Source organism: Streptomyces sp. NPDC056161 (assembly GCF_042268025.1).
In the GTDB taxonomy this organism is placed as follows: Bacteria; Actinomycetota; Actinomycetes; order Streptomycetales; family Streptomycetaceae; genus Streptomyces.
This window is the reverse complement of record NZ_JBHJUV010000058.1, coordinates 1-55,651: the sequence shown is the minus strand read 5'-3', so window position 1 is coordinate 55,651 and position 55,651 is coordinate 1. Positions and strand designations below refer to the sequence as shown.

Sequence of the window (55,651 nt, the reverse complement as noted above, 5' to 3'; positions counted from 1 at the left end):
GAGCGCGCCGACGGAGGCGGCGGCACCCCGGACATGCGTACCTCCGTGCCCGCCCTGCGGGTCGACGTCGTCGCGCCCGTCGGGGCCGGTGACGCCTTCGCCGCCGGATTCCTCTCCGCGACGCTGCGCGGACTGCCCGTACGGGAGCGGATCCGCTGCGGGCACCTGATGGCCGCCGCCGCCCTCACCGTCCCCGGCGACCTCGCCGTACCCCCCGCCCGGGACCATGCCGACCGGCTGCTCGCGCTGGACGACGCGGCGTGGGGGAGACTTCGACTCGGCCCCGGCTGGACGCGGGCCCCGGGCCGGGCCGACGAGGAGGTACCCACACCATGAGCCAGACCGTCGACCGGGCGCTGACCATCCTGCCGCTGCTCGCCGAGGGCCCCGCCGACCTCGGCCAGGTCGCCGACCGGCTCGGCGTGCACAAGTCCACCGCCCTGCGCCTGCTGCGCACCCTGCACGAACACGGCCTCGTCTACCGCCAGAGCGACCAGCGCTACCGGCTCGGCGCCCGCCTCTTCGCCCTCGCCCAGGAGGCGATGGAGAACCTCGACATCCGCGAGATCGCCCACCCCCACCTCGTCCGCCTCAACGAGAACTGCGGACACACCGTCCACCTCGCCGTGTACGAGGAGCACGAGGTGCTGTACATCGACAAGGTGGAGAGCCGCTACCCGGTGCGCATGTACTCGCGGATCGGCAAGCCCGTCGCCATCACCGTCGCCGCCGTGGCCAAGCTGCTCCTCGCCGACCTGTCCGCCGCCGAGCGCCGCGTGCTCGCGGAACAACTTGACTACCCCCTGTACACCGCCCGGTCCACCCCGGACGCCGCCGCCTTCCTGCGGGAGCTGGACAAGGTCCGGGAGCAGGGCTGGGCCACCGACCTCGGTGGCCACGAGGAGTCCATCAACTGCGTCGCCGCGCCCATCCGGGGCGCCGACGGCCGGGTGGTCGCCGCGATGTCCGTCTCCGCGCCGAACGTCGTCGTCACCGCCGACGAACTCCTCACCCTGCTCCCGCAGGTGCGCCGCACCGCCGACGCAATCAGCGGCGAGTACTCCGGCCGCACCCCGGCCGAACCGCAGTGACCCCGACGACCCCGGTAGCCCCCGCGCCCCACTCGTCCCTTCCCCGTGACCCCCGTGACCCCCGTGACCCCCGTGACCCCCGTGATCCAGCGAAGGACACCCGCATGACCGAGAAGACCGTGAGCGAGAAAGCCGTGACCGAGAAGACCGTGACCGAGAAGATCGCGCTCACCCCCGCGACCCACACCACGCCGCCCGCGCAGTTCTCGCACGGGGTACGGAAGGGCAACATCCTCCAGGTCGCGGGTCAGGTCGGTTTCCTCCCCGCCGAGCCGGGCAAGCCGCCCACACCGGCCGGTCCCGCCCTGCGCGAGCAGACCCTCCAGACCCTCGCCAACGTCAAGGCGATCCTGGAGGAGGGCGGCGCGAGCTGGGACGACGTGCTGATGATCCGCGTCTACCTCACCGACGTCGCCCACTTCGCCGAGCTGAACGAGATCTACAACGCCTACTTCGAGGAGCAGCGGCTCACCCAGCCGCCCGCCGCACGCACCACCGTGTACGTCGGGCTGCCCGCGGGACTGCTGATCGAGATCGACGCGCTCGCGGTACTCGGCTGACCGCATCCGGGAGTTGAGCGCACGCGTGTGCGAGAGCGTCACCAGGTTGAAACCGGAGTGGCGGGCGGGCTGACTGGTTCCGGCACAGGAATGTCGTCCATACTGCCCGCGTGGAGCAGCGCATAGGATCGAGCAGCCAGCCCCTTGAGGGCGCCGGATTCGACCCGGCCTTCATCCCCGGGCTCACCGCGCCCGTGCCGGCGGAGCGGCAGGGCACCGAGCCCGCGGACGCCGCCGAGACCGACGACCCGGCCTCGGCGGACGCGGAGGCGCCCGCCGCGAAGGTCTCCGAGCCGGTCTCCGGGAAGGCCACCGAGCAGACGAAGGAGTCCGAGAAGGAGTCCGCGTCCGCGAAGGGCCCGAAGTCCGAGACGGAAACGGAGTCCGTGGAGGACCCGGAGTCCGAGAAGGACCCGGAGTCCGAGAAGGACGCGGAGTCCGTGGCGGACGATGAGGACGAGCAGGACGAGCAGGACGGCGAGGACTCGTCGGACGGCCCGGTCTTCGAGGCCGCCGACCGCCGCGCCCGGATAGTGGCCGACCAGGAGGGCGTCCGGCTCCGCCTCGACGAGGAGTCCTGCGAGTTCCGCTGGGACGAGATCGGCGCGGTCGAGACGGAGTCGCCCCGCTTCGGGAAGCGGTTCACCATCACGGTGCACACCCCTGACAACCGTTGGTACCCGATCGAGATCGAGGCCACGGCCAGGGCGCGCTTCAAGGAGTGGGAGGACCAACTGGACGCGGTGCTCGACGCCTACTTCGAGGAGTAGCGCCGAGGCCCGCGGGACGCGGTACGGGCAGTACCGCATGGGCAGTACGGCATGGGCAGTACCGCATGGGCAGTACGGAAGAGGGGCGGCGACCGAAGTCACCGCCCCTCTTCTTTTTCTTCTGTGCTTCTTACCCTTCCCCGCCGCTACGGCAGGGCGTTCCCGTCCCCGTCATCACGGCATGGCGTCCACGTGCGGGCCCACCGTGTTCGACCAGGCGTTGCCCGAGGCCGCGTCCCAGTTCGTCGACCAGGTCATCGCGCCCCGCAGGTCGGGGTACGTCTTCGACGGCTTGAAGGAGCCGCAGCCGGTGCCCTTCGTCAGGCAGTCCAGCGCGTTGTTGACCACCGTCGGGGAGACGTAGCCGCCGCCCGCCGCGCTCGGCGAGGCCGGCAGACCCAGGCCGACCTGCGACGGCGCGAGGCCGCCTTCGAGCTGGATGCAGGCCAGCGCGGTCAGGAAGTCCACCGTGCCCTGGCCGTACACCTTGCCGTCGCAGCCGAGCATCGTGCCGCTGTTGTAGTACTGCATGTTGACGACGGTGAGGATGTCCTTCACGTTCAGCGCGGTCTGGAAGTACGAGCCCGACGTGGACTGCATGTCGATCGTCTGCGGGGCCATCGTCAGCACCAGCGAGGAGCCCGCCTTCGTGGACAGCGAGCGCAGCGCCTGCGTCATGTACGTCGCGTTCAGCCCGTTCTCCAGGTCGATGTCGACGCCGTCGAATCCGTACGTCTGCATCAGCGAGTAGACCGAGTTGGCGAAGTTCGTCGCGGACGCCGAGTCGTTCACCGAGACGGTGCCCTTCTCGCCGCCGATCGAGATGATGACCTTCTTCCCGGCGGCCTGCTTGGCCTTGATGTCGGCCTTGAACTGGTCGACGGTGTAGCCGCCGAGACCGGCCGAGTCCAGGTTGAAGGTGACGGCGCCGGGGGTCGAGGTGGCGTCCGCGAAGGCCACCGCGATGATGTCGTAGGCCGACGGCACGTTGGAGATCTTCTGGACGGTCGCGCCGTTGTTGAAGTTCTGCCAGTAGCCGGTCACCGCGTGCTTGGGCACCGTCCCGCCGCCCCCGCCGCCGGTCGTTCCGGTGGTGGCGGTCACCGCGGCCGACTTGCCGGACTCGCCCGCCGCGTTCGTCGCCGTCACCTGGAAGGAGTACGAGGTGGCCGCCGCGAGGCCGGACACCGTCGCCGACGTGCCGGTCACCGCCGTCACCTTGGTGCCGTCACGGTAGACGTTGTAGCCCGTCGCACCGGACACCGTGCTCCAGGACAGGGAGACCGACGAGGACGTCGTACCGGAGACGGCCAGGCCGCCCGGGGTGCCCGGGACCGTCGGGGCCGGGTCGCCGCCGCCTCCGCCGTCCGGGCCGTAGACGGACACGTCGTCCGCGAGGTACGCGGCCTGGCCGTACCAGCCGTGCGTGTAGACGTTGACGGACTTGGTGGAGGCGCCCGTCGTGAACGTCGTCGACAACTGCTTCCACGACGAGGTGTCGGGCGTCCAGGTGGACACGTCGGTGGTGCCGGTGCCCGTCACGCCCAGGTAGGTGTAGCCGCCCTGCACCCACGCGCTCAGCGTGTACGTGGAGTTGGGCTGCACCGCGACCGCCTGGGTGCACTGGGCGTTGTCCTGCCCGGCGGGCGTGGCCTTCAGCGCGCCCGCGCCCGTGTGGGTGGGCGACGAGACCGTCGTACCGCTGTTCGCGGAGCAGGTCCAGTTGGTCAGGCCGGACTCGAAGCCGGCGTTCTTGACGTTGTTGACGTCCGCCGCGGATGCGGGGGCGGCGGCGAGTCCCGCCACGGACAGGGCGAGCGCGGCGGTCACGGACCAGGTCCGGATCCGCCGTCGGCTGCGTCTGGGCGTGCCTGGTGCACGATCCACTGGGGCCTCCGGGTGGGGGAGTGGGCGGGGAGATGGGCGGGGAGAGAACTGGGGACGGTGGCCACCGCTGGCCTGACAATTTGGTCCAGACCAATCCTGCTGTCAAGAGGTCCAGACCAAAGTCCGTGCGTGAGAGATGTTCAACCTGTCCGGATTTGGAGTGAGTTGTGTGAAGGCGGATCGCGTCCGGCCGCACAAACGGTGTTCTCCGGCCACAGCGGCGTGGTTACAGTGCTCCCGTAGTCACGCAGTGAAGTCGTCCCGGAGCACTGGAGTAACACCGAGGGGCCCAGGGATGCGAGGATCGGGGAGCTGCGCGTGCCAACTGCCATTGCCGTGACCAGTGCCGACCTGGCGCTGCCCGCGCAGGACGAACGGACCGTGCCCGCCGTCGTCCTGCGGGACCTCGACAAGCGGCCGCTCGACCATGCGCTGGCGGACCTCCAGACCCTCGTCGAGCAGCACGGACATGTGATCGTCGTAGGCTCGCAGGCCGTACCCGCGGCGGTGACGCAGCGGCTGCACACCCTCAGGTCCCTCATGGAGAGCGACCGCCTCGCCCTGTTCCGGCCCGGCCTGCCGCCCCTCGGCATCGCCGTCCTGGCCCGCCAGTTGAGGCAGCTCGCCTCCTGCGACCTCAGCCCCGGCGTGCTCGCCTCCGCGGGCCGCCTGCTCACCCACTACATCCACGCCGGTGCGGTCCTCGGCTCGGTCGCCAGGCTGGACCGGGTCCCCGTGGGCCTGAGGGCGCACGCCAAGTCCTGGGTACCGGGCAGCCAGTTCGCGGTGGTCGCCCACCCCGAACCGCGGCTCGTGCGCGTCGGACCCGAAGCGACCCTGCCCGGACCCGAGTTCAGCACCTGGATGCTGGTCGCCAAGGGACAGCTCCAGTCCGACTGGCTCGGCACCCTCTCCAAGGCGTGGGGCGCACACGGGCTGCGCGAGGCCCCGCTGCCCGCCGAGTCCGCGAGCTGGTGGGGCACGGGTCGGATCATCGAGTTCTGCAGCTATCTCGCCGACCTGTCGGTCCTCTACCAACTGGTCACGTCGGTACGGCAGAGCACCTGCCACTGGTGCGGCATCGACGTCATCGGCGACCGCTGCGTCTTCTGCTCCGCGATCCCGCCCGGCCACGAACCACCCGCCCCACGGGCCCTCGAACAACGCGCACCCGCGTGACCGCCCGGCCTGCCGCCCCACCCGCACACCGCCACACCGCTCACCCATTGACTGCGCACGACCGATTCCCCCAATGAGGTTGCACGGCTCATGAACTCCCGTCAGCGCCGCGGCGTGATACTCCTGATCCTGTCGGTCGTCTGCGCCCTCGGCGCGTTCGCCGGCGTGCTCTCCGTCATCGACGACGTGAAGTCCAAGGTCGGCCCCGAGGTCACCGCGTACCAGGTCAAGTCCGACGTGGCGCCGTACACGCCGCTGGACACCGGCCAGTTCGAGAAGATCCGGATGCCCGAGCGGTGGCTGTCCGCCAACGCCGTCACCAGCCTGCGGCAGATCCAGGGCAAGATCGCCGTGACCACCCTGCGCAAGGGCTCGCTGTTGCAGAGCGACATGATCGTCGACCAGCCCGCGCTCCAGCCGGGGCAGCAAGAGGTCGCCATCATGATCGACGCGGCCACCGGCGTGGCCGGCAAGATCACCCCGGGCTCCCGGGTCAACGTCTACGCCACCTTCGAGGGCAAGCAGCAGGGCGACCCCGACCAGGCCAAGATCATCGTGACCGGCGCCCGGGTCATCGACGTCGGCAGGCTCACCTCCCTGGAACCGGACGACAAGAGCCGGCAGCCGACCGACGCCGTCCCGATCACCTTCGCGCTGTCCACCCTTGACGCCCAGCGCATCACGTACGCCGAGTCGTTCGCCCAGCGGGTCCGGCTCGCCCTGGTGGCACCCGGCGGCGAGAGCACCGTCCCGGACAAGGACCGCACGTACGAACTCGCGACGGACAAGTGAGAGGCGGCCCGCATGCCCACCAGGATCCTGCCGGCCGTCGGTGACCCGGACGCCGCACGCTCCCTCGTCACCCTGCTCAGTCAGCTCCCCGACGCCGAACCGCTGCCGCCGGTCGTCGACTCCACCCAGCTCGTCGACGCGCTCGCCCGGCTCGCCGCCGAGTCCGTCGACGCACTGCCCGAGGCCGTCGTCGTCCACGAGCGCATCGGCCCCGTGCCCGCGCTCGAACTGGTCCGCGAGGTCGCCCTGCGCTTCCCCGCCGTCGGCGTCATCCTCGTCACCGGCGACGCCGGTCCGGGGCTGTTCTCCGCCGCCATGGACGCCGGGGCCCGCGGCCTGGTCGCCCTGCCGCTCGGCTACGACGAACTCGCGAGCCGGGTGCAGGCGGTGGCCCAGTGGTCGCGCGGCGTACGCCGCCACCTCGGCCACGGCGCCGAGACGATCGGCGGCACGGGCGGCACCGTCGTCACCGTCAGCGGCGCCAAGGGCGGCGTCGGCACCACCCTCACCGCCATCCAGCTCGCCCTCGCCGCCCAGGCGTCCGGCCGGCCCACCGCCCTGGTCGACCTGGACCTCCAGACCGGTGACATCGCCTCCTACCTGGACATCCAGTTCCGCCGCTCCGTCGTCGACCTCGCCGCCATCGCCGACATCACCCCGCGCGTCCTCGCCGAGGCCGTCTTCCGCCACGACACCGGCCTCGCCCTGCTGCTCGCCCCCGGCGAGGGGGAACGCGGCGAGGAGGTCACCGACCGGGCCGCCCGCCAGATCGTCGGGGTCCTGCGCTCCCACTACGAGGTCGTCGTCGTGGACTGCGGCGCCCAGCTCAGCGGCGCCGGCGCGACCGCCGTGGAGACGGCCGACACCGCGCTGTTGCTGACCACCCCGGACGTGGTCGCCGTACGGGGCGCCAAGCGTACGGTGCGCATGTGGGACCGGTTGCAGATCCGCAAGGCGGAGGAGACCACCGTCGTCGTCAACCGGCTCACCCGGAGCACGGAGATCCAGCCGCAGCTCATCCAACGCATCACCGGCACCGCGCTGGCCCGTACGGCGGTCCCGGCGGCCTTCAAGGAACTCCAGGGTGTCGTGGACGCCGGGCGTCTTCATGAACTCGACAGCCGGAGCACGGTGAAACAGGCCCTGTGGGCGCTCGCGGGCGAACTGGGCCTGGCCCGCGCCCCCGACGGACCGGCCCACCGCGGCGGCCGACCGCGCGGCGACCGCGGCGCGGTGAGCTTCCGGCGCCGGAAGGAGTGACGGCATGGCCCGCCTGAGCCGACTTGAGCGGATGACCCTGCCGTGCGGTCTGTACGGTCCGTGCGGTCTGTACGGTCCGTGCCGTCTGTACGGTCCGAACCGGTTGAACCGGCCGAACTGGTTGAACCGGCCGAACTGGTTGAACCGGCCGAACCGGTTGAACCGGCCGTGCCGTTCGAGCCCGCCGCGCCCCCCGGCCCGGCCGGGACACGACCGGGACCGGGGCCAGGACCGTGGCCAGGTCACTGTCGAACTCCTCGGCATGACCCCGCTGATCCTGCTCACCCTGGTGCTGATGTGGCAGTGCGTTCTGGTGGGGTACACCTACACGCTCGCGGGGAACGCTGCGGACGAGGCGGTACGCGCCGGTACGGCCGCGGCCCCGGCCGAGCGGCAGGCCGCCTGCGAGCAGGCGGGCCTTCGGCACCTGTCGGGGGCGTGGAGGGGGAATGCCACGGTGACGTGCGGGGGAAGCGGCTATGTGACCGCCGACGTGTCCCTGAAGGTGCCCGTCCTGTTCCCGGGGACGGTCGCCTTCCCGGTCACCGTGCACGGCCACGCGGGCGCGGTCGAGGAGGCGAAGCACTGAGATGCGCCACGACTGCGACCACGACTGCGACCGCGACTGCGACCGCGACCGCGGCATGAGCGGCGGCGACGGAGACGTCGGCACAGGACTCAGGAGTGGACTCCGGGCCGGCGGCCACCGCGTCCGTCGCCGCAGCCACCGATCACCCCGCCGCCGCGACCGCGGTCAAGTAGCCATCGAATACCTGGGGTTCATCCCCGTTCTGTTGATCGTCGCCCTCGCCGGCATCCAGACCGGTCTCGTCGCGTACACCGCGCAGCAGGCGGGGACGGCCGCGCGCGCGGGCGCGCGGGCCGCCTCGCTGCGGCAGGACGTCGGCCGGGCCTGCACGGCCGCGGTCAGCGACTGGCTCGCCGGCGGCACGCGGTGCGCGACCGCGGAGCTGGGCGACTCGGTCGAGGTCACCGCCACCGTCCACATCCCCACGGTCGTCTTCGGCTGGAACTTCGGGGACGCCCGCAAGTCCGCCACCATGCCGCTCGACCACTGACCGAGGAGCAGCGAAGCCATGAGCCTGCGGGCACGCATCAACTCCCCCGAGGAGCAGGGCAGCCGGGGCGAGGACGGTCACCTGGTCGCCTCCTACCGGGCCAAGCTCCTGGAGGAGATCGACCTCGCGGAGATGAGTTCGCTGGTCGCCGCCGAGCGCCGGGCCCGCCTGGAGCGGGTGCTCGGGCACATCATCAGCCGTGAGGGCCCGGTCCTGTCGACGACCGAACGCGCCCAGCTGATCCGGCGCGTCGTCGACGAGGCACTGGGGCTCGGCATCCTGGAACCACTGCTGGAGGACTCGTCCATCACCGAGATCATGGTGAACGGCCCCGACACGGTCTTCGTCGAACGCGGCGGCCGGGTGGAGCAGTTGCCGCTGCGCTTCGTCTCCGCGGACCAGCTGATGCAGACCATCGAGCGGATCGTCTCCACCGTCAACCGCCGGGTGGACGAGTCCAACCCCATGGTCGACGCCCGTCTCCCGTCCGGTGAGCGCGTCAACGTCATCATCCCGCCGCTGTCCCTGACCGGCCCCATCCTCACCATCCGCCGCTTCCCGCGCTCCTTCACCCTCCAGGAGCTGATCGGCTTCGGCTCCCTGGACGAGCCCATGGTGTTCCTGCTCGCGGGCCTGGTGCAGGCCAAGTTCAACATCATCGTCTCCGGGGCCACCGGTACCGGCAAGACGACCCTGCTCAACGCCCTGTCCGGACTCATCCCGGCGCACGAGCGGATCATCACCATCGAGGACTCGGCCGAACTCCAGCTCCAGCAGACCCACGTGGTACGCCTGGAGTCCCGCCCGCCGAACGTCGAGGGCAAGGGCCAGGTCACCATCCGCGACCTGGTGCGCAACTCGCTGCGTATGCGCCCCGACCGGATCGTGGTCGGCGAGGTCCGCGGCGGTGAGTCCCTGGACATGCTCCAGGCGATGTCCACGGGCCACGACGGCTCCCTGGCGACCGTGCACGCCAACAGCGCCGAGGACGCCCTCACCCGCCTGCAGACCCTCGCCTCCATGTCCGACGTCGAGGTCCCCTTCGTAGCGCTGCACGACCAGATCAACAGCGCCGTCGACGTCCTCGTCCAGCTCACCCGGTTCGGTGACGGCGCCCGCCGGATCACCGAGATCGCCCTGCTCGACAGCCACGGCGGCGAGCCGTACCGGCTGGCCACGGTCGCCCGCTTCGAGGCCCGGCCGATGACCCCCGACGGCCGTGTCCACGGCACCTTCCAGTACTTCCCCCTTCCGCGCCGCACCGCCGACCGCCTCTACATGGCGAACCAGCCACTGCCCCAGGCTTTCGGTGTGGCCCGGAGCGCGGACCAGCTCGCCACCCGAGAGGCCAGGTAGACGGCACCCATGGACCTGTCCACGCTCGTCACGCTCACCACCGGCGTCACCCTGCTGACCTGCGTCCTGGCCGTCGTCGGCGTGCACACCTACGCCTCGGGCCGGGCCCAGCGCGCCGCCCTCGTCGAACGCCTCCGCAGCGCCGGCCAGCTCCCGGACACCGGCCGCCGGCGCCGCTTCCGCAACCTCGACCGCAGACTGCGTCGCACCCGGTTCGGCCGGAAGCTGGAACTCCGGCTCCTGGCGACCGGCCTGGACGTCACACCCGGTGAGTTCTTCGCGTACATGCTCGCCGTGGTCGCCGCCCTCTGGCTGATCGGCCAGGCCGTCCTCGCCCCCTTCTTCGGCCCGATCGCCGGGCTGGCCGGAGTGTGGGCGGCGCTCCTGTTCCTCAACTGGCAGCGCCAGAAACGCATCGAACGCTTCATCAACCAGCTTCCCGAACTCGCCCGCATCCTGGCCAACGCCACCCAGGCCGGCCTCGCCCTGCGCACCGCGATCGGCCTGGCCGCGGAGGAGCTGGAGGCGCCCGCGGGCCAGGAACTGGGCAAGGTGTCCGACCAGTTGGCGATCGGCCACTCCATGGACGACGCGCTGGGCGAACTCGCCGACCGCCTCCCCTCCCGTGAACTGGTCGTCCTCGTCACGACCCTCGTCCTGTCGAACCGGGCGGGCGGCCAGGTGGTCAGCGCGCTGCGCAATCTGACCGAGACGCTGGAGGAGCGCAAGGAGACCCGGCGCGAGATCCGCACCCAGCTCTCCCAGGTGACGATGACCTCGTACGCCGTTCCCGCGCTCGGGGTGGGCGCGTTGTTCCTGATGAACGGGGTCAGGGGCGGCACGCTCGACCGCCTGACCGGTTCTGCGCTCGGCCAGGTCTGCGTGCTCGTCGCGTTCGCGATGTACGCCGTCGGCTTCGTCCTCATCCGCCGGATGAGCCGGATCGACGTCTGACGGCCGAGCACGGAAGGACAGAAGCACGGAAGGACAGAAGCACGGAAGGACGGAAGGACGGAAGGACAGAAGGAAGGAGGGAAATCGGTATGGGACTGCTGTTCGCGGCGGTGATCGGCCTCGGTGTCTTCGGCGTCTTCGCCGGGATCCGGATGTACCGGGCGGACGTCAGGCTGCCCCGCGACCTGGCCGTGGCCCTGGAGGTGGGCGCCACCCGCACCGGCGCGGTGGGCTCGCTGATCGACCGCATGGGCATGCGCTACGCCCCGCTGGTGCTGCGCCTGATGGGACCCGGACGGGTCGCCAGGTACCGCCGCAGGATCGACCTCGCGGGCAACCCCGGCGGCCTGACCATCGACCGGTACGCGGCCCGCCGGGCGGTGTACGGGGCGCTCGGCGGCGTCGGCTTCCTGGTGATGGTGATGCGCGACCAGTACGTCGTCGCGCTGCTGCTGCTCGCCTTCGGCGCGTTCTGGACGGAGGTCGGCCTCTGGTCGGCGATCCGCATCCGCAAGGACGTCATCGAGCGGACCCTGCCGGACTTCCTGGACGTCCTCGCGGTGGTGGTGAGCGCGGGACTCGGCTTCCGGCAGGCGCTGGACCGGGTCTCGGTCAGGTACGAGGGCCCGTGGGCCGACGAACTGCGCATCACGCTGCGCCAGATGGACCTCGGCATGAGCCGCCGCCAGGCGTTCGCGGAACTGCGCCGCCGCAACGACTCGGAGCAGGTGGCGATGTTCGTCACGGCGTTGCAGCAGGGCGAGGAGTTGGGCGCGCCGATCGTCGACACCCTGGTGGCCCTGGCCAAGGACATGCGCCGTACGGACGCGCAGAACGCCCGCCGCAGGGCCGCCCGAGCGGTCCCCAAGGCCACGCTGATGATCACCACGTTCATGGTCCCGGCCACCATGCTGCTGCTGGGCGCCGGACTCCTGCTCGGCTCCGGGGTGGACTTCGGCACCATCGCGGGGAAGTAGACGGGGACGGGCGGGGCCGGGGGATGAGGGCGGTGACGACGACGAGTGGCGGCATGGACCGACGCCGCCGCGTACGCCTGCCGGGATGGGCGAAGGGCACGGCGCCCCGGCCCGAGCCGACGGAGAGCGGACCGGGGGCGACGGGGGCGGCGCGGGAGCCGACCCCGCAGGAGGGTGGGCCGGCCGGGCAGGAGGGCCCGCTGACCCGGCAGGGCGGCGCGCCCGAGATCACGGCCGTGCCGCCCTCGGCCGACCCCGGGACCGAGGGCATCGCCGTGCCGGGCGCGCCCGCGCCGGAGACGCTGCAACTGCGCGCCCTCCACGCGATGTGCCGGCAGGTCTTCGGGTTCCGGCTGGCCATGATCGCCCTGGCCGCTCCGTCCGCCCTGCTCAACGCGTCACCCGGCCTGGGCGCCCGCCTGGTCGGCGCCGCGGTGGTCGTCACGTTCATGGTGTCGTACGTGCTGTTCCGCGACTGGCAGCGCTTCGGCCCGCTCCTCCTGCGCCACCCCACCCTGCTGGCCGCGGACACCCTGATCGGCTCGCTCCTGCTCGTCTCGGCGGGCCCGGACACGACCCTCGCCTACGTCAGCGTCTGCACCCCGCTCCTGGCCGGCCTCCTCTACGACTGGCGCGGCGCCGCCTGCTTCGCCTCGCTCCAGTCCCTGATCCTGCTGCTCGTGCACGCGACCCTGCCCCAGGGCCACCAGACCGACCTCGCCGAGTCGCTGCTCCTGCCCGGCCTGTGCGTCATCACCGGAGCCATGGGCTCGGCCCTGCGCAACGTACTGCTCCGGTTCGGCGCCGCGACCCAGGCCCTGACGACGGTCCAGGCCCGGCTCGCCGCCACCGAGGCGGTGACCGCCGAACGCGCCCGGCTGGCCCGGGAGATGCACGACTCGGTGGCGAAGACCCTGTACGGGGTGGCCCTCGCGGCCGACGGTCTGGCCGCCTCGGCCGCCGCGGGCGCCCGCACCGACCCCGCCCAGATCGAGCAGCAGGCGGAACTGGTGTCCCGCTCGGCCCGCAGGGCGGCGGCCGAGGCCCGCGAACTGCTCACGGACCTGCGCCGCGACCGCATTCCCGGGTACGGCGACGATCCGGCGTACGGCAACGCACCCACGTACCGCGACACCTTCCCGGCCACCGACACCTTCCCGCCCGGCGACTCCTCCGCACCCGCCGACGCCTCCGCACCCGACCATGCAGCCCCCGCACCCGCCGACGCCCCCGCGCCCCGAAATCCCCCCACCCCTACCGCCGGCCCCGCCGCAATCGCCACCCCAACCCTCACCCCAACCCTCACCCCAACCCCCACCCCCATGTCCATGCCCATCCCCGGCGCCGGGTTGCTGACCGACCTGGCGGCGCTCGTCGCGGACTTCCGTACCCGTACCGGCCTCTCGGCCGGGTTCCGCAGGGCCGGTGACCAGGAACTCCCGCCGGTTCCGGCGGCGGTGGCCCGCCACCTCCTCTCCATCGTCTCGGAGGCTTTGGAGAACGCCCACCGCCACGGGGCACCGGCCCGCGTCGAGGTACGGGCGGACGCGCACGCCGACCTGCTACGGCTGAGCGTCCACGACGACGGCCGGGGCCTGCTCCCCGGCACCACTCTCGAACGGCTGTGCCACCTGGGCCATTTCGGCCTGGTCGGCATGGCCGAGCGCGCCGCGTCGGTGGGCGCCCGCCTGCGTATCGGACCGGGCCCGTACTCCCAGGGCACGGAGGTCGTCCTGGAACTGCCGCTGACCAGGCCGACGACACCGCCCCGCACCCCGGACGCGGCCCCAGATGACCAGAGACAGATGACCAGAGACAGATGACCAGAGACAGATGAGAGGAGGCCCCCCGATGCCGGCGAACCCCTTCGAGAACCTCCCGCCGACCACTCCCGCCGCACCGCTCCGGATCGTGGTCGCCGACGACAACCCGGTGGTCCGAGCGGGCCTGACCGCCCTCCTCGCCGGCCGGGGGGACACCACCGTCGTGGCGGAGGCCGCCGACGGCCGCGAAGCCTACGAGGCGACCCTGGAGCACCGCCCCGACGTCGTCCTCCTGGACGTCCGCATGCCCGGCGTCGACGGGCTGGCGGCGCTTCCGCACCTGGCGCCGCTGGCCCCGGTCATGATGCTCACCTACAGCCACGAGGCGGAGACCGTCCAGGAGGCGGTACGCCTCGGCGCGGGCGGCTATCTGGTGCACGGCGAGTTCACCGTGGACCAACTGCTCGCGGCGGTACGGGACATCACCAGGGGCCGCCCGCACTTCACCCCGGCAGCGGTCGGCGCGCTCATCTCCCAGCTACGCTCTCCAAACTCTGCAACTGCACACGACACCCCTCAACTCCCCGCCAATTCACCGGCTGTTTCTCCGCAGAACCTTTCGCAATCGCAATCTTATATGGGACAGTCGGTACGGTCGCGGTTCCAGCTCAGCACGAGGGAGGCGGAGATCATGGACCTCATCGCGTCCGGTCTGAACAACCAGCAGATCGCCGCCCTGTGCTTCATCAGCGAGAAGACGGTCAAGAACCACATCAACCGCATCTTCGCCAAGCTGCACAGCACCAGCCGCGCCCAGGCCGCCGCCAAGTGGCTGGGGGTGGCCTGACATGTGGCCTGACATGCCGGACCACGGCGGGGGTTGGGCCCGGCAATGGGTCCTGGGACCCTGTGCGGAGCGGAGCGCGGCGTCGTACGTTGCCCGGATCGAAGGCGGATCCGGAGGGGGGCACGATGAGCGACCTGATGCTGAGGGCGTCCGTGGCGGCGAAGGTCCGCGTCACCGGCTGGAAGAACACGACGGTCGAAGCCGTCCGGCGGCGGGCCGGCGACCGTGGGCAGACCGCGGTCGAGTATCTGGGCATCATCGCGGTCGTGGTGGCCATCGTCCTGGCGATGACCGGCACGGACATCGGCAAGACGATCCTCGACAAGATCAAGGCCAAGATCGCCCAGCTCACCTGACCCGACGGCGCAGGCGGGGCGACGCGGGGCAGGCCTTCCCCATCTACCTCACGGTGGTGGCGGGTCTGCTCTTTCTCGCGTTCGCCTACCTGGCGGTCGGCCAGGCGGGCGTCAACCGGAACGGCGCCCAGACGGCGGCCGACGCCGCGGCGCTCGCGGCGGCCCAGAACACCCGTGACCAGCTCGCGGGCGCATGGGTGAAGGACTTGCTGGACCCGGCGACCTGGCAGGACATCTTCGACGGTGGCGTGGAACTGAACCCCTCGTGCTGGCGCGCCGAGCAGCTCGCCGCGCAGAACGACGCGACGCTGCGGAACTGCGACGCGCCCGATCCACTGACGTACGACGTCGAGGTCCAGACCGAGAAACCCGTCGGGCGCTCCGTCGTTCCCGGTACGGAGAACATGCGGTCGACCGCGTCCGCGAAGGCGGTGATCGAACCGCTCTGTACGTTCGAGCTTCCCGGCGACGGAGCCGCGGGCACCGCGGGCACCGGGGACGCCGTGGACGCCGTACTGCCCCGGCTCACCTGCGAAGACCGGAACTGGGAGCTGAACCCGGACGATCCCCTCGACCTTCCGGGACCGGAAGATCTCTTTGACGTGCACCTGGCCGACTGACAGCGAACGACGAGTGGAGAAGGAAGCGGAGCGATGAGCATTCGGGGCACTGCGAAGGCTCGCAGAGGTGTGGCTGCCTTGGCCGTCACGGTGGGGCTGGCCGTCTGCGTGGCCGGCTGCGGCGGGGGCGGGGGCGGCGACGGGAAACCGCGGACATCGGCGGCGGCCTCACGGGACGGCGGATCGGACCCGAGCGCGCAGGAGGGCCGGTCGCAGGAGCCCCTGGCCGAACTCCGCGGCCCGGACGGCCTGAACCTGAAGATCACGTCGGCGGACCGGGACCCGGGCGGATTCGTCACCGTGAACGCGGAGCTGAAGAACGACGGCAGCCAGGACGCCGTGCTCTCCTCGCAGCTCACCGGCAACGAGACCGAGATCATGAAGAACGGCCAGTCGTTCGGCGGAGCCACGCTGGTGGACTCCAAGAGCAGGAAGCGCTACTACGTCCTCCGCGACACCGACGGCCGCCCCCTCACCACCACCGGTGTCCAGACGGTCAGGGCGGGCGACACCGTTCCCATCTTCATGCAGTTCCCGTCGCCCCCGGCGGACACGGCCGAAGTGACGTTCCAGCTGCCGACGTTCTCCACCGCCACCATCCAGATCTCCGGGTGAGGCACACGTGACCACCAGACCCCGCCTCCCGCTGGCCGCGGCCTGCGCCGCCCTCCTCGTCGCCGCCACCCTCCACGGCGCCACCACGGCCGCGGCCGACGCCACCGACCCCAGCGTTCCGCCGGGCACCGAGGCATCGCCCTCCGCCCCGGTCGAGGTCGACCCCAACGACCCGGATCTGAAACTCCCCGAGGGCGCCACGCTCGCCTCCCCCAAGGTGCTGGACATCAAGTCGGTGGTGGAGGACCAGAGCGGCGACGAACGCCGCGAGGACACCAACGCCGACGTGACGTTCGCCCTCCAGGCCGAGGTGCTGTTCGGCAAGGACAGCGCCAAGCTGAGCGCGGAGGCGAAGGCCCGGATCGCGACGATCGCGGAGGAGATCAGGAACCAGCACGCGACCCAGGTGCGGGTGTTCGGCTTCACCGACGACCTGGGCTCCGCGGCCCACGGCGACGTCCTCTCCAAACAACGGGCCAACGCCGTACAGGCGGTACTGGACCAGGACCTGAACGACCCCACCGTCACCTTCGAGGTACGCGGCTACGGCGAGCAGTACCCGATCGCCGACAACTCCTCGGAGGCGGGCCGCAAGAAGAACCGCCGCGTGGAGGTGACGTTCCCGCGGACGGGGGGCTGACACCGGGCGAGGGCGCCCCCTAAAGCAGGTGATCCACTTTGCCCGCCTTGATCTCCCGGACAAGAGCACGCAGCGCATCACGGCTGTCCGTGACGAAGCGCTCCTCCTGCCCGGCGACGGCGATATAGGCGTTGCCGGTGGCGTCGGTGCCTATGCGAAAGCAGTTGTTGCCCTCGCCGCAGAAGGGGTCTTCCCAGGTGATTCCTGTGACCATCGTTGGCTCCCTCAGAGTTCGCGGGCGACATTGCGGACGACGTCACGAGAGGCTGCCGAGGGCAACGCCGCATGCTCCATCCAGTCCAGATGGGTACGGTACTTGGTGAGCTGAGCCTCCGCGCCGGTGAATTCCGGTCCATGCGCGGAGTCCAGTTGCACGGTGTCGAGTTGCGGCACCGTCCCGTCCGCGTAGAGCAGCGCGTGTCCGGCTCCGGGGAATCCGCCCACGCTCGTCGGGATGACACGTACGTCGATGCTGTCGCGCTCGGACTGAGTGGCCAGGTGATCGAGTTGCCGACGGGTCACTTCGGTGCCGCCGTAGGGCATACGCAGCGCGGCCTCATGGACGTAAGCAACATACGGAAGCGGCGCAGCCCGGTCGAACACCTGCTGTCGCTCCATGCGATGGGCCACTCTCAACTCGACTTCGAGCCGGCTCAGCGGTGGCAGCACGGCGGCGAAGACAGCACGGGCGTAATCCTCGGTCTGGAGCAGCCCAGGTGCATGCATGATCTGCGCGGTCCGCACCCGGGAGGCGTGCCACTCCAACTCGGCGATGTCCAGGAGCCCGGCGGGCAGGGTGCCCCGGTACTGCTCCCACCAACCCCGCTCCTTGCCCTCGGCCATGGTGACCAAAGCGGTGACGTAACTCTGCTCCGCACAGGAGTAATTGCAGGCCAGTGTGTGGATGCGCTCGGCGGAGAAGGGCCGGATGCCGGACTCCATGTTGGACAGCCGGGTCCGGTCGATGCCGAGGAGGCCGGCGGCGTACTCCGTGGTGGCCCCGGCCGCGAGCCGCATCTTGCGCAACTCGGCCCCCAGCCGCTTCTGCCGCTCCGTCGGCGTGTTTCTTGTCGCCATGCCACCCCTTCTCGCACCGTGGTGGGCCACAGTCTGCCGGTTGGCATCGCCACCGGTCCACCAATGGTGGGGGTAATTATCTCCGAATCGTTGGACACTGTGCCAGCAAATCCCTACAGTCGGTGATGGGTCGATCACGACGACCCGCTGGCCGGAAGCGCATCGCGCGAGCCTGCCCGCACCCTCCTGCCCTGGGAGTGGCGGGCCCGCGTCGGGGAGACAGGCCACCGGCCGCTACGCACACCAATCCACCCGCGTGCCAAGGGAGTTGTCGCCATGCCCGCACCCATCACCACCTGTCCGCCGCCACCCGCCGCGGACCGTCCTCCCGCTCACCCCACCCCCGAAACGCTCGCCTACAGCTTCACGCTCCCGGCGGCGCCGTACAGTCCGTCGATCATCCGGGCGGCGACCCGCACGATCCTGCGCGCCCACGGCCTGGAGGACGTGACGGACGCTGCCGTCCAGGTGGTGGGCGAACTGGCCTCTTGCGCCTGCCGCTTCACCACCACGGAGGTGTACGTATCCCTCCGCTACCGAGACCGGGCCCTACGCGTGACCCTCTACGACGGCCACCCCCACCACTCCGGCCGCCACGCGGCATCAGCATGCGAAGCCCGTCGCCGAGCCGCCCTGCGTGTGCTGTCCTGCGTGGTGAAAGCGTGCTGCGGCGCCTGGGGTTTTGACGACGCCCGCGAACCGGCCTGGGGTACGCGCATGTGGGCGGTGCTGCCGAGGGACGGCGCGCGAACCTATCTGGCGGACCCGCGCGAGCGACCGGCGGGCAGTCCATCTGCCTGACTCACCCGCCCTCCGCACCCCTTTCCGCCGCGATCTCCACCATCCCCCCGACCCGCACACCCCATCCCGCCATCACCCCGGCCTCCGCCTCCAGTACATGCCGGGAACGGAGCCGGGGCAGCCCGAGTCGCCCCGGTTTCATGGTGCGTACGGCGATGACGTTCAGACGGCGATCGAGGTAGGCGACGTCGATCGGGATGCGCATGCCGAAGGTGTGCACGCTGACGGCGGGCGAGAGCATGATCGCCCCGTTGACGGCGTCCCGCCCGAGCAGCCCTCGGGTGCGGGCCCGATAAGAGGCGGCGATCTCCAACGGAACCGAGACCTCACCTCTCTCCCCCCGAACAATCAATGTCCCCTGCCCGTCCCGCCAACGCCCCATCCCGGACACCTCCTGCGGCAGTCTTCCGCGCTGTCCGAACGTGTATGCAGGGGCGTTGGCCATTTTCTGTGCACAACTGGAACTTCGGATTCGCCGCAGTGCATCGCGAACGGGCTGGCATCCGAGGTAACGGTTGCATCGCAACAGAGTTGGTGAAGAGGTGATTTGGGCTCATACGCGGCGTCAGTCGAGCGGTGTCATCCTGGTGTGGTGCCGTGGTCCCTGGATAGCGTTGGTGCGCTGAAGAGAAGTCTCAAGTCACCGGGAGCCGACCGTGAACCGCCGCCCCACCTTGCTCGCAGCGATCGCGCTGACCGCCACTGCGGCCCTGTCGCTGTCCGCGTGCGGGAGCGATGACAGTCCCAAGGGGAAGGACAACGACAAGATCGCGGGCGCGGACACGGGGAAGGAGACGTCGGCCTCCCCGAGCCCGAGCGCTTCGGACTCCGCCGCTCGTCCGAAGATCACCTTCCCGTCGGACGCGAAGAACGTCTTCGAGTACGAGAAGACCGGCGACGCGACGAAGGACGCGGCGCTCGCGGACAGCACGTTGAGCGTCAACTCCGTTGACGAAGCCATCCTCAAGGGCACCACCGACACGAAGGCGCTCGGCTTCTACAACCGGGACAAGGCGCTGAGCGGGTCGATCTCCTATGCGCTCGGATACATCGACAAGGGGCATACGTGGGTCGGTGAGACCCGCTACTACGACTACAAGGTGTCTCTCTCGGGTGACGACGGGGCGTACGTCACCTACTGCTCCGACGAGAGCAAGTCGTTCATCAAGGACAAGAAGACCAACAAGGTGAAGAACACGCCGACGACAGCGGATAGCTACGTGCTGTACCACACCAAGCTGGTGAAGAACTCCGCGGGGGTTTGGCAGACCACTGTCGTTTCATCTACTCGGGGGGACAAGGCGTGCCAGCCGTAGTGAACTGTGCAAGAGGCGCAAGTGTTCTCGTATGTGCCTGTGTTGCTGTGTTCATGGCTCCCGTGGCGTATGCCGGTGGGCGTGGGGAGGACGGAAACCGCCAGTCCGAACAGCAGGCCAACACCAATGGGAAAGGCGATCTCTCGGTGACCGTGGCCGGCGTCGTCTTCGACCATTCGAAGAACGGAACTGGAAACTCCGCGGGCCCATTGGCGTCGACCACGTCCTGGACTCCCCCCGCGTGTTGGTATGCCCCGAAGTACACACCGGCACAGTTGCAGGCGTACTTGGAGCCGATCTGGGCGGCTGATTCCACGGGTTACGAGTGGGATGCCCAGCAGCGCGAGAAGTACAACGCCCTCGATCCCGACAAGGGCTTCAACAAGGACAAGACCGGGGACGGCTACTGGTGGGGCTCATACGTCAACGAGAGCTATCCCCCGGGCTGGGACGCCTGCGATGAGGACTACTTCTGGGTGGACGAGGGCGACGCTCCGCCCGCCGATGTGAAGAATGCCATCACTCCGGAGATTCTGGCTGGTCTGGCCTACAACGAGATCCGTGTTCCGGGTACGGAGGTGGCGTTGGCGCCCGCTGGGCAGACGAAGGTGAATCTGCCGACCTGGGCCTGGCTCGACGGGGCCGAGTTCAAGCCGGTGTCTGTCACTGCGTCGGTTCCGGTGCTCGGTCTGACAGCGACGGCGACGGCGGAGCCGCTCTCCTTGAAGATCGAGCCGGGCACCGCGGACGCCGTCACCTATCCGCCATCCGGTGTGTGCGAGATCAGCGGCAGTGGCGGCATCGGGGAACCCTATGCGCGGGGCAAGGCCGAGCGGACTCCGCCGTGCGGCGTGAAGTACCTGCATTCCTCGGGTGGGGGTTCGTACCCGCTCAGGGCCACGGTCACCTGGAAGATCACCTGGACCGGTACCGGTGGCGCCGGTGGCGATCTGCCCGATGGCTCGTTCGGCGCGACGCAGGACGTGGTCGTACAGGAGATCCAAGCCGTCAACCGCTGACCGCCTTGGATCGGAAGGGGCGCGGTCAGGCGAACTCCCGCCATCCGCGCGGGGGATCGTCCGGCTCGTCCTGGGGGGAAAGGGATACGCTGGCAGGCTCATGCACGCCGTAAGCAACGGGGAGAGGCAGCAGACCGAATGGCGGACCGGCTGGCCGTTGATGACGATGAACTTGCCCACTTCATGAAGATGTTGAGGAAATCGAGCGACTCCCTGAGGGGCCTCCGTAGGGCGTTGACTGATGCCACCGTGACCGGGCTGGGCACGGACGACCTGGATGCCGCGTGTGAAAGTTTCCAGGAGGACTGGAAGTACGGCACCGAACAGATCGGCGAGCAGACCGAGGGCCTTGCGAAGATCATCGGTCAGAGCAAGGACAGTTACAACGAAGTGGACAAGGCCCTCGAAGAAGCGCTGAAGAAGGCCGCGGCGGGCAAGGGTAAGTCGGCAGGTTCACCGTGAACCCTGATTACCCGCATCTGGGTTTCAACCCTGCGCCGGGCAGCACGGACACGGTACGTGATCTGTACAAGAAACTCGGGAACTGTGCCAGGGTTCTGGAGGAGAGCCATGACCTGGTGACCAAATTAACGGACGGAAGCTATTGGAAGGGTGACGCCGCGGTTGCTTTCCGTGAGGAATTGCAGAGCGGGCCGCTTCCGCTGAATCTGAAAAATGCCGTGCGCTCCATCGACAAGGCCGCCCAGCAACTGGAACGGTGGGAGGGCGAACTCGACGACTTCCAGAGTCGAGCCCGACGCCTGGAGAACGATGCGAAGGACGCGCGGGCGGCGTTGGACACCGCTCAGGGCCGGGCGAGTAAGGCGGAGAAAGATCCCGGCCTGGACAAGAAGGGTACCCGTCACGACGACGCCCAGAAGGCGGTCACCCACGCCAACACCGCTGTCCAGGAAGCCCAGGCCGAACTCGACAAGATCATTGCCAAGGCGAGGAGACTCGCCGAAGAGCACGAGGGGAAGGCCCGGTACCGGGCGGAAAAGATCAGCGATGCCACGACGAAACTAGCTCCGCACGAGCCGGGTGCGTGGGACAGGTTCACGGACTGGCTGGGCGACAATTTGCCCGACATACTCAGCGCGTGTGCGGCGGTCTTGGGCGTGATCGCATTGTTCGCGACCGGACCGCTTGCGGTGGCGATGCTTCTCGTCGGTGCGGCGCTGTTCAGCGGAACAGCACTTGCTCTGCGGCTGCAGGACGACGAGGTGCTCGCTTCCTTGAAAGACGGATTCACGAAGGGTGAACTCGACCTTGACTTCTGGACCAATACCATTGCCGTTGTCGGAGATGGATTTGGCGCCATCCCGGGGATCGGGGCCGTGGGCAAGGGACTCCTGAAGGCACCCGAAGCGTTGTCTGCCGCAGCGCGTGCGGCAGACGAGACTTTCACGTTCACGCAGAAGGTTGCCACGGTTGGAGTGTCGATCCGCGAGGAGGCCGTCGCGATCTCCGATGCACCGGGCGTGCTGGAAGGCATGAGGGTTTTCGGGGCGCGTACTGAGCAGATCCTGCCGAAGGTGGAGACGACGGCAACATGGCTCGGGGCGGGAACGGCCGTTTACGGGCTTGCGGGTAGCGTCTACGACACCTTGGACAGCGACGGGGCCAAGGTGACGTCGAACGTTCTGGACGGAGTTCGAACAGGCGCGATTGACGGGACGGGCACGGCCAGCATTCTGAAGTACCTCTTCAGGGGGGTGTCGGAAGCTTCATGAGCTCGGACGCCTTCGCCATTGACCCGTCCGCGCAGATGCCCGACGCGGATATCTGGTTCGCGCTCCCACCGGGCTTCATACCGCTTCCTGTCGAGAGGATTCTCGCAGGGGAGAGCGCGCCGGGGGGCGAGGAGCACGTGGGCGGTCCTTCGGCCGAACGCTTGGCGGTGCTGGACGGCTCTCCGGGCCGGGAACAAATTGTGCCCCTTCTTGCACTGGTGCGCCGTCTCACCTATATGTTGGCGTGGAACCGGGTCATCCACTGTTCGGTGGGAGTGCATCGCGACGACGAGGGAGACGACAGCCTGCTCTTGTCGCTCTTTACGCTCGCCTGGCGGGAAACCGCTTGGGCGCCGCGCAGCGTGACAGCCGCTCGTTCCGCTGGGGCGGTGTCCGATGCTGTGCACAGGGAGACCCTCGATCTTCCTTGTGGTCCCGGCTCTCTGGTGGAAACCCGCGTTACGCCACAGATCGAGGGCCTGACGCAGGAGTTGCTTCAGGTCGCCGCCTACGTGCCGTATCCAGATGCGCGGAGGCTGGCCATCCTTACTCTCTCAACAACGGCCACGCACCACAGCGACCACTACCGGAACCTGCTACGGGAGACTGCTCGCATGGTTACCTTCGGCAACCCGCTACCGACCCATGATGGCGAAGTGTGACATGTCCTCCACGTCAAACTCACCGGCGTCTTCCGTCGCTTGGGACGATGCCGCAACTAAAGGCGCCTGGACAAAACTATTCACCTTCGCCGTTCTTGGTCAGGTACTCTGGCCAGTAATGAGCCTCGGCGCCTTCGTGCTCATGATATTTCTGGGGAAATGGTCGATGTGGTTCTTGTTGCCAGTCTCCCTCTACGCGTTGTACCGAGCTTTTATCCAGCGTCAGTACATTGTCTCAGCCGTGCAGATGCGCCGAATCCTGAAGGTGTACCCGTGGCGGAGTCAAGAGACTCCTGAGAGCGGGATTGGGCAAATCCCCGGGGCGAAGCTCGGTGATGTCTGGCTTGCGTTTCCTAATCCTGACCAACCAGACACCTTGGTTCAGGTCATCCTTCACGGTCATGTGCGATCCGTGTGGTGGCGGCGTCGTCTCGGCCGTGGCTGTGACACCGAGAAGACCGCTCAAGTGGCGACAGTCTGGTTCGCCGGCGACCCACGTTTTGCTGGAGTAGTCGCGGTTCCTGGCCCGAGGCGTCTGTTTCTGGTCTACCAGCTCGTTGGAGCGCGGACCGGCGGCGAGCAAGAGATCTCGCCTGAGGCACTTTCCCGAGCCCAACTAGCCGGCGTGAAGCGCTCCGTAATCGGTGAGCGTGTCACTCCCTGACACTGACCGCCGGTCTCAAGGTGCAGACAGGCGTTGCGTCGGCCGTAGCTCGACCTCGAAGCACTTCGGAGCGTCGGATTCGCCGCAGTGCATCGCGAACGGGCTGGCATCCGAGGTAACGGTTGCATCGCAACAGAGTTGGTGAAGAGGTGATTTGGGCTCATACGCGGCGTCAGTCGAGCGGTGTCATCCTGGTGTGGTGCCGTGGTCCCTGGATAGCGTTGGTGCGCTGAAGTGAAGTCTCAAGTCACCGGGAGCCGACCGTGAACCGCCGCCCCACCTTGCTCGCAGCGATCGCGCTGACCGCCACTGCGGCCCTGTCGCTGTCCGCGTGCGGGAGCGATGACAGTCCCAAGGGGAAGGACAACGACAAGATCGCGGGCGCGGACACAGGGAGTGAGGCGTCGGCATCCCCGACCGCGTCGGCTTCGATGAGCGCCGGCCGCCCGAAGATCGAACTGCCGTCCGACCTTTCGTATACCTTCGACTGGCCCAGGACGGGTGACAAGGACAAGGACGCGATCCTGGCTGATGGAGAGCAGTCCATCAAGGCGGTGGACCTTGCCATCGTGAACCAGGACGCAGTTGACAAGGCGTACCTCTACTACTACGAGGGTGAAGCGGCCGCCGGCGCGCAGAAGTTCATTCAGGAATACGTGGACGCCAAGGTCAGCATCACGGGGGCCTACCGCTTCTATGCCCCTGAAGTGGCCGTCGAAAAGGGCGGCAGTGCTTCCCTCAGCTATTGCGAGGATCAGGGGAAGGCATACGTGAAGGATCTGAAGACCAACGAGGCCCGAAAGACCAAGGTCACTTCTGAAAGTTACGTGGTCTATCACACTTCACTCAAGAAGAACGACAAGGGCGTCTGGGCGATCCAGAGGATCGACTCACAGAGGGGGAGCGCCAAGTGCCAGCCCTGACAAATGGAAGCAAGAAGATTCTTGGTGTGGTTGCTGCCTGCGTGTGTCTGTCGTTCTTCGCCTGCCCTGGCATGGCGAGCGCCGACGATTCACCTACCGGAGGCACGTTGGAGTCGACTGATACGCAGCAGCAAGCCAACGTCAGTGACAAAGGCGACCTCTCTGTCACCGTCGGCGCCGTAGTCTTCGACCGTTCGAAGAACGGCACCGGCAACTCCGCGGGTCGGCTGACGTCGACCACTTCCTGGACGCCGCCGGCCTGCTGGTATGCGCCGAAATACACTCCGGAAAAGTTGCAGGCGTATCTGGAACCGATCTGGGCGGCCGATTCGACGGGTTCCGAGTGGGATGCCCAGCAGCGCGAGAAGTACAACGCCCTCGATCCTGACAAGGGCTTCAACAAGGATAAGACGGGCAAGGGTTACTGGTGGGGCTCGTACGTCAACGAGAGTTACCCTCCGGGCTGGGACGCCTGTTTCGACAAGGAATACTTCTGGGTGGACGAGGGCGATGCCCCACCTGCCGATGTGAAGAATGCCATCACTCCGGAGATTCTGGCTGGTCTGGCCTACAACGAGATCCGTGTTCCGGGTACGGAGGTGACGTTGGCGCCCGCTGGGCAGACGAAGGTGAATCTGCCGACCTGGGCCTGGCTCGACGGTGCCGAGTTCAAGCCGGTTTCTGTCACTGCGTCGGTTCCGGTGCTCGGTCTGACGGCGACGGCGACGGCGGAGCCGCTCTCCTTGAAGATCGAGCCGGGCACCGCGGACGCCGTCACCTATCCGGCATCCGGTGTGTGCGAGATCAGCGGCAGTGGCGGCATCGGGGAGCCCTATGCGCGGGGCAAGGCCGAGCGGACTCCGCCGTGCGGCGTGAAGTACCTGCATTCCTCGGGTGGGCGTTCGTACCCGCTCAGGGCCACGGTCACCTGGAAGATCACCTGGACCGGTACCGGTGGCGCCGGTGGCGATCTGCCCGATGGCTCGTTCGGCGCGACGCAGGACGTGGTCGTACAGGAGATCCAAGCCGTCAACCGCTGACGAACCGGAAGCCGTCCGGAAACGACGCCGGACTTACGTGATCACGAAACGGACGGCGCACCGCCTCGCCGAAGCCCTGACGCCGCCCTGCGAGCGAAGTCACTTCCTCCTTTGCTTCTTCCTTGCACCAGTGCTCTGACTTGAACCGGCGCCCTGACTTGTGCTCTGACTTGAACCGCCCCTTCGATCTTGTCCCTGTTCCGGCGGGCGCCGTGTCCAGGAAGCCGAAAGGCCTTCCGGCTGCGAGTGAGCAGCAGCGGCTACCTGAGACTGGCGCGACGGTGACTGCCGGTCAGGGGGCGTGGCGCTCTCCACGCGCACCTCCGGCGGAATCAGTTGTGGGCGATAGTGGTAGTTGTATGCCTGTATGTACTGGGGGTACATTTCTGCCATTTCGCGCAAATTGGTAGCATATTCATTCGAGGTTTCGTTGAGGTTCATATTGGCCATATCCAGACTGAGATACGTCGCCTGCATGGCCTCGAAGTTTGCGAATTCCCTAAGGTCCATGTATTCGTTGTGCCAGAGGGGATTATTCTGGGAAGGGTCTTCCTGAGAATCCGGCATGGACATCTCGTCTGCCACATTCACTCCTGTGGTGAGTTGACTCGATCCGCACAGAACGCCGAAGAACATAGCCGATCTCACGCCGCCGAAAGAGGTGGAAGGCCCTCCGGCGGTATGAGGCGGCCTCGGCGCGTGTCTCTACAACGGTCGCGACCATCCAGAGGTTCAATGCCGACCTGGCGCGCTGTGTGTGGAGCGCACGGGCTCGTCCGCTCGTCTGCCAGGGCAGGGCAGGGCAGGGCAGGGCAGGGCGGCAAGGCAGGGGAGCGGTGGGGAGAGCGGATCCGGCGGACTCACGGCTGACGCGCAGACGAAAACAGGTTTTCGATCACTCGCGTGCAGGATAGGAACTCCCCATGACTGAACTCGGCGCTGTCTTCCGACCCCAGCTTCCCCCGGAGCGGCTTCAGGCGGTGGTGCGGCTGGCGGACGCGGCCGGTCTTGAGCAACTCTGGCTGTGGGAGGACTGCTTCCGCGAGGGCGGGATCTCCACCGCGGCCGCCGCGCTCGCCTGGACCGAGCGGGTGCGGATCGGAGTCGGGCTGCTGCCCGTGCCGCTGCGGAACGCTGCCATCACGGCGATGGAAGTGGCCGCGCTGCACCGGATGTTCCCGGGCCGGCCCGTCGTCGGTGTCGGGCACGGTGTGCAGGAGTGGATGGGGCAGGTCGGGGCGCGCGCCGAGTCCCCGCTGACACTGCTGCGGGAGCACCTGGAGGCGTTGCGCGCCCTGCTGCGCGGTGAGCGGCTCAATGTCGAGGGGCGGTACGTCAAGCTGGACGACGTCGCACTCGACTGGCCGCCGGAGACGGCCGTGGACGTGTTCGCCGGTGCCACCGGCCCCCGTACGCTGCGGCTGACCGGCGAGGCGGCCGACGGCACGATTCTCACGTCGGACACGTCGCCGGACGGCGTCCGCCGGGCCCGGCAGCTCATCGACGAGGGACGTACGGCGGCGGGGCGCAGCGGGCCGCACCAGGTCGTCGTCTATCTGCTCACGGCCACCGGCGCGGATGCCGCCGCCCGGGTGCGTGCCGAACTGGCCGCCCGGGGAGCGCGGGCCGGGACCGACGTCGGTGTCGCCGGCGACGCGGCAGCCGTGGCCGACGCCGTACGGCAGTACGCGGTCGCCGGGGCCGACGCCGTGGTCCTGGAGCCGACGGGGGACGAGCCGGACCCCGAGGGCTTCGTGCGGTTCGCCGCCGAGGAGGTCCGGCCCCTCCTGTCGTAAGCCCCTCCTGTCGTAAGCCCCTCCTGTCGTAAGCCTCTCCTGCCGTAGGCATCTCCTGTCGCAGGCATCCGGCTGTAGGCGTCCGACGCCCGGGGATTGTCAGTGGGGCCTGCCAGACTCGGTTGCCGAGACGGAGTCCGAGCCGGAGACAGGTCCGGTACCGGGAGGGGGACGGGGATGAGCACGGGAATGAGTACGGGGCGGTCGGGTGAAGGGCGTGGCATGCCTGCGGCGACGGGGGTCGTCCAACTGCGTGCGGTGGTCGATGCCGATCTGGAGATCTTCCTCGCCTACGAGCACGATCCGGAGGCCGTCCGGCGGTCGAGGTTCACGCCCCGGGAGCGGGACGCCTTCCTGACGCACTGGCGCAGCCGGGTGCTGGGCGATCCCGACTCCCTGGTGCGGACCGTCACGGAGGACGGCGAGATCGCCGGGAACATCGTTTCCTGGGGGGACGACGGCCGGCGGTTCGTCGGGTACTGGCTGGGGCGGGCGTACTGGGGGCGGGGCGTCGGGTCCCGCGCGCTCGGCCTCTTCCTCCGGCAGGAGCGCACCCGGCCGCTGTACGCCGACCCGTTCGCGGGCAACACGGCATCCGTCCGCCTCCTCCAGCGGCACGGCTTCGAGGACTCCGGCGGCGGCCTCGACGACGAGGGACACGTCCTCCTCGTCCTGCGGACCCCGGCCGGTACGGAGGATACGGAGGACTCGGAGGGTACGGAGGGTTCGCAGGGCCCGGGGGATTCGCAGGGCCAGGGGGATCTGCGGGCGGGGAGATGACGGAATCTTCGGAACACTAGGGGGTGGGGCAGGTCGAGGGCCGAGGAGAAAATCAGGAGCGGTCGGGGAAGGGGTCCTGCGACGATCTCCCCATGGACGAGACCAGCGTGAGCGCAGCGGCAGCAGGTGCGGCTGCGGGTGCGGGTGATGGGACACCGCGCGCCGGCCGTGGGCGTTCCTTCGAAGAACTCGTCGCCGAAGGCGCCGCCGTGCCCACCGAGGGCTGGGACTTCTCCTGGTTCGAGGGGCGGGCCGACGAAGGGCGGCCGTCCTGGGGGTATGCCCGTACGGCGGCCGGCCGGCTGGCCGCGGCCACCGCGGCGCTGGACATCCAGACCGGGGGCGGTGAGGTGTTCGACTTCGCGCTGGGCGCGGCGGCCCCGGCCCGGCCCGTGCTCCTCGCCGCCACCGAGGGCTGGCCGCCCAACGTCGCCAAGGCCACCGCCCTGCTGCGCCCGCGTGGTGCCGTGGTCGTCGCGTCGCCGGAGGACGCCCCGCTGCCCTTCGCCGACGAGACCTTCGACCTGGTCCTCAGCCGTCATCCGGTACGGCCGCACTGGGACGAGATCGCCCGGGTGCTGGTTCCGGGCGGCGCCTACGTCGCGCAGCACGTCGGCCCGGCGAGCGTCTTCGAGCTGGTCGAGTACTTCCTCGGCCCGCAGCCGGAGCGGATCCGCGGCAGCCGCCACCCCGACCACGAGAGCGCAGGCGCCGAGCGTGCCGGGCTGGAGATTGTCGACCTGCGGGCGGAGCGGCTGCGCATGGAGTTCCACGACATCGCCGCCGTGGTCCACTTCCTGCGCAAGGTGGTCTGGATCGTCCCCGGCTTCACCGTGGCGGCGTACGAGCCCCGGCTCCGTGCGCTGCACGAGCGGATCGAAGCCGAGGGCTCCTTCGTCGCGCACAGCACCAGGCACCTGTTCGACGCCCGCAAACCGGACCGCTGACGGCCCGGCCCACGGGGCGCGCTGCGGATTTGGCCGGGAACCGCCGCTCACTGCGGGTGGGCGGACGGGCGCGGGCCCGGGTTCCGGGCGCGTCGTCCCCGGATGGTCTCCGGCGTCGCGTGCCCATGCGGTTTCCACATCGTTACCGCGAGCGTCTCGTATCTGCGGAACCTCTCCCCTAAGTTCAGACCAAGGTAATTCGCGTGAGCAAAACCGCGCGGTCGGCACCGTGCGGTGGAGGGGGCTGCGCGGTGCCGGAATGCTTCTGTGCGCCCGTCAAGCCACCGTTCGCTGTCCGGGGTCGCCCGTCGGAGGGACGGCGCGGCGCTCCGCGTGTCGGACGCGGTGACGCTCGGTGCCTGTCTATCCATCGACGCGCGGTCCGATTGCCTGGGAATCCGCTGTGAATCAGCCATGGAAAGCATCTGAATGACGGGTTCCAGAGGCATCTGGGTGTCGCCGGGCGACTTCGGAGAGTAGTTGTGGCATGCCGATGCACCCGAAATCCCTCACGAAGGGTTATGGTGGAAACCCCCCCTCGGGCCGGTCCGTCTCCCCCCCACGGACCGGCCCGTTTTTTCATGCGCCTTCCGTACGCCGGTCCACGTGCCGGTTCGCGTGCCGGTTCGGGGGTTTGTCCGGGTTCTTCTCGGGGCGCGCGTGGAACCGTTCCGCAGGCGTACGCAGTCCCCATGAGAGGCGCGCGCGACCCGCCCACGAAGCGCACCCCGGAACCCAGCTGAAGCCCCGCAGGAGTAGGCTGCGGGCCCGCGGGGACGTACCCGCACCGTATGGAGGGGCTGACAATACGTGAACCTGCGCGACAAGCTGCGCAGCCTCCTCGTCAGGCTGTACGCACACCGGGTGGAAGGTCACCTGGACCACGCTCAGGTGCCCAAGCACATCGGCGTCATCATGGATGGCAACCGCCGCTGGGCGAAGGCCGCGGGATCCAGCACCGTCCACGGTCACCGCGCCGGCGCGGACAAGATCGGCGAGTTCCTCGGCTGGTGCTCCGAGACGGACGTCGAGGTCGTCACCCTGTGGCTGCTGTCCACGGACAACTTCGACCGCGCCCAGGAGGAGCTGGTCCCGCTTCTCGGCATCATCGAGGACGTCGTACGCACCCTGGCGGCGGACGGCCGCTGGCGCGTGCACCACGTCGGCACCCCGGACCTGCTGCCCTCCCCGATGCAGCTGGCGCTGAAGGAGGCCGAGGAGACGACGGCCCACGTCGACGGGATACTGGTCAACGTCGCCATCGGCTACGGCGGCCGGCAGGAGATCGCCGACGCCGTGCGCTCGATGATCCTGGACGCCCACGACAAGGGCGTCGCCATGGACGACCTGGCCGACTCGGTCGACGTCGACATGATCGGCCGCCACCTCTACACGGGTGACCAGCCCGATCCCGATCTGGTGATCAGGACCAGCGGCGAGCAGCGGCTGTCCGGATTCATGCTGTGGCAGACGGCCCATTCCGAGTACTACTTCTGTGAGGTTTTCTGGCCGGCCTTCCGCAAGGTCGACTTCCTGCGCGCCCTGCGTGACTACGCGGCGCGACACCGGCGCTACGGCGGCTGAACGACGGGCCGGGCCGGGCTGCGCAAGGCTCTCGGACCATCCATGCGGCAAACGTCCGGTTCGCGGTTGTTGTGGTGGAAGTAACAAGGAGTTCATCGGTGCGCCGTGCCATGCATTTGCATGGCGATGCATCGTGGAGGGCATAAGGCAAGCAGGCCGACGCCCGAACCACGGGTGTCGGATCTCAGCGGGCGGCACGGGGCTGCCCGCCCGGGAGGCCCTTTGCACCAGCCCGACCGTGCGGTCACTGCACGGAAAAGCCGCGGAGGGCCGGTTCTCGGCCCGCGTGCGTGCATCGCGGCCGACGACCGGCCCAGCTCCATCGTCGCTCCCCGACCTCATCCGAGGGGGTACGTCCTTCCGTGGTGACCAGCACAAAGCGCCACAAGCCCGACCGGCGCACCTATGTTCTCGACACCAGCGTCCTGCTGGCCGACCCGAATGCCCTGACCCGCTTCGACGAGCACGAGGTAGTGCTCCCGATCGTGGTGGTCACGGAGCTGGAGGCCAAGCGGCACCATCCCGAACTCGGCTACTTCGCCCGGCAGGCCCTGCGTCTGCTGGACGACCTGCGGGTCCGGTACGGCCGCCTGGACGCCCCCATCCCGATCGGGGACCTCGGCGGGACGATCCGGGTCGAGCTCAACCACACGGACCCCAGCGTGCTGCCCACCGGCTACCGCCTGGGGGACAACGACTCGCGCATCCTCGCGGTCGCCCGCAATCTGCAGGCCGAGGGGTTCGACGTCACCGTCGTCTCGAAGGATCTGCCCCTCAGGATCAAGGCGTCCTCCGTCGGCCTGCTCGCCGAGGAGTACCGCGCGGAACTGGCCATCACGGACTCCTCCGGCTGGACCGGAATGTCCGAGCTGACGCTGGCCGGCGAACAGGTGGACATCCTCTTCGAAGAGGGGCACGCCCACGTTCCCGAGGCCGCCGACCTGCCGGTGCACACGGGTCTGACGATCCTGTCGGAGCGCGGCAACGCGCTCGGCCGGGTGACGGCGGAGGGCACGGTCCGCCTGGTGCGCGGCGACCGGGAGGCGTTCGGCATCAAGGGCCGCAGCGCCGAACAGCGGATCGCCCTCGATCTGCTGCTCGACCCGGACGTGGGCATCGTGTCGATGGGCGGCCGGGCCGGCACCGGCAAGTCGGCGCTGGCGCTGTGCGCGGGTCTGGAGGCGGTCCTGGAGCGCCGCCAGCACCAGAAGGTGATGGTCTTCCGGCCGCTGTACGCGGTGGGCGGGCAGGAGCTGGGGTATCTGCCGGGCACCGAGGCCGAGAAGATGAGCCCGTGGGCGCAGGCGGTCTTCGACACGCTCTCCGCGGTCACCAGTCGCGAGGTCATCGAGGAGGTCACCGCGCGCGGGATGCTGGAGGTCCTGCCGCTGACCCACATCCGCGGACGTTCTCTGCACGACGCGTTCGTGATCGTGGACGAGGCGCAGTCACTCGAACGGAACGTACTGCTGACCGTTCTGTCCCGGATCGGTGCGAATTCTCGGGTGGTGCTGACCCATGACGTGGCACAGCGGGACAATCTGCGGGTCGGCCGCTACGACGGTGTGGTCGCCGTGGTGGAGAAACTGAAGGGGCATCCGCTGTTCGCGCATGTCACCCTGACGCGATCCGAAAGGTCCCAGATCGCCGCGCTTGTGACCGAAATGCTGGAGGACGGACGCATCTGACCCGACTGTTCAACTAGGGGTCGGTTACTCGCTGGTTGGCGCCGTCCGGCAAAGGCTTGAGCCTAGCCGGGCGGCGCCGCGGTGTCCGGAGGATCCGGAGAAATTCCAGGGCCGAACGGGATGTGAGCTTTCACACGCAACTCGGAATTGCCTACCGGCGTCGGGTTACGGCAGAGTCTCAGTCCTGTCAGGCCCCGCATACGACACACCTGTGCCCCCAGCACAACGGCACACCAACAGCACCATGGTCAACTCCATAGCGTCGTCGTATGCCGCCCGAGCACCACGCGGCGCTCCCGAGCCGGGAGTTGCCCACCGGGCCCGCGCCTCCCGTGACCCCGCAGTTGGGAGGCCAGTGCCAGGGGCACGATTGCGTCCGCCAGGGTCACCGAAGCGGGCGATGCTGGAAGGAAACCGTGTGAGCCGGATTTCGGTCCGGGGATTCGCAGTGGCCTCGGCCACCGCGGTCACCGCCGTCGGAAGCGTTGTCGGAGTTGCCTCGGGCAGCGTCGCACAGAACAACGACGCCGACCCGACGGCCAGCGACGCGACGCTCCTCGCAGACATCCCCGCGGGACACCAGGCCCAGGTGCAGACCGCCTCCCTGACACAGCAGGCGGACGCACAGGCCATCGCCGCGGACGCGAGCGCCAAGAAGGACGCCGAGGAGGCGGCCCGCAAGGCGGCGGCAGAGACCGCGATCGCGAAGAAGGCGAAGGCCGAGAAGGACGCCGAGGAAGCCAAGAAGCGCGCGGAGGAGAAGAAGAAGCAGGAGAGCCAGAGCACCGTCTCCAGCTCCAGCTTCGCCGTCCAGGGCTCCTACACCGTCGCCCAGATCCAGGCGATGGCACGCCAGATGGTGGCGAGCGGCCAGTTCCAGTGCTTCAGCAACATCGTGAACCACGAGTCCAGCTGGAACTACCGTGCCGTCAACGCCTCCTCCGGCGCCTACGGACTCTTCCAGGCGCTGCCCGGCACCAAGATGGCCTCCGCGGGCGCGGACTGGCAGACCAACCCGGCCACCCAGATCAAGTGGGGCCTCAACTACATGAACAGCCGTTACGGCAGCCCGTGCGACGCATGGTCGTTCTGGCAGGCGAACAACTGGTACTGAGACACGTACGGCAGCAGCCCGCATAAGTACGACTGCCCGCCGTCCCGCTCAACCCCGCGCAGCCCCTTCCCGTCCTACGGGGAGGGGCTGTTGCCATGTACGGTCGTACGGAAGATTCCTGGGAGGAGTGGTGGAGCGCACCCGGGGACATGCGGGAGAAGGACGCATCATGTCGCGAGTGCCAGGATGGCTCGGCCGGGTCGGAGCCGGACTGACGCAGATGGGCGAACGGTTGGACGAGCGCAGGGTGGCGGCGGCGGAACAGCACACCGAGGATCCACCGGACGCACCCGAGACCGAGCCCCTGCCCGCCGGCCACCGGGATCCGGCCGAGCGCCCGATCGTGGTCCGCCCGGATCCCGCGCAGGCGGTGCCCTGGGGCGTGCGGGTCGCCGCCGAGGCGGGCTGGCGGCTGCTGGTGCTGGCGGGCACGGTATGGGTGCTGATGCGCGTCATCAGTTCCATAGAGCTGGTGGTGTTCGCGTTCGTCATCGCACTCCTGGTCACCGCGCTGCTCCAGCCCACGGTGGCCAGGCTGAAACGGTACGGCGTGCCACGCGGCCCGGCCACCGCCCTCACCGCGATCCTCGGCTTCGTCGTGATGGGGCTGATCGGCTGGTTCGTGACCTGGCAGGTCATGGAGAACATCGACAACCTCTCCGACCAGGTCCAGAGCGGCATCGACGATCTGCGCAAATGGCTGCTGCAGAGCCCCTTCCACGTCACGGACAAGCAGATCAACCAGATCGCCAAGTCCCTGCGGGAGGCGGTCGGCGCCAACACCGACCAGATAACGTCGGCCGGCCTGGAGGGCGTACAGGTCGTCGTCGAGACGCTGACCGGCATACTGCTGGTCTTCTTCTCGACGCTGTTCCTGCTCTACGACGGTGAACGCATCTGGCAGTGGACGCTGAAGCTGGTGCCGGCCGCGGCCCGGCCCGGCGTGGCCGGCGCGGGCCCGCGGGCATGGCGCACACTGACGGCCTACGTCCGCGGCACGGTGCTGGTCGCACTGATCGACGCGATCTTCATCGGCTTGGGGATCTTCTTCCTGAACGTCCCCATGGCCGTGCCGCTCGCCGTCTTCATCTTCCTGTTCTCGTTCATCCCGCTCGTGGGCGCGGTCGCCTCGGGCGCGCTGGCCGTGGTGGTCGCCCTGGTCACGCAGGGCGTGTTCACCGCGGGCATGACGCTGGTGGTGATCCTGGCGGTTCAGCAGATCGAGGGACACATCCTCCAGCCCTTCATCCTGGGCCGCGCCGTGCGGGTGCATCCCCTCGCGGTCGTGCTGTCCGTCACCGCGGGCGGCATGGTGGCGGGCATCGGCGGCGCCGTGGTCGCCGTACCCCTGGTGGCGGTCACGAACACGGTGGTCGGCTACCTGCGGGCGTACTCCCAGGAACAAGCACTGCGCAGCGCCACCCGGACCCGCCCGAACCCCCCGGCCCCCCGAGAGGAACCAACCCCGACCGACACGGAATCCCCCACACCCCAACAGTGAGCAATCCCCCACAGCGCCCCTCCAAGGATCACGGGGCGCGGGGAACTCCGCAATCCCCCACAACACGCCCGCACCCGTCCGACGGCGGGGACGCCCGTCTCAAGGGGCGTGGGGAACTGCGCGACCAGCCACAACGCCGCCGCACTGGGCCGACGACCCCTCAGGGGCGCGGGGAACTCCGCAATCCCCCACGACGCTCCCGCACCCGTCCGGCGGCGGGGACGCCCGTCTCAAGGGGCGTGGGGAACTGCGCGACCAGCCACAACGCCGCCGCACCCGGACGACGACCCCTCAGGGGCGCGGGGAACTCCGCAAACCCCCACAACACGCCCGCACCCAAACCCACCCCTACAAGCGGAGCGCCTCCGCATCAACGGTAGTCCCCACCGCATACACCACCGCGGCGATCTTGTACGCCTCCTGCACGGTCTCCCGGCCGAGACCGGCCCGGCGCAGCGCCTGCTCATGCGTGTCCAGACACACACCGCACGCGTTGATCGCGGACACCGCGAACGACCACAGCTCGAAGTCGGTCCTGTCGACCCCGGGATCCCCGATGACGTTCATCCGCAGGCCCGCGCGCAGGGAGCCGTACCCGGGGTCCGACAGCAGATGGCGGGTGCGATGGAAGACGTTGTTCACCGCCATCATGGCCGCGGCCGACTTGGCGGCCCGGTACGCCTCGGGCGTCAGCTTCGTACGCGCCTCGGGCGCCAGCTCGCGCAGGACGACGGGGGAGCGGACGGCGACGGCCGTCGCCAGCACCGTGCCCCACAACTGCTGCGCGGTGAGGTCGGAGCCGTCGACGACCGAGTCGAGGTTGCGCTTCAGATCCCGGGCGTAGTCCGGAATGAGGGCCTTGAGGGAGTCGAGGGACATGGACCCACTCTCCGGCCGACGGCACGACCACGTCCAGCGGACGGCCGCCGCCCCGCCGCCCCGTCGGCCGGCCGGACGAGGAACAACGCCTGTCCGGCCATTCCGCCCGTCCGGCCATTCCGCCCGTCCGGCCATTCCGCCGTCCGGACGGGCTACTCGGTGCGCAGCCCGTCCGGACGCATCAGCCGCAGCAGCGGCGGCAGGCTGAGCAGCGTCACGCCCAGGACGACCGCGGCACCGAAGCCGGTCATCGACAGCACGCTCACCCAGTCCACGCTCAGTGAGGCGCCCGACATCCGCAGCAGCACCGCGCCCAGGGCCAGGCCCACCGCCGAGGCCAGCAGCAGACCGAGCGCGACCGGCACCGCCGTCTGCCACAGCACCGACAGGCCCAGGGTGCGGCGCCGGGTGCCGAAGGCGACCAGGGACGACAGCAGCTTCTTGCGTTCGCGCAACTGCTCCAGCTGGGAGACGAGCAGACTCACCCCGATCAGCACCAGGACGCAGGCGGCGCCGACGAACAGGCCGGTGCGGATGGAGGTGAACTTGGTGGACTGCCTGGACTCCATCCAGACGAACGGTTCGAGCCGCGGGTCCATCCGCGCCGCGGTGTTGCGCACGTACTCCTTGGCGTCGGGCACGGACGCGTCGAGGGACAGGTAGACCGTGCCGTGGAGCATGCTCGCGATCCCCGCGGGCAGCGCGCCCGGGGTCAGCAGGAAGCCGCCGGTATCGCCGCCGGTCGGGCTCTCGGCCGGGCGTGCCTGCTTCAGCCCTGCGGGGACGGTCAGCACGACGTCCTTCCGTCGCTGTTCGTCGAAGGCGGCGGTGTCCTCCACGTAGAGCTTCGTGCCGGGCTTGGACAGCGTCGGGGTGTCCGGGTCGTAGCTCGCGCCCCGCACGGCGAACGCGTCGCCGTCCCGGCACGAGGGCAGCGTCGCGATCTCGCGCAGCGCGGCGCAGGTGCCGACGTTCAGACCGGCGTTGCGAGTCGATTCCCCCTGCCGTGACCTGTTGCCGACCGTGCTGCTGGCCAGCACCGTGATCCCGTGTACGCCACGGGTCTCGGCCAGTCGGCGTGCGGTCGCCGCGAGGTCGATGTCCTTCGGGGGGTCTATCTGCATCTGGGCACGCGTGAGGTCTTTGCCCGACTGCTCGGTGTAGTCGCCCTGCACGCCGGCGAACAGCATCTGCAGGGCGATGGCGCCGGCCACCGCGACGGCGATGCCGTTGACCAGGCGGGCCGCGTTGCCACTGCTCAACTGGAGCCGTCGGACCGCCAGTTGCCAGGCGACCGGTCCGGAGCCGAGCCGGGCGACGACTGCTTCCACGACCCACGGCAGCAGCGCGGTGATGCCGACCAGCAGCAGCAGGACACCGCCGACGACCAGGATCTGGTTGAAGCTGCCGTTGTCCCGGCCCTGGCCGATCATCGGGTAGAGCATCGCGAGGCCGGCCAGCGGCAGCAGCAGCCGCCACCACAGGCGCCGGCGCGTCGGGCGCGCCGTGCGGACCACACCGAGCGGTTCGATGACGACGCCGCGCAGGGACAGCAGGGTGACCAGGACCGCGGCGGCCGGGACCGCGACCGCGACGATCACGACCAGCGCGGGGGAGGGGTTCAGGTAGCTCGGGAACACGCTGATGTCGAAGACCTCGACCGAACCCGCGGCCTGCCGTGCGATCAGGAAGAAGACCGCACCGAGGACCAGGCCGAGCACCGCGCCGGCCAGCGCCTCGCCCGCGGCGATCCGCCGGGTCATCCGGGTGTCCGAGCCGACCAGTCGCAGTGCGGCCAGTCTGCGGTCGCGCCGCTCACCGCCGAACCGTACGGCCGTGGCGATGAACACGGCCACCGGCATCAGCAGCGCGACGAACACCACCAGGATGAGCAGGACCAGGATCGGATCGCTCGGTGTGGGCGTCGGGTGCGGGTCGCCGAAGGCGTGTATGCGGCCCACGCTGGAGCCGTTGATCTTCGGGGCCAGCCCGTCGGCGCCCGCGTAGTAGGCGAGTTCGTGCGAGCCGACGAGCCCGCTCTCCCCGATGGTGCCGACGATCCGGTACGGCAGCCGTTCCCGCAGCAGCCCTCCGTCGTCCGAGGCGAGCAGGTCACGCAGCGCGGGGGAGACGACCATGTCGCCCTTGGCCGGGTACCGGGTCAGACCGGGCGGCAGCGGCGCCCGCGGTCCCTCCGGGTCCAGCAGCCGCCCGAGGACGTCCCGCTCGCGGTACGTCGTGTTGACGTCCGCGACCACGACGGTGTTGTCGGCCCGGGGCGGAACGGTGGTGGCGAAGGTGTAGTCCACGCGGTCCTCGGAGCGCTGGTGCCGCACGTCGAGTGCGTTCGGCACCGCGGTGGCCAGCAGCAACAGGGTCACGCCGAGCCCCACGCCGACGGCGGTCAGCAGCAGCCGGGTCCACCCCTCGCGCCCGCCGGCGACGGCGAAGCGGGCCCCCATGGCCAGATCCCTGGCCGTCTGCCGTGCGCTCATACGGCGCGCTCCATGTCGCGTGACTTCCCGTCCCGTACGACGACCTCCCGGTCGGAGTAGGCGGCCACCCGCGCCTCGTGCGTGACGAGGACGACGGCCGCGTTGGTGGACCTGGCCGCGTCGGTGAGCAGTTCCATCACGCGCTCGCCGTTGAGCGAGTCGAGCGCGCCGGTCGGCTCGTCGGCGAACAGCACCCGCGGGTCGGTGACCAGGGCCCGTGCGACGGCGACCCGCTGGCCCTGGCCGCCGGAGACCTCACCGGGCCGCTTGCCCCGCAGGTTGTCGACCTCCAGCCGCTGCATCCAGCCGAGCGCGATCCGCTCGGCCTCCTTGCGGCCGGTGCCGCTCAGCCGCAGCGGGAGGGCGACGTTCTCCACGCAGGTCAGCTCGGGGACGAGCTGGCCGAACTGGAACACGAAGCCGAACTCGGAGCGGCGCAGCAGGCTGCGCCGGGTGTCGCTCATCGTCGCGAGTTCCTGTCCGGCGTACGTGATCGAGCCGGAGTCGGGCGGCACGATCCCGGCGAGGCAGTGCAGCAGCGTCGACTTGCCGGACCCGGACGGCCCCATGACGGCGACGACCTCACCGGGGTGGATGGAGAACGCGGCGCCGTCCAGCGCGACGGTCGGCCCGTACGTCTTGTGCAGGTCCTGAGCGGCGAGCAGGGAACCGGCGGGCGCGGTGGTCATCGGGTCACCTGCTCACGGAGCTTGTCGAGGCGTGCGGTGGTCAGTTCCAGCCAGCGCAGGTCGGCCTCCAGGTGGAACAGGGCGTGGTCGCAGATCAGCTGGTCGGCGAGGTCGCCCTTGCGTTTGCGGTCGGTCAGGATCCGCATGCTGCGCAGGTGCTCGGCGCGCTGGGTGTCGAGGACGACCCCGGCGTCGCGGTGGGTCAGCAGCGCCAGGACGACCTTGGTGTAGAGGACGGACTGGAGGTACTCCGCCGGAGCCTCCGGCGTCGCCAGCCACTGTTCCACGTCGGTGATCCCGGCGTCCGTGATGGCGTACCGCTTGCGTTCGGGGCCGCCGCCGGCCTCGATCCCGTCGACCTCGACGAAGCCGTGCTTCAGGAGGCGGGACATCGTCGAGTAGACCTGGCCGTAGTGGAGCGGCCGGTCGTGACCGAACTTCTCGTCGAAGGCCCGCTTCAGGTCGTAGCCGTGTCGGGGGCCGGACTCCAGGAGTCCTAGAAGGGTGTGACCGATGGACATGGCGACACTCTACATACGGTGTATACGCGCCGTGTATACGCGGAGTGCAGAGATCGCGTTCGGACCTGCGACTGTGCAGGTGGGGGCCGATTGTCACGGTTCCGATACAGGTGGCGGCCGTGCCGGGGCGGCCCTCCGGCCCTCTGGCGGCCGTGCCGGGGCGGCCCTCCGGCCCCCTGGCGTCCGTACCGGGAGCGGTCGCCCGGTCCCCGCCGCGGCGACCCGCGTCCGCCGGCCCGGTGGGCGCTGCGGGATCCCGTTCCGGGTTTGGCGAAGCGCACACTTTTGCCCCACTGAGCAACCCTCGGCGCCCGTCGGTCGTCGGTTCGGGTAAGAGGGGCGCCCATGGAGGCGCCCGTAACGGAACAGACCGACAGTTCTCAGTCATAGAGACGGGTGTTAGCTTTCTGAGCTGACCGATACGGAAGCGGAGCGAGCAGACCTATGGGACGAGCGGAAGAGAGACGAGCGCGACAGCACGGTGGTGGCCACCGCGCTGCGCCCCGGCGACGCTCGTCGCGTGCGGCGCGTGGGTCCGGGAAGTCGGGCATACGCAGGCTGTTCACCTGGAAGAAGATCCTCGGCACGTTCTTCGGCCTGTGCCTGCTCGGCATCGGCTCCTTCATCGTGCTGTACATGGTGGTGGACGTCCCCGCGGGCAACGCGGCGGCCCAGCGCCAGAGCAACGTCTACAAGTACAGCGACGGCACGATCCTGGCCCGCAAGGGCGAGGTCAACCGCGAGATAGTCGACCTGTCGAAGGTGCCGAAGAAGGTCCAGCTGACCTTCGTCGCCGCCGAGAACAAGACCTTCTACCAGGACTCCGGCGTCGATCTGCGGGGCACCGCCCGCGGCCTGCTCAACACCCTGTCGGGCAAGGGCACGCAGGGTGGTTCGACGATCACCCAGCAGTACGTCAAGAACTACTACCTCAACCAGGACCAGACCATCACGCGCAAGCTGAAGGAACTGGTCATCTCGTTGAAGGTGGACCGTCAGAAGTCCAAGGACGACATCCTCGCGGGCTACATCAACACCAGCTACTACGGCCGCAACGCCTACGGCATCCAGGCCGCGGCCCAGGCGTACTACCACGTCGACGCCCAGGACCTCTCGGTCGAGCAGGGCGCCTACCTGGCCGCGCTGCTCCAGGCGCCCAGCGACTACGACTGGGCGGTCGCCTCGCCGACCGGTAAGAAGTTGGTGCAGGAACGCTGGAACTACGTCCTGAACAACATGGTCGAGGAGGGCTGGCTGCCCAAGTCCGAGCGCGACGCCATGAAGTTCCCGGTGCCCAAGGACCCCACGGGCGCACCCGGTCTGGACGGGCAGAAGGGCTATCTCGTCGACCTGGCCAACCAGCAGCTGGAACAGCAGTTGATGGACCAGCAGGGGCTGACCCAGTCCCAGGCGGAGAACGCGGTCGTCGACCAGGGCTGGACCATCACCCTGAACATCGACAGAAAGAAGCAGGACACGCTGGAGAAGGCGATCAAGGCCCAGCTGACCAGCAAACTCGACCCGAAGAAACGCAAGGTCGACGGGAACGTCCAGGCCGGTGCCGTCTCCGTCGACCCCAAGACCGGCGCGATCGTCGCGCTGTACGGCGGTGTCGACTACTACAAGCACTACATCAGCAACGCCACCCGCCGGGACTACCAGCCCGCGTCGACGTTCAAGCCGGTGATCCTCGCCTCCGCGCTGGAGAACGACTCCCAGACGCAGGAGGGCAAGCAGATCAGCGTGAACACGCGCTACGACGGCACCAGCCGCCACCAGGTCACGGACAACGGCAGCAAGGTCGGCTTCGCCCCGCCCAACGAGGACGACCAGAGCTACGGCGACATCACGGTCCAGAAGGCCATGAACGACTCCGTGAACTCGGTCTTCGCGCAGATGGGCGTCGACGTGGGCATGGACAAGGTGATGAGCACCGCCAAGGAGCTCGGCATGGACACCAAGGGCATGCAGGCGGTGCCCGCACAGACCCTGGGCTCCATGGGCGCGAGCCCCCTGGAGATGGCCGGCATCTACGCGACGTTCGACAACCACGGCAAGAAGGTCACGCCGTCGATCATGAAGTCGGCGGAGAAGAAGGACGGCACCGTCGAGATGCCCGACCCGATCGGCGACCAGGTGATCAGCCGGACGGCCGCCGACACGGTGACCTCGGTGCTGACCGGCGTGGTCGACGACGGTACGGCCAAGCAGTCGGTGGCGGGCAACCCGCTGCGCAAGGGCCAGCAGGTGGCGGGCAAGACCGGTACGTCCGACAACAACAAGTCCGCCTGGTTCAGCGGTTACACGCCCGACCTGGTCACCTCGGTGGGCCTGTTCGGCGAGGACGCCAAGACGCACAACCAGACCACGCTGACCGGCGCGACCGGGCTGCTTCCGGGCAGCGGCCGCGTCAACGGTGGCGGCTACCCGGCCGAGATCTGGGCGTCCTACATGTTCGGCGTCACACAGGAGGCCAAGTTCGACCTGGACACCACGCAGGGCGCGGCCGTCCAGCCGACCCTGTCGCCGACCTTCACCTCGCAGCCGCCGTCCGAGACCCCGTCGCAGACACCGTCCTCCTCGGCTCCGGCGACGTCCGAGGCGCCGCCGACGAGGAGCCAGTCGCCGACGCCGCCGTCCGCGCCGCCGTCGCGGACGCCGACGAGCCCGGCACCCCCGTTCCCGTCGGACACACCGTCGGACACCCCCAGCAACCAGCCGTGGAACCCGGGTGACCAGCCGTAGGCCGTACGCCGACGGGAGCGCCCCGAAAGAGGCGCGGGGAACTGCGCGCCCCGCCACGACGGACGCGCGGTTCCCACCGGCCCGAGCCTGCCCGAGCCCGGCGCTCAGCGACCCGCGGTCAGTCGCCGTTCACCTCGTGGGCGATCCGGTCGCCGATCTCCTTGTCGATGTTCCGCCAGTACAGCAGCGCGCGGTCCAGCACCGGGCGGGTGACGCCCTGCTTCAGATGGCCGCTGACGTTGGAGACCAGGCGGTCCCGGGCCGCGTCGTCGAGGACCTCGCGGACCATGGTGCCCGGCTGGCCCCAGTCGTCGTCCTCGCGGTGCAGCGCGTACGCCTCGCGCACCATCTCGCCCGCCGTCCGCCAGCCCGCGATGTCACCGAACCGGGCGACGTCCGCGGCCGGCCCGCCGTACGAGTTCGGGGCGTACACGGCACCGGTGGCGGCGGGCTCGTACCGCATCGGGCCGTCCTTGGCGTACGAGTGGACCGGGGCGTGCGGCCGGTTCGGCGGCAGCTGCGCGTAGTTGGGGCCGATCCGGTAGCGGTGCGTGTCCGGGTAGGAGAAGAGGCGGCCGAGGAGCATCTTGTCCGGGGACGGGCCGACGCCCGGCACCATGTTGGACGGCTCGAAGGCGGCCTGCTCGATGTGGACGAAGTAGTCCTCCGGGTTCCGGTTCAGCGTCATCCGGCCGACCTCGATCAGCGGGTAGTCGCCGTGCGGCCACACCTTGGTCAGGTCGAACGGGTTGAAGCGGTAGTCCGGCGCGTCGTCGAACGGCATGACCTGGACGCGCATGGTCCAGCTCGGCGCGTTGCCCGACTTGATCGACTCGTACAGGTCACGGCGGTGCACGTCGCCGTCCACGCCCGCCAGCTGGTCCGCCTCGGCCTGGGTGAGGAAGTCGACGCCCTGGTCGGTCTTCATGTGGTACTTGACCCAGAACCGCTCGCCGCCGCCGTTGACCCACATGTAGGTGTGCGAGGAGTACCCGTTCATGTGGCGGTACGTCTTCGGGATGCCGCGGTCGCCCATCAGCCACGTCACCATGTGCGCGGACTCCGGGGACAGCGTCCAGAAGTCCCACTGCATGTTGTTGTCGCGCAGCCCGCTGTCGGGCCGGCGCTTCTGGGAGCGGATGAAGTCCTGGAACTTCTGCGCGTCGCGTACGAAGAACACCGGTGTGTTGTTGCCCACCAGGTCGTAGTTTCCGTACTCCGTGTAGAACTTGAGCGCGAAGCCCCGGGGGTCGCGCCAGGTGTCGGGGGAGCCCTGCTCGCCCGCGACCGTCGAGAAGCGCGCCAGCATCTCCGTACGCTTCCCGGGCTGGAAGAGGTCGGCCTTGGTGAACTGGCTGACGTCGTTGGTGACCTCGAAGATCCCGTACGCTCCTGAGCCCTTCGCGTGGACCACCCGCTCCGGGACCCGTTCCCGGTTGAACTGGGCCATCTTCTCGATGAGGTAGTGATCCTGGAGCAGGACGGGGCCGTCCGGACCCACGGTGAGCGAGTGTTCGTCGCTCTCCACGGGGATGCCTGCGTTGTTCGTGGTGTACGGAGTCTGCTGGGGTGTCTGCGTCACGAGCTTCCTCCCGTCGTGCATGAGGATTCGTTCGGGTCGCTTCGCTCGCCCCTGCAAGTCAACTCCGCCGCCGCGACATCGGCAACATTTGGACCGGTTCTAAGATCGGCCGGCGCCGGCGCCGGCGCCGGGACCGGCCGGCCGGTCCCGGTATCCCGGCAGGCGTACGCCGCCTGCCGGGCACTCGTGCCTGTCGGGGCACTAGGACCGGTTCAGCTCGAACCAGACCACCTTCCCGGTGCTCAGCCGGGTGGCGCCCCAGCGCCGGGCCATCCTGTTGACCAGATACAGCCCGCGCCCGCCCTCGTCCGTGGCCCGCGCCTGACGCAGCCGCGGCAACTGCGGAACGTCGTCGCCGACCTCGCAGCGCAGGACATCGGTACGCAGCAGACGGAGCGTGACCGGTCGTGACGCATAGCGCACAGCGTTCGTCACGACCTCGCTGACCAGCAGCTCGACCGAATCGCTCAGCTCCTCCATACCCCACCGGGACAGCGCCCGCCGGGCCAGCCGACGGGCCCGCCCGGGGGCGGCGTCCTCCGGCTCCAGGAACCAGTACGCCACGTCGCTCGGCGCGATCCCGTCGAAGCGGGCGGCGAGCAGCGCGATGTCGTCGTCCCGGTCGCCCGGCCCGAGCATGTCCAGCACCTCGTCGCACAGCGCTTCCAGCGGCGGCGGATGGTCGGGGCCCGTCAGCTGCGCGGTCGCGGCCAGTTTCTCCCGCAACTGCTCTATGCCGGTCCACACGTCCCGCAGCCGGGACTCCACCAGACCGTCGGTGTACAGCAGGAGCGTGGCCCCGGCGGGCGCGTCCAGCTCGACGGCCTCGAAGTCCACCCCGCCGACGCCGATGGGCGCGCCGGCCGGTACCCGCAGCACCTCGGCCTCCCCGCCCAGGTGCAGCAGCACCGGCGGCGGATGCCCGGCGTTGGCGATCGTGATGCGGTGCGAGACCGGGTCGTAGACCGCGTACAGGCAGGTCGCCATGCGGTCCGTGCCCAGCCGCTGGGCCTGTTCGTCCAGGTGGTGCAGCACCTCCTGGGGCGGCAGGTCGAGGCCGGCCAGGGTCTGCGCGGTGGTACGCAGCTGACCCATGATCGCCGCCGAGGTCATGGAGTGGCCCATGACGTCGCCGACGACGAGCGCGACCCGGCTGCCGGGCAGCGGAATGGCGTCGTACCAGTCGCCGCCCACCCGGGCCGTCTCGGCGGCCGGCAGGTACCGGGAGGCCAGCCGGACACCCGTGGGCCTCGGCAGCGTCTCGGGCAGCATCGTGCGCTGCAACTCGTCGGCGATGTACGCCTCACGGCCGTACAGCACCGCCTTGTCGATGCCGAGGGCGCTGTGCGTGGCCAGCTGCGCGGCGACCAGGAGGTCCTCGTTCTCGAAGGCCAGCCGCTCGGGACGGCGCAGGAACAGCGCGGCGCCGATGACACGGCGGCGGCCGCGCAGCGGCGCGAGGATCGCGCGCCGGCCCTCCGGCACCACCGACTCGCTGCCCTCGCCGAGCAGCTCCGGCAGCGCGGCGCGGGCGGCGGGCGCCTCCGCGAACACCGGCCGCACACCGCGCAGCACCTCACTGAGGGCGCCACCGGGCCGTACCTCGCACAGTTCGGCCGTGAGCGTGGACAGCCCGGACAACTCGCCCGGCTCGGACTCCGCCGACCCGGGCAGGAAGCCGCCCTCGGTGTCCCGTTCCTCCGGGATCCGGTCGGTGCGGCGCAGCCGCAGCACCACCGGGCCGGTGGGCCGTTCGTCGCCGACCGGCAGCGGGTCGCGCAGATAGACGAGGATCGCGTCCGAGAAGGTCGGCACGGTGGCCCGGCACAGGCCCATCACGATCTCGTCGAGGTCCAGGCCGCGGGCGATCCGCCGGGTGGCGGCACCCACGAACCGCAGCCGCTCCCCGTCCCGGCGCATCGGCGTGGGCCGGGACGGCTGCCCTCCCCGTACGGAACGGCGCTCCTGCTCGCTGCCCGGCTGCGGCGGGACGGCCTCCGGCGCGGGGCTGGGACGCGGCCGGTGGGGGTCGGTCTCGGCGGTGGCCGGCTGGGTGTGTTCGGGGTCGGCCGCCGGGGACTCCTTCTGCTGGCCGCGGGGTGCGGCGCCGCCCGGCGAGGAGGGCGCCTCACCGGCGGTCTGGGCGGGCAGGGCGGCGCCGTAGGGCTGCGAGGAACGCAGGAGCGCCCCGCGGGACTCCGCGGGGTCGGCGCCCGGCTGGGGGCGTTCGTAGGACGTCGGGTGTTCCGTCACGCGTGTCGAATCCATCCGTCCGGGGCTGCGCGCCGTGCGCGCAGTACGTCCCGCAGGAATCCCGATACCCGCAATACGTGCCCCAGGAACGGGATTCCCGCGTGGTCAGAGGTTGTTCCTGTGTCACCGGCGAACCGTCTCAGGTCCGGACCGGTACTGCCCTCGTACCCCTCACTCACGTCCTGCCGCCCCTCGGTGACGTTCGGTCAGACCCGGCGTTCTCAGCCGGAGTTGCTGCTGTGCGCCCTTGTGGAGGACGATCCTACGGTTGTAGACCGGGGGCGCATCAAGAGTCTCATGAGGACACGTGCGCGGGCGTACGGTCCCAGTCCTCCGGCAGTGACGGTACCCCCCAGGACGGGTCAGGGCGCCAGTGTTGCCAGCCTTCGCGAAACGGCGGGCCCCAGGCGCGGATCACCTCCACCGCGGACCGCCCTGCCCGCCGCACCCGTTCGGCCTGGTCGGCGTCCATCAGCCCGTCCCGCTGGGCCTGCGCGAACTCGTCCTCGTCGCGCCAGTGCCAACTGCGGTCCGGGTACACGGAGATGTCCAGGAAGTGGTCCTCGGAATCGACTCCGCCGTCCCAACGGGCCAGCGGTTCTTCGAGGTTGACGTACCAGTTCTTGAACTGCCAGGCCGGCTCCCAGAACAGCCACACCGACCAGGGTTCACCGGGCCGGGCCAGCTTCAGCACCCCGGTGCCGAACCAGTGGTCGCGCTGCACGGTCCGCGGCCTGGTGTACCGGGACTCCAGCGGCTCGACGTGCACCGGCGTGCCGTCGGCCAGCACCGGCTTCACACACTCGGTGCCCGGCGCCAGCCATACGGCGAGCAGGTCCGCGTCGTCCCGTACGACGGTGACGGGGCGGGCGATGTGGACGTGCGTGCCGCCGTTCTCCCGGTACCGCCACAGAATGTGACTGCCGGGCGCCCAGAACCCCGCCGGGCCGCCCGCTCCCCCGTCTGTCATGGGTCTCACCGCTCCGCCGTCTGCCATGCACAGATATTAGGTGCCGCAGGCATACGACGCTGCGATGGGCGTCACGGTTCTCGTGGCGGAAATCTTCTTCACGGACGAGTCATCCGCAGGACATCCAGCGCCTCGTCGAGCTGCTCGACCGTCAGATCGCCGCGTTCCACGTACCCGCCCTCCAGGACGGCCTGACGGATCGTCTTCCGCTCGGCCAGTGCCCGCTTGGCCACCTTTGCTGCCTCTTCGTACCCGATGTACCTGTTCAGGGGTGTCACCACCGAGGGTGACGACTCGGCGTACTCACGGGTCCGGTCCCGGTCGGCGACGATGCCGTCGACCGTGCGGTCGGCGAGCAGCCGGGAGACGTTGGCGAGCAGCCGGACCGACTCCAGTACGTTCTTGGCGAGCACCGGCAGCATGACGTTCAGCTCGAAGTTGCCGGCGGCGCCGGCCGTCGCGATGGTCGCGTCGTTGCCGATGACCTGCGCACAGACCATGAGCACGGCCTCCGGCACCACCGGGTTGACCTTGCCCGGCATGATCGAGGAGCCCGGCTGGAGGTCGGGGAGCCGGATCTCGGCGAGCCCGGTCCGCGGCCCGGAGGACATCCAGCGCAGATCGTTCGCGATCTTCGTCAGCCCGACCGCGACGGTGCGCAGCTGACCACTGGTCTCCACGATCCCGTCCCGGGCGCCCTGCGCCTCGAAGTGGTCGCGCGCCTCGGTGAGCGGCAGCCCGGTGACCCGCGCGACCTCCGCGATGACGGCCGCGGAGAAACCCGGCGGCGTGTTGATGCCGGTGCCGACCGCGGTACCGCCCAGCGGCAGCTCGGCGAGCCGGGGCAGCGCCGCCCGCAGCCGCTCGACCCCGTACCGCACCTGCGCCGCGTACCCGCCGAACTCCTGGCCCAGGGTCACCGGAGTGGCGTCCATCAGGTGCGTCCGCCCGGACTTCACCACGTCGGCGAACTCGGCGGACTTGCGGGCCAGCGCGTCCGCCAGGTGTTCCAGGGCGGGGACCAGGTCGTGCGTGACGGCCGCGGTGGCCGCGATGTGGATGCTGGAGGGGAAGACATCGTTGGACGACTGCGAGGCGTTGACGTGGTCGTTGGGGTGCACGTCCCGGCCGAGCCGCTCGCTCGCCAGGGTGGCGATGACCTCGTTGGCGTTCATGTTGGACGAGGTGCCGGACCCGGTCTGGAACACGTCGACGGGGAAGTGCTCGTCCCACGCGCCCGCGGCGACCTCCCCGGCCGCGACCTGGATCGCCTCGGCCACGTCCTCGTCGACCACGCCCAGCTCGGCGTTCACCTTCGCCGCCGCCGCCTTGATCCGCGCGAGCGCCTCGATGTGCGCGCGCTCGATGCGCTGCCCGGACACCGGGAAGTTCTCCACGGCCCGCTGCGTCTGCGCCCGCCACTTCGCCTGCGCGGGCACCCGCACCTCACCCATGGAGTCGTGCTCCACGCGGTACTGCCCGGTCTCGTTCCGGTCGTCTGTCATGAGACACCTCCATGCGGATCAGCATCCCCTGACGGCACGATGTTCCCGGCCGTCACCTGCCGCGCGCCCGCACCCTTTCGTTCATCCGGTCTGTTCAACCGGTCCGCCCATCCGGTCCGCCCATCCGGTCCGCCCATCCGGTCCGCTCATCCGGTCCGTCTTGTTCATCCGGTTCATCCGGTTCATCCGCCTCGTCCGGGCGGCCGGACGAGGCGGTGCGGCGCGGCCGGCAGTCAGCAGTCGCGTACCACTTCCGTGTCCGTCCCGCACTCGGTGACGAACGGCCCCCACGAGCGGAGCTGGAAGACCTGTTTCGGTTGGGCCGCGAAGCCGCGGGCGTGGAAGGGCCTGCCGTTGTCGGTGATGTCCTGGGTGTGCTGCCCCGTGGAGTCGACGTAGGTGGCTTCGAACGCCTTCCAGGTGCAGTCCTTCGTCCCGGTGAAGACCTGGATGCGCAGTCCTCCGGGCGCCGCGCCGTTGCCGAGGTCGATCTTCTTGTGGGTGAAGTACGGCTCTCCGTAGTGCTCTTCCTCGTCCCCCGTGATCCGCGGGACGGCGGTGGAGCCCGTCAGGTCGAAGAACATCCCTTCGTAGCTGCCCCCGGCCTGTCCCTTTTCCTCGATGGCGGCGACTGCCCTGGCCGGTGTGCAGGTGAGTCCTTTGACACGCAGGTCGTTGATGACCAGGCTCGCCTTCCGGTCGCTGAGGAGATCCACCAGCCAGGCTTCGGCGTATCCGTAGCGGGGGGAGGCGACCTGCATCGAGGGAACCGTGGCGTCCGAGATGAACACGGGGCGTCCCTGATGCGCCTCGGCGAACGCGGGGATCGGATTGTCCTTGGCCCGCATGCCGAGTAATTCCGCCTTGTCCTCGGCGGAGAAGGGCGAGTCGAAGATCGTGGCGTCGGCGTACTCCGTGTCCGGACGGACCGACGCGGAGAACGCGGGCCCCTCCCGGTCGACCTTGTCGTCGGCCTGGCTGGAGACCCGGGCGTCGTGTTCGGCGGTGAACCAGGCCCAGCCGCTGCCCACCAGGAGCGCGAGGACCGCGGTGGCCGCGGGCCAGCCCAGCCCGACGACGAACCGCCGGTTGCGCCGCCGGCGGTCCGTGCCCGCCGCCTCGGGTACGACGCCGGCGATCACGTCGTCCATCAGCGACGGCGTGCCGGTCGGCTCCCCGCCGTCGTCTCCGGAGGGCTGCGGATCCCCTGGCTCCGGTGCCGACGGGGGCGGGGTCGCCCCAGGGGGTGTTCCGCTGTCGGCCATGACCCACCTCACTGGAGCGAAGACTGCGAGACAGAGGAGAACGATGCCATGGCACAGCGGAAGAGAGAGCCCCCAGCATGCGGCTGGAGGCTCTCTGCGCGGGTCGGGGAGGGACCCGGTCCGAGGATCAGCCGGTCAGCCGAGGCCCGGCCCCCGCACGGGGATCGACGTGAACGTCGGCTGCGGTGCCGGATCCTGGAAGAAGTCGTTTCCCTTGTCGTCCACGACGATGAACGCCGGGAAGTCCTCGACCTCGATCTTCCAGACGGCCTCCATGCCGAGCTCCTCGTACTCGACGACCTCGACCTTCTTGATGCAGTCCTGGGCGAGCCGCGCGGCGGGCCCGCCGATGGAGCCGAGGTAGAAACCGCCGTGCGCGTCGCACGCGGCCGTGACCTGCTTGCTGCGGTTGCCCTTGGCGAGCATCACCCTGGAGCCGCCCGCCGCCTGGAACTGCTCGACGTAGGAGTCCATGCGCCCGGCGGTGGTCGGGCCGAAGGAACCGGACGCGTAGCCCTCCGGCGTCTTGGCCGGGCCCGCGTAGTACACCGGGTGGTCCTTCAGGTACTGCGGCATCTCCTCGCCCGCGTCGAGCCGCTCCTTGATCTTGGCGTGCGCGATGTCACGGGCCACCACCAGCGGGCCCGTCAGCGACAGCCGGGTCTTGACCGGGTACCTGGTCAGCTCGGCGAGGATCGCCTCCATCGGCTGGTTCAGGTCGACGCGGACGACGTCGCCCTCGTCCAGGTGCTCGTCCGTGGTCTCCGGCAGGAACCGGGCCGGGTCCGTCTCCAACTGCTCCAGGAACACGCCCTCGGCGGTGATCTTCGCCAGGGCCTGGCGGTCCGCCGAGCAGGACACCGCGATGGCGACCGGGCAGGAGGCGCCGTGCCGCGGCAGCCGGACCACCCGGACGTCGTGGCAGAAGTACTTGCCGCCGAACTGCGCGCCGATGCCGATCTTCTGGGTCAGCTCGAAGACCTTCTCCTCCAGCTCCTCGTCCCGGAAGCCGTGGCCGAGCGGTGAACCCTCGGTCGGCAGGTTGTCCAGGTAGTGCGCGGAGGCGTACTTGGCGGTCTTCAGCGCGAACTCGGCGCTGGTGCCGCCGACCACGATCGCCAGGTGGTACGGCGGGCAGGCGGCCGTACCCAGGGAGCGGATCTTCTCCTCCAGGAACTTCATCATGGAGGACTCGTTCAGGACGGCCTTCGTCTCCTGGTACAGGAACGACTTGTTGGCGCTGCCGCCGCCCTTCGCCATGAAGAGGAACTTGTAGGCGCCGCCGTCGGTCGCGTACAGCTCGACCTGTGCGGGCAGGTTGGAGCCGGTGTTCTTCTCCTCCCACATGGTCAGCGGCGCCATCTGCGAGTAGCGCAGGTTCAGCTTGGTGTAGGCGTCGTAGATGCCGTGCGAGAGGGCCTTCTCGTCCTCGCCCGCGGTCAGGACGTTCTGGCCGCGCTTGCCCATGACGATCGCGGTACCGGTGTCCTGGCACATGGGGAGCACGCCCGCCGCCGCGATGTTCGCGTTCTTCAGCAGGTCCAGCGCGACGAACTTGTCGTTGGCCGACGCCTCCGGGTCGTCGACGATGCGGCGCAACTGGGTGAGGTGGGCCGGGCGCAGGTAGTGCTGGATGTCGTGGATCGCCTCCTCGGCCAGCTTGCGCAGCGCCTCCGGCTCGACCTTGAGGAACGTCCGCCCGTCGGCCTCGAAGGTGGAGACACCCTCGGAGGTCACCAGCCGGTACGGGGTGGTGTCCTCTCCCTGGGGTAGCAGATCGGTGTACTCGAACTCAGGCATCCTCGCCCAATCCTCACTCGACAGGCAGCGTGTCCAGGCGGCCCGCCTCCGGGGCGCGCAAGCCGCGGAGCGGTCGCCTGCGGCCCACCGGCGACGGTGGGCGCCCACCAGCGTAGAACCTGGCGGTGACACGGGAGCTGTGAGGTCGGGCTCAGCGTCCCGTGCGGTTCGCCACGCCGGGTCGTCCCCACCCCCTAGTCGCGATCTATCGCGTTTCGGTACGCTGCTGCCGTGGACCTTCAGAAGCACGCCCAGCGGCAGGACGCGCCACCCCGCGTCATCGAACTGCGCGCCTCGGACGCCGACCGGGACCGGATCGCCGACATCCTGCGCGACGCCCTCGCCGAGGGCCGCCTGACCGCCGACGAACACGCCGAGCGCGTGGAGGGGGTACTGAACGCCAAGACGGTCGGCGAACTGGAGGTCTTCATCCAGGACCTGCCGGCCGCCCACGGGCGCTCAGCCGCCTCCGGCTACGCGCCGGCGCCGCCCCGCCCGGCCCCCGGCGCGATACCGGTCGAGGCGGACGCCAACGTCGTGGCCGTGCTCAGCGCCGCCACGCGCAAGGGCCGCTGGCACGCCGGGCGCCGACTGCACGCGTACGCGATCTTCGGCAGCGTGGAGATCGACCTGAGCGAGGCGATCTTCGAGTACCAGCAGGTCGTCATCAAGGCGGTCGCGGTCTTCGGCGACGTCCAGATCCGTGTCCCGGAGAACGTGTCGCTGCGCGGCACCGGCGGCGGCGTCCTCGGCAACTTCGAGGTGGACATGCTGGATTCGGTCGAGTCCGACGCGCCCGTCGTCTACGTGGACGGGTGGGCGGTGCTGGGCAACGTCGAGGCCCGGCCGAAGCGCGGCAAGCTCGTCGCGGACATCCTCGATCGCGTTCACCACAAGGTCGACAAGACTTTGCGCAAACACCTCGACCGTTGACGGCTGTGAACCGGACCGGATTCGGAACGGCTCGGTCCTGCGCGATCCGCTGCACGGGGTCGTGAACCGGCCGTCGCACTCCTGCAGATCGGAACGCAGTGCATAGGCGCGCGCACAGCGGGTAGGGCTTGCTGCATCGTCTCTCGCTCGCGAAGCCGTCGTCAGGAGTAGACCGTGCTGCAACCGCCGCATTCGTCACTGCAGGTAGCTGCCGTTCCGGCCCAGTGGGTGCCAGCGCGCGAGCGGGACCAGGACTCCCCTTGGCACACGGAAGCGGTGTGCCGGCGGGACGAGGCGGGGCTGTTCTTCGCCCCGTCCAAGGAGCCCACCGCCGCCCGGCTCTCCCGCGAGGAGGCGGCCAAGCGGGTCTGCGCACGCTGTCCGGTGATGGTCGAGTGCCGCGAGCACGCGCTGCTCCAGCCCGAGCCGTACGGCGTCTGGGGCGGACTCACCGCCGCCGAGCGCCGCGTGGTACTGGCCCGGCGCAGGCGCCGCGAGATGGAGCTGAAGAAGACGGCGCGGGCGGCGGGACGCATCGCGGCGGCGGGCTGACCGAGCCCAGGCCGGGCCCGAGCGCTGGGCCCGTGCGCCACGCCCTTGTGCCCGTGCGCCGGGCCCGTGCGCCACGCCCTTGCACCGAGCGCGCGCATCGAGTCCTCGAACCGAGCGCGCGCATCGAGTCCTCGAACCGAGTCCCCGCGGCGAGCCTTCTGTCCGGGGTCCTCGGGTACGGCCGTCTACGGCTGTCGGCGCCCCCTCCGCACCGGGGACGCCGACTGGTCCGAGTTCCCCTCCGGGTCTACTTGGCGCGGTCGAAGTCGATCGTGCTGTAGGCGCGCAGCTTGCTCAGCCGGTGCTCGGAATCGATCCGGCGGACCGTGCCCGACCGCGACCGCATCACGATCGAGTCGGTCGTCGCGGTCTCCGAGCGGTAGCGCACCCCGCGCAGCAACTCGCCGTCGGTGATGCCGGTGGCGACGAAGAACACGTTCTCGCCGGTGACCAGGTCCTCCGTGGTGAGCACGCGGCCCAGGTCGTGCCCGGCGTCCAGCGCCCGCTGCCGCTCCTCTTCGTCCTTCGGCCACAGCTTGCCCTGGATGGTGCCGCCGAGGCACTTCACGGCGCACGCCGAGATGATGCCCTCGGGGGTGCCGCCGATGCCCAGCAGCAGGTCGATGCCGGTGCCTTCGCGCAGGGCGAGGATCGAACCGGCGACATCGCCGTCGGAGATCAGCTTGATCCGCGCACCGGTCTCCCGGATCTCCTTGATGATGCCCTCGTGCCGCGGCCGGTCGAGGATGACGACCGTGACGCCCTCGGGCGTGGACCGCTTGGCCTTGGCGACCCGGCGGATGTTCACGGAGACGGGCGCGTCGATGTCGACGAAGTCAGCCGCCTCCGGTCCCGTCACCAGCTTGTCCATGTAGAACACGGCGGACGGGTCGAACATGGAGCCGCGCTCGGCCGCCGCGAGGACCGCGATCGCGTTCGGCATGCCCTTGGCGGTCAGCGTGGTGCCGTCGATCGGGTCCACGGCGATGTCGCACTCGGGCCCGGTGCCGTCACCGACCCGCTCCCCGTTGTAGAGCATCGGGGCCTCGTCCTTCTCGCCCTCGCCGATGACGACCACGCCGTTCATCGAGACGGTGGAGACGAGGGTACGCATGGCACGGACCGCGGCGCCGTCGGCGCCGTTCTTGTCACCGCGCCCGACCCAGCGGCCGGCGGCCATCGCCGCGGCCTCGGTCACCCGGACGAGTTCCAGGGCCAGGTTCCGGTCGGGAGCCTCGGAGGGGACGTCGAGTTCGGACGGCAAGTGATGATGCTCGGTCATCGGTGCGCACCTTTCTGATACGACGACGGCCGGATGAGGGTGTTCGTCCCGACTCTAGCGCCAGGTGAACAAAATGAGCAGGGGCCCCCACGGATGAGCGCGGAGGGCGCCTGCGACGATAGGGGGCGTGGCAGGTTCGAACGGCAAGCAGAAGACGGTCCGGGACATGATCTTTTCCCTGGGCCTGATCGGGATCGCTGCGGGCGTCATCTACGTTTTCGTCCCGCACGACGACCACGCCCCCGACATCGAGCGGGTCGACTACCGCGTGGAACTGCTCACGGCACGCCGCGCCGCCCCCTACCCGGTGGCCGCGCCCGAGGGCCTGCCGAGCACCTGGAAGGCGACGTCGGTGCGCTACCAGGGAGAGAGCTTCGACCGCTGGCACCTGGGCTTCCAGGATCCCGGCGGCCAGTACGTGCAGGTCGAGCAGTCGACCCAGAAGCGCGCCGATTTCATCGACCAGGCCAGCCAGGGCGCGAAGGCCACCCAGTCGACCGAGAAGATCGGCGACCGCACCTGGACGCGCTACAGCGGCGACCGTTACGACGCCCTCGTCCTGGACGACACGCCGGGCTCCACCACGGTGGTCGCCGGGACGGCGTCGTTCGAGGGGCTGGCGAAGATGGCGCAGGCGCTGAAGCTGTCGTGACCCGCGACGGACGGCGTGCGCGGGCATTCCCCGCCCACGGACCCGGCCCCGCACGACATCATCGCCTGCCGCCTGCCGCCTGCCGCCTGCCGCCTGCCGCCTGCCGCCTGCCGCCTGCCGGCAGCCGCCTGCCGCCA

At 69.5% G+C, this 55,651-nt stretch carries 52 protein-coding genes and 1 pseudogene; 37 read left to right on the top strand and 16 right to left on the bottom strand.

Annotation, left to right across the window (positions count from 1 at the left end; all coding sequences use genetic code 11):
- The 4 genes from ACFC09_RS37545 to ACFC09_RS37530 all read left to right on the top strand — a co-directional run.
- Positions 1-336: PfkB family carbohydrate kinase (locus ACFC09_RS37545; RefSeq protein ID WP_376536032.1), on the top strand; the 336-nt coding region annotated here is incomplete at its 5' end.
- The gene (locus ACFC09_RS37540; protein WP_376536030.1) at positions 333-1,091 is read left to right on the top strand and encodes an IclR family transcriptional regulator; all 759 of its coding nucleotides are present in this window, start codon (positions 333-335) and stop codon (positions 1,089-1,091) included. The genes ACFC09_RS37545 and ACFC09_RS37540, both read left to right, overlap by 4 nt.
- Positions 1,092-1,240: 149 nt before the next feature.
- Positions 1,241-1,651, top strand: a complete 411-nt coding sequence (locus ACFC09_RS37535) for a RidA family protein (protein WP_376536048.1) — start codon at positions 1,241-1,243, stop codon at positions 1,649-1,651.
- Between the two features lie 110 nt (positions 1,652-1,761).
- Positions 1,762-2,421, top strand: a complete 660-nt coding sequence (locus ACFC09_RS37530) for a hypothetical protein (protein WP_376536028.1) — start codon at positions 1,762-1,764, stop codon at positions 2,419-2,421.
- A gap of 174 nt (positions 2,422-2,595) precedes the next feature.
- Here ACFC09_RS37530 and ACFC09_RS37525 read toward each other — a convergent pair whose 3' ends face one another.
- A complete protein-coding gene (locus ACFC09_RS37525; RefSeq protein WP_376536026.1) occupies positions 2,596-4,308 on the bottom strand; it encodes a chitinase in 1,713 nt (570 codons plus the stop codon).
- Between the two features lie 336 nt (positions 4,309-4,644).
- Between ACFC09_RS37525 and ACFC09_RS37520 the strand changes: the two genes are divergently transcribed.
- From ACFC09_RS37520 to ACFC09_RS37455, 14 genes are all read left to right on the top strand, one after another.
- On the top strand, positions 4,645-5,487 hold the full coding sequence (locus ACFC09_RS37520; protein ID WP_376536046.1) for a hypothetical protein: 843 nt from the start codon (positions 4,645-4,647) through the stop codon (positions 5,485-5,487).
- Between the two features lie 90 nt (positions 5,488-5,577).
- Entirely contained in the window at positions 5,578-6,279 is a 702-nt protein-coding gene (gene cpaB, locus ACFC09_RS37515; protein WP_376536024.1) for a Flp pilus assembly protein CpaB, read from the top strand.
- A gap of 12 nt (positions 6,280-6,291) precedes the next feature.
- Positions 6,292-7,539 (top strand): CpaE family protein, encoded by a 1,248-nt coding sequence (locus ACFC09_RS37510; protein WP_376536022.1) that lies wholly within the window; start codon positions 6,292-6,294, stop codon positions 7,537-7,539.
- A 262-nt stretch (positions 7,540-7,801) separates the two neighbouring features.
- Positions 7,802-8,128, top strand: a complete 327-nt coding sequence (locus ACFC09_RS37505) for a pilus assembly protein (protein ID WP_376536020.1) — start codon at positions 7,802-7,804, stop codon at positions 8,126-8,128.
- Between the two features lie 55 nt (positions 8,129-8,183).
- Positions 8,184-8,618, top strand: a complete 435-nt coding sequence (locus ACFC09_RS37500) for a TadE/TadG family type IV pilus assembly protein (RefSeq protein WP_376536044.1) — start codon at positions 8,184-8,186, stop codon at positions 8,616-8,618.
- A gap of 18 nt (positions 8,619-8,636) precedes the next feature.
- A complete protein-coding gene (locus tag ACFC09_RS37495; protein ID WP_376536018.1) occupies positions 8,637-9,974 on the top strand; it encodes a CpaF family protein in 1,338 nt (445 codons plus the stop codon).
- A gap of 9 nt (positions 9,975-9,983) precedes the next feature.
- Positions 9,984-10,928, top strand: coding sequence for a type II secretion system F family protein (locus ACFC09_RS37490; RefSeq protein WP_376536016.1), 945 nt, complete (start codon positions 9,984-9,986; stop codon positions 10,926-10,928).
- 89 nt (positions 10,929-11,017) lie between these two features.
- The gene (locus tag ACFC09_RS37485) at positions 11,018-11,905 is read left to right on the top strand and encodes a DUF5936 domain-containing protein (protein WP_376536014.1); all 888 of its coding nucleotides are present in this window, start codon (positions 11,018-11,020) and stop codon (positions 11,903-11,905) included.
- 326 nt (positions 11,906-12,231) lie between these two features.
- On the top strand, positions 12,232-13,728 hold the full coding sequence (locus ACFC09_RS37480) for a sensor histidine kinase (RefSeq protein ID WP_376536042.1): 1,497 nt from the start codon (positions 12,232-12,234) through the stop codon (positions 13,726-13,728).
- A gap of 10 nt (positions 13,729-13,738) precedes the next feature.
- Positions 13,739-14,515, top strand: coding sequence for a response regulator (locus ACFC09_RS37475; protein WP_376536012.1), 777 nt, complete (start codon positions 13,739-13,741; stop codon positions 14,513-14,515).
- A 125-nt stretch (positions 14,516-14,640) separates the two neighbouring features.
- Positions 14,641-14,871, top strand: a complete 231-nt coding sequence (locus tag ACFC09_RS37470; protein ID WP_376536040.1) for a hypothetical protein — start codon at positions 14,641-14,643, stop codon at positions 14,869-14,871.
- Positions 14,868-15,491 carry a pilus assembly protein TadG-related protein gene (locus ACFC09_RS37465; RefSeq protein WP_376536038.1) on the top strand — a complete coding sequence of 208 codons (624 nt, stop codon included), beginning with the start codon at positions 14,868-14,870 and terminating at the stop codon, positions 15,489-15,491. Before ACFC09_RS37470 ends, ACFC09_RS37465 begins: the two co-directional genes overlap by 4 nt.
- A 33-nt stretch (positions 15,492-15,524) precedes the next feature.
- Positions 15,525-16,106, top strand: coding sequence for a hypothetical protein (locus tag ACFC09_RS37460; RefSeq protein WP_376536010.1), 582 nt, complete (start codon positions 15,525-15,527; stop codon positions 16,104-16,106).
- 7 nt (positions 16,107-16,113) lie between these two features.
- Positions 16,114-16,746, top strand: a complete 633-nt coding sequence (locus ACFC09_RS37455; protein ID WP_376536008.1) for an OmpA family protein — start codon at positions 16,114-16,116, stop codon at positions 16,744-16,746.
- Between the two features lie 19 nt (positions 16,747-16,765).
- Here the strand turns inward: ACFC09_RS37455 and ACFC09_RS37450 are convergent, their stop codons facing one another.
- On the bottom strand, positions 16,766-16,960 hold the full coding sequence (locus ACFC09_RS37450) for a hypothetical protein (protein WP_376536006.1): 195 nt from the start codon (positions 16,958-16,960) through the stop codon (positions 16,766-16,768).
- An 11-nt stretch (positions 16,961-16,971) separates the two neighbouring features.
- Positions 16,972-17,823: a helix-turn-helix domain-containing protein gene (locus ACFC09_RS37445; protein ID WP_376536004.1), complete on the bottom strand. Its 852-nt coding sequence runs from the start codon at positions 17,821-17,823 to the stop codon at positions 16,972-16,974.
- Positions 17,824-18,099: 276 nt separating this feature from the next.
- Here ACFC09_RS37445 and ACFC09_RS37440 point away from each other — a divergent pair, with 276 nt between their 5' ends.
- Positions 18,100-18,624, top strand: a complete 525-nt coding sequence (locus ACFC09_RS37440; protein WP_376536002.1) for an ATP-binding protein — start codon at positions 18,100-18,102, stop codon at positions 18,622-18,624.
- Between the two features lies 1 nt (position 18,625).
- Here the strand turns inward: ACFC09_RS37440 and ACFC09_RS37435 are convergent, their stop codons facing one another.
- Positions 18,626-19,006: a DUF192 domain-containing protein gene (locus tag ACFC09_RS37435; protein WP_376536000.1), complete on the bottom strand. Its 381-nt coding sequence runs from the start codon at positions 19,004-19,006 to the stop codon at positions 18,626-18,628.
- Positions 19,007-19,280: 274 nt separating this feature from the next.
- Between ACFC09_RS37435 and ACFC09_RS37430 the strand changes: the two genes are divergently transcribed.
- The 7 genes from ACFC09_RS37430 to ACFC09_RS37400 all read left to right on the top strand — a co-directional run bounded on the left by ACFC09_RS37430 (position 19,281) and on the right by ACFC09_RS37400 (position 25,981).
- Positions 19,281-19,940 (top strand): hypothetical protein, encoded by a 660-nt coding sequence (locus ACFC09_RS37430; RefSeq protein WP_376535998.1) that lies wholly within the window; start codon positions 19,281-19,283, stop codon positions 19,938-19,940.
- 53 nt (positions 19,941-19,993) lie between these two features.
- Complete coding sequence (locus ACFC09_RS37425) at positions 19,994-20,959, top strand: hypothetical protein (protein WP_376536036.1); 966 nt, start codon at positions 19,994-19,996, stop codon at positions 20,957-20,959.
- Between the two features lie 138 nt (positions 20,960-21,097).
- Entirely contained in the window at positions 21,098-21,421 is a 324-nt protein-coding gene (locus ACFC09_RS37420) for a hypothetical protein (protein ID WP_376535996.1), read from the top strand.
- Complete coding sequence (locus ACFC09_RS37415) at positions 21,418-22,692, top strand: hypothetical protein (RefSeq protein WP_376535994.1); 1,275 nt, start codon at positions 21,418-21,420, stop codon at positions 22,690-22,692. The genes ACFC09_RS37420 and ACFC09_RS37415 overlap by 4 nt, the downstream gene beginning before the upstream one ends.
- Positions 22,689-23,354, top strand: coding sequence for a hypothetical protein (locus ACFC09_RS37410; RefSeq protein WP_376535992.1), 666 nt, complete (start codon positions 22,689-22,691; stop codon positions 23,352-23,354). The genes ACFC09_RS37415 and ACFC09_RS37410 overlap by 4 nt, the downstream gene beginning before the upstream one ends.
- Before the next feature lie 927 nt (positions 23,355-24,281).
- Entirely contained in the window at positions 24,282-24,941 is a 660-nt protein-coding gene (locus tag ACFC09_RS37405) for a hypothetical protein (RefSeq protein ID WP_376535990.1), read from the top strand.
- 71 nt (positions 24,942-25,012) lie between these two features.
- Complete coding sequence (locus ACFC09_RS37400) at positions 25,013-25,981, top strand: hypothetical protein (RefSeq protein WP_376536034.1); 969 nt, start codon at positions 25,013-25,015, stop codon at positions 25,979-25,981.
- A 99-nt stretch (positions 25,982-26,080) separates the two neighbouring features.
- Here ACFC09_RS37400 and ACFC09_RS37395 read toward each other — a convergent pair whose 3' ends face one another.
- Positions 26,081-26,566 (bottom strand): hypothetical protein, encoded by a 486-nt coding sequence (locus tag ACFC09_RS37395; RefSeq protein WP_376535988.1) that lies wholly within the window; start codon positions 26,564-26,566, stop codon positions 26,081-26,083.
- 338 nt (positions 26,567-26,904) lie between these two features.
- Between ACFC09_RS37395 and ACFC09_RS37390 the strand changes: the two genes are divergently transcribed.
- From ACFC09_RS37390 to ACFC09_RS37360, 7 genes and pseudogenes are all read left to right on the top strand, one after another.
- The gene (locus ACFC09_RS37390) at positions 26,905-27,777 is read left to right on the top strand and encodes an LLM class flavin-dependent oxidoreductase (RefSeq protein WP_376535986.1); all 873 of its coding nucleotides are present in this window, start codon (positions 26,905-26,907) and stop codon (positions 27,775-27,777) included.
- 222 nt (positions 27,778-27,999) lie between these two features.
- Positions 28,000-28,452 (top strand): annotated as a pseudogene (locus ACFC09_RS37385) (GNAT family N-acetyltransferase); the annotation flags it as partial.
- Between the two features lie 197 nt (positions 28,453-28,649).
- Entirely contained in the window at positions 28,650-29,504 is an 855-nt protein-coding gene (locus tag ACFC09_RS37380; RefSeq protein WP_376535984.1) for a methyltransferase domain-containing protein, read from the top strand.
- Between the two features lie 810 nt (positions 29,505-30,314).
- Positions 30,315-31,088: an isoprenyl transferase gene (locus tag ACFC09_RS37375; RefSeq protein ID WP_376535982.1), complete on the top strand. Its 774-nt coding sequence runs from the start codon at positions 30,315-30,317 to the stop codon at positions 31,086-31,088.
- A 362-nt stretch (positions 31,089-31,450) separates the two neighbouring features.
- Complete coding sequence (locus ACFC09_RS37370) at positions 31,451-32,776, top strand: PhoH family protein (protein WP_376535980.1); 1,326 nt, start codon at positions 31,451-31,453, stop codon at positions 32,774-32,776.
- Between the two features lie 400 nt (positions 32,777-33,176).
- Positions 33,177-33,890: a transglycosylase SLT domain-containing protein gene (locus ACFC09_RS37365; protein ID WP_376535978.1), complete on the top strand. Its 714-nt coding sequence runs from the start codon at positions 33,177-33,179 to the stop codon at positions 33,888-33,890.
- A gap of 169 nt (positions 33,891-34,059) precedes the next feature.
- Positions 34,060-35,391 carry an AI-2E family transporter gene (locus ACFC09_RS37360; protein WP_376535976.1) on the top strand — a complete coding sequence of 444 codons (1,332 nt, stop codon included), beginning with the start codon at positions 34,060-34,062 and terminating at the stop codon, positions 35,389-35,391.
- Positions 35,392-35,739: 348 nt separating this feature from the next.
- On the opposite strand, the gene ACFC09_RS37355 is transcribed toward ACFC09_RS37360, so the two are convergent.
- The 4 genes from ACFC09_RS37355 to ACFC09_RS37340 all read right to left on the bottom strand — a co-directional run bounded on the left by ACFC09_RS37355 (position 35,740) and on the right by ACFC09_RS37340 (position 39,975).
- The gene (locus ACFC09_RS37355; protein WP_376535974.1) at positions 35,740-36,270 is read right to left on the bottom strand and encodes a carboxymuconolactone decarboxylase family protein; all 531 of its coding nucleotides are present in this window, start codon (positions 36,268-36,270) and stop codon (positions 35,740-35,742) included.
- Between the two features lie 152 nt (positions 36,271-36,422).
- Positions 36,423-38,765, bottom strand: a complete 2,343-nt coding sequence (locus ACFC09_RS37350; RefSeq protein WP_376535972.1) for an ABC transporter permease — start codon at positions 38,763-38,765, stop codon at positions 36,423-36,425.
- Positions 38,762-39,454, bottom strand: a complete 693-nt coding sequence (locus ACFC09_RS37345; protein ID WP_376535970.1) for an ABC transporter ATP-binding protein — start codon at positions 39,452-39,454, stop codon at positions 38,762-38,764. The genes ACFC09_RS37350 and ACFC09_RS37345 overlap by 4 nt, the downstream gene beginning before the upstream one ends.
- Positions 39,451-39,975 (bottom strand): PadR family transcriptional regulator, encoded by a 525-nt coding sequence (locus ACFC09_RS37340; protein WP_376535968.1) that lies wholly within the window; start codon positions 39,973-39,975, stop codon positions 39,451-39,453. The genes ACFC09_RS37345 and ACFC09_RS37340 overlap by 4 nt, the downstream gene beginning before the upstream one ends.
- A gap of 444 nt (positions 39,976-40,419) precedes the next feature.
- On the opposite strand from ACFC09_RS37340, the gene ACFC09_RS37335 reads away from it, so the two are divergent.
- On the top strand, positions 40,420-42,720 hold the full coding sequence (locus ACFC09_RS37335) for a transglycosylase domain-containing protein (protein ID WP_376535966.1): 2,301 nt from the start codon (positions 40,420-40,422) through the stop codon (positions 42,718-42,720).
- A gap of 118 nt (positions 42,721-42,838) precedes the next feature.
- On the opposite strand, the gene ACFC09_RS37330 is transcribed toward ACFC09_RS37335, so the two are convergent.
- The 6 genes from ACFC09_RS37330 to ACFC09_RS37305 all read right to left on the bottom strand — a co-directional run bounded on the left by ACFC09_RS37330 (position 42,839) and on the right by ACFC09_RS37305 (position 52,095).
- A complete protein-coding gene (locus tag ACFC09_RS37330; protein ID WP_376535964.1) occupies positions 42,839-44,302 on the bottom strand; it encodes a catalase in 1,464 nt (487 codons plus the stop codon).
- 201 nt (positions 44,303-44,503) lie between these two features.
- The gene (locus tag ACFC09_RS37325; protein WP_376535962.1) at positions 44,504-46,570 is read right to left on the bottom strand and encodes a SpoIIE family protein phosphatase; all 2,067 of its coding nucleotides are present in this window, start codon (positions 46,568-46,570) and stop codon (positions 44,504-44,506) included.
- A 280-nt stretch (positions 46,571-46,850) separates the two neighbouring features.
- A complete protein-coding gene (locus ACFC09_RS37320) occupies positions 46,851-47,552 on the bottom strand; it encodes a DUF402 domain-containing protein (protein WP_376535960.1) in 702 nt (233 codons plus the stop codon).
- 71 nt (positions 47,553-47,623) lie between these two features.
- The gene (locus ACFC09_RS37315) at positions 47,624-49,030 is read right to left on the bottom strand and encodes a class II fumarate hydratase (RefSeq protein ID WP_376535958.1); all 1,407 of its coding nucleotides are present in this window, start codon (positions 49,028-49,030) and stop codon (positions 47,624-47,626) included.
- 233 nt (positions 49,031-49,263) lie between these two features.
- Complete coding sequence (locus tag ACFC09_RS37310) at positions 49,264-50,295, bottom strand: hypothetical protein (protein ID WP_376535956.1); 1,032 nt, start codon at positions 50,293-50,295, stop codon at positions 49,264-49,266.
- A gap of 135 nt (positions 50,296-50,430) precedes the next feature.
- Entirely contained in the window at positions 50,431-52,095 is a 1,665-nt protein-coding gene (locus tag ACFC09_RS37305) for a fumarate hydratase (RefSeq protein WP_376535954.1), read from the bottom strand.
- Positions 52,096-52,326: 231 nt separating this feature from the next.
- On the opposite strand from ACFC09_RS37305, the gene ACFC09_RS37300 reads away from it, so the two are divergent.
- Entirely contained in the window at positions 52,327-53,028 is a 702-nt protein-coding gene (locus tag ACFC09_RS37300; protein ID WP_376535952.1) for a DUF1707 domain-containing protein, read from the top strand.
- Between the two features lie 174 nt (positions 53,029-53,202).
- A complete protein-coding gene (locus ACFC09_RS37295) occupies positions 53,203-53,580 on the top strand; it encodes a WhiB family transcriptional regulator (RefSeq protein WP_376535950.1) in 378 nt (125 codons plus the stop codon).
- A gap of 247 nt (positions 53,581-53,827) precedes the next feature.
- On the opposite strand, the gene glpX is transcribed toward ACFC09_RS37295, so the two are convergent.
- Positions 53,828-54,862, bottom strand: a complete 1,035-nt coding sequence (glpX, locus tag ACFC09_RS37290) for a class II fructose-bisphosphatase (protein WP_376535948.1) — start codon at positions 54,860-54,862, stop codon at positions 53,828-53,830.
- A gap of 127 nt (positions 54,863-54,989) precedes the next feature.
- Between glpX and ACFC09_RS37285 the strand changes: the two genes are divergently transcribed.
- The gene (locus tag ACFC09_RS37285; protein WP_376535946.1) at positions 54,990-55,514 is read left to right on the top strand and encodes a DUF4245 domain-containing protein; all 525 of its coding nucleotides are present in this window, start codon (positions 54,990-54,992) and stop codon (positions 55,512-55,514) included.
- Positions 55,515-55,651 lie beyond the last annotated feature (137 nt).

Excerpts from the sequence above, each read along its gene's own strand:
- ACFC09_RS37540 (WP_376536030.1), top strand. The coding sequence starts at position 333 with ATGAGCCAGACCGTCGACCGGGCGCTGACCATCCTGCCGCTGCTCGCC.
- cpaB (WP_376536024.1), top strand. The coding sequence starts at position 5,578 with ATGAACTCCCGTCAGCGCCGCGGCGTGATACTCCTGATCCTGTCGGTC.
- ACFC09_RS37510 (WP_376536022.1), top strand. The coding sequence starts at position 6,292 with ATGCCCACCAGGATCCTGCCGGCCGTCGGTGACCCGGACGCCGCACGC.
- ACFC09_RS37505 (WP_376536020.1), top strand. The coding sequence starts at position 7,802 with ATGACCCCGCTGATCCTGCTCACCCTGGTGCTGATGTGGCAGTGCGTT.
- ACFC09_RS37500 (WP_376536044.1), top strand. The coding sequence starts at position 8,184 with ATGAGCGGCGGCGACGGAGACGTCGGCACAGGACTCAGGAGTGGACTC.
- ACFC09_RS37495 (WP_376536018.1), top strand. The coding sequence starts at position 8,637 with ATGAGCCTGCGGGCACGCATCAACTCCCCCGAGGAGCAGGGCAGCCGG.
- ACFC09_RS37490 (WP_376536016.1), top strand. The coding sequence starts at position 9,984 with ATGGACCTGTCCACGCTCGTCACGCTCACCACCGGCGTCACCCTGCTG.
- ACFC09_RS37485 (WP_376536014.1), top strand. The coding sequence starts at position 11,018 with ATGGGACTGCTGTTCGCGGCGGTGATCGGCCTCGGTGTCTTCGGCGTC.
- ACFC09_RS37480 (WP_376536042.1), top strand. The coding sequence starts at position 12,232 with ATGTGCCGGCAGGTCTTCGGGTTCCGGCTGGCCATGATCGCCCTGGCC.
- ACFC09_RS37475 (WP_376536012.1), top strand. The coding sequence starts at position 13,739 with ATGAGAGGAGGCCCCCCGATGCCGGCGAACCCCTTCGAGAACCTCCCG.
- ACFC09_RS37470 (WP_376536040.1), top strand. The coding sequence starts at position 14,641 with ATGAGCGACCTGATGCTGAGGGCGTCCGTGGCGGCGAAGGTCCGCGTC.
- ACFC09_RS37460 (WP_376536010.1), top strand. The coding sequence starts at position 15,525 with ATGAGCATTCGGGGCACTGCGAAGGCTCGCAGAGGTGTGGCTGCCTTG.
- ACFC09_RS37450 (WP_376536006.1), bottom strand. The coding sequence starts at position 16,960 with ATGGTCACAGGAATCACCTGGGAAGACCCCTTCTGCGGCGAGGGCAAC.
- ACFC09_RS37445 (WP_376536004.1), bottom strand. The coding sequence starts at position 17,823 with ATGGCGACAAGAAACACGCCGACGGAGCGGCAGAAGCGGCTGGGGGCC.
- ACFC09_RS37440 (WP_376536002.1), top strand. The coding sequence starts at position 18,100 with ATGCCCGCACCCATCACCACCTGTCCGCCGCCACCCGCCGCGGACCGT.
- ACFC09_RS37435 (WP_376536000.1), bottom strand. The coding sequence starts at position 19,006 with ATGGGGCGTTGGCGGGACGGGCAGGGGACATTGATTGTTCGGGGGGAG.
- ACFC09_RS37425 (WP_376536036.1), top strand. The coding sequence starts at position 19,994 with ATGGCTCCCGTGGCGTATGCCGGTGGGCGTGGGGAGGACGGAAACCGC.
- ACFC09_RS37420 (WP_376535996.1), top strand. The coding sequence starts at position 21,098 with ATGGCGGACCGGCTGGCCGTTGATGACGATGAACTTGCCCACTTCATG.
- ACFC09_RS37410 (WP_376535992.1), top strand. The coding sequence starts at position 22,689 with ATGAGCTCGGACGCCTTCGCCATTGACCCGTCCGCGCAGATGCCCGAC.
- ACFC09_RS37400 (WP_376536034.1), top strand. The coding sequence starts at position 25,013 with ATGGCGAGCGCCGACGATTCACCTACCGGAGGCACGTTGGAGTCGACT.
- ACFC09_RS37390 (WP_376535986.1), top strand. The coding sequence starts at position 26,905 with ATGACTGAACTCGGCGCTGTCTTCCGACCCCAGCTTCCCCCGGAGCGG.
- ACFC09_RS37380 (WP_376535984.1), top strand. The coding sequence starts at position 28,650 with ATGGACGAGACCAGCGTGAGCGCAGCGGCAGCAGGTGCGGCTGCGGGT.
- ACFC09_RS37365 (WP_376535978.1), top strand. The coding sequence starts at position 33,177 with ATGCTGGAAGGAAACCGTGTGAGCCGGATTTCGGTCCGGGGATTCGCA.
- ACFC09_RS37360 (WP_376535976.1), top strand. The coding sequence starts at position 34,060 with ATGTCGCGAGTGCCAGGATGGCTCGGCCGGGTCGGAGCCGGACTGACG.
- ACFC09_RS37355 (WP_376535974.1), bottom strand. The coding sequence starts at position 36,270 with ATGTCCCTCGACTCCCTCAAGGCCCTCATTCCGGACTACGCCCGGGAT.
- ACFC09_RS37350 (WP_376535972.1), bottom strand. The coding sequence starts at position 38,765 with ATGAGCGCACGGCAGACGGCCAGGGATCTGGCCATGGGGGCCCGCTTC.
- ACFC09_RS37345 (WP_376535970.1), bottom strand. The coding sequence starts at position 39,454 with ATGACCACCGCGCCCGCCGGTTCCCTGCTCGCCGCTCAGGACCTGCAC.
- ACFC09_RS37340 (WP_376535968.1), bottom strand. The coding sequence starts at position 39,975 with ATGTCCATCGGTCACACCCTTCTAGGACTCCTGGAGTCCGGCCCCCGA.
- ACFC09_RS37335 (WP_376535966.1), top strand. The coding sequence starts at position 40,420 with ATGGGACGAGCGGAAGAGAGACGAGCGCGACAGCACGGTGGTGGCCAC.
- ACFC09_RS37325 (WP_376535962.1), bottom strand. The coding sequence starts at position 46,570 with ATGGATTCGACACGCGTGACGGAACACCCGACGTCCTACGAACGCCCC.
- ACFC09_RS37320 (WP_376535960.1), bottom strand. The coding sequence starts at position 47,552 with ATGGCAGACGGCGGAGCGGTGAGACCCATGACAGACGGGGGAGCGGGC.
- ACFC09_RS37315 (WP_376535958.1), bottom strand. The coding sequence starts at position 49,030 with ATGACAGACGACCGGAACGAGACCGGGCAGTACCGCGTGGAGCACGAC.
- ACFC09_RS37310 (WP_376535956.1), bottom strand. The coding sequence starts at position 50,295 with ATGGCCGACAGCGGAACACCCCCTGGGGCGACCCCGCCCCCGTCGGCA.
- ACFC09_RS37305 (WP_376535954.1), bottom strand. The coding sequence starts at position 52,095 with ATGCCTGAGTTCGAGTACACCGATCTGCTACCCCAGGGAGAGGACACC.
- glpX (WP_376535948.1), bottom strand. The coding sequence starts at position 54,862 with ATGACCGAGCATCATCACTTGCCGTCCGAACTCGACGTCCCCTCCGAG.